The following is a 56,647-nucleotide window of genomic DNA, read 5'->3' as shown; positions in this document are numbered from 1 at the left end:
CGCTGGACGAGCCCGTGCGGATGCGCTACCCGGCCAGCGTGCGCCACCACTACGAGAAGCTCGACCGGCCCCTCGACGGTCTCCTCGTCACGGGCGACGCCCTGTGCACCTTCAACCCCACCTACGGGCAGGGCATGACGGCGGCGGCCCAGCAGGCGATCCTCCTGCGCGGACTCCTCGCCGAGGGCACCCACGACCTTCCCCGGCGTTTCTTCCGCGCCGCCTCCAAGGTGGTCGCCACCCCGTGGCTGCTGGCCGCCGGCGGCGACCTGCGCTTTCCCGAGGCGGAGGGGAGGCGGGGGCCGGTCGACGGACTGCTCGACCGGTACCTCACCCGCTACCGGGTGGCCGCGTCCGTGGACCCCGTGCTGGGCAGGACGTTCCTGGCCGTGGCCCACATGGTCGAGCCGCCCACCAGGCTCCTGTCGCCCGGCCACGCGCTCCGCGTGTTCCGCGGGGTCAGGAGGGCCGCCGGCGCCGACCGCCCCCGGACGCCGACGGCCGGCCGCTGACGGGCCCGACGGCCCGGCCTCCACCGCCCCCGCTCACGCGTCCTGCGGGTACCAGCGCAACTCCACGGTGTTGCCGTCGGGGTCGCGGACGTAGACGGACTGGGCCGTCCCCCGCGCGCCGAACCGCGGACCCGGGCCGTCCAGGACCTCGAACTCGCCCGAGTCGATCACCTCCTGCCAGTCCAACGGTTCCACGACCAGGCAGAGGTGGTCGACGTTGGATCCCGGGGCCTCGTCCTTCCGCCGCACCAGATCGATGATCGTCGTCGGGGACACGCGCACCGACGGGAAGGGGGCCTTGCCCTCGCGCCACTCGTCGACGCGCACCGGTTCCAGGCCGAACGCGCCGCAGTAGAAGTCGAGAGAGCGCTCGACGTCGGCGACGTTGAGGACGAGGTGGTCGAAGCCGATCACGCGCATGGTTCCTCCACAAGACGGTGGGAGACGGGCGAGGACGACCTCCGGACGCCGTGCCGTCCCGGCCGGCCCGCTCGTGCCGACGCTCGGAGGGTGCCACCGCGAGGGACGGCCGCGGCGGCGGACACGCGCCGCCGCGGCCGTCCCTCACACGGAAGAACCGAGCGTGCACGTGCCGTGTTCCCGAACGGGACGGACGGTTCTAGGCTGGCCCGGTGATCAGAACCGTCGCCCTCGACATCGGCGAGACCCTGGTCCGCGACGACCGGTACTGGGGGAGTTGGGCCGACTGGCTCGGCGTGCCGCGGCACACCCTCGCCGCCCTGGTCGGAGCCGTGGTCGGCCAGGGGAGGGACAGCGCCGACGCCCTCCGTCTGCTCCGCCCCGGCATCGACATCGGCGCCGAGTACGCCGCCCGGGAGGCGGCCGGGCGCGGTGAGCACCTGGACGACACCGACCTCTACCCCGACGTCCGCCCGGCCCTGGCCGCCATGCGACAGGCCGGGTTCCGCGTCGTCGTCGCCGGCAACCAGACCGCCCGCGCCGGCCTGCTGCTGCGCGCGCTCGACCTCCCGGCGGACGCCATCGCCACCTCCGACGAGTGGGGCGTGGCCAAGCCCTCGCCGGAGTTCTTCGCCCGCGTCGCCGACCTCGCGCGGGCCGCTCCCCACGAGACCGTCTACGTGGGCGACCACCCCGTCAACGACGTGGCGCCGGCCAAGGCGTACGGACTGCGCGTCGCCCACCTGCGGCGCGGCCCCTGGGGGCACCTGTGGGCCGACACCCCCGAGGCCGCCCCCGCCGACTGGCGCATCGACTCGCTGCACGACCTGCTCGCGATCGTCACGGCCTGACTCCCCCTCGACCTTGCCCTCCTCCCCGTTCACGCACCGCGTCGGGGCCCGGACACACCATCCGGTGCACGGGGCGCGCCGGGGGCAAACCGCCGGCACGCCCCGCACCGGCCGCTGTACGGTGCCCTCCATGTCGCGCCCCGTCGAAGCGGTTTCGTCCCCTTCCCCGCCGTCCCCCGTCACCGCCGACGACCTCGGCCACGCCGTACGGCTCGCCGTGGCCGCCCTCCGTGACGCGCCCGCGGACGGCTGGGACGCCAAGGCCGGGACGCTGGAGTGGAGTTGTTGGGAGACGATCGAGCACCTCGCCGACGACCTCTTCGCATACGCCGTCCAACTCGGCCCCGAGGAACCGCCGTTGGACGGGCATGTGCCCTTCGCCTGGGGAAGCCGCCGGCCCGGCGGGCCGGCGAACTCCGTCCACGCCGACCGCGACGCGGGGCCGGACGGGCTGCTGCGGGTGCTGGAGGCGAGCGGCGCGCTGCTGGTCGCCATGGTGCGCACCCTGCCGCCGGACGTCCGCGCCTTCCACGTGTACGGGGTCTCGGACCCGGAGGGCTTCGCCGCGATGGGCGTCGTGGAGACCCTGGTCCACACCCACGACGTGGCCCGTGGACTCGGACTCCCCTGGGATCCGCCCGCCGACCTGTGCGCACGGGTGCTCGCCCGGCTCTTCCCCGAGGCCCCCATGGCGACGGACCCCTGGCCCACCCTGCTGTGGGCCACCGGCCGTGCCGAGCTCCCCGGCCGTTCCCGCCTGACCACTTGGCGCTGGCACGGCGAACCCCGCCCGCGCGGGGACCGGTGACGGATGCCCAGGGCCGGGCGCGGCCCGTGCGCGAACGCCGAACGCCGAACGCCGAACGCCCGGAGCGTGAGCGCTCCGGGCGCGGTGCCGGGAGGCGGCCCCGGAGTCGGGGTCGGGTTCGGGGCCGGGCTCGGCGGGGCTCAGAAGGAGAAGACCGAGGTCGTGCTCTCCGCCATGACGCAGGAGTTCGGGAAGGTGTGCGCGTAGGAGACCCTGCGCCCGTCCCAGACCCCGTCGGCGGTGATCGTGACCGGGGCCCAGGCCGTCGGACAGAACCGGTCGCCGCCGTCGGTGACCAACGAGGCGAACTCACCGTCCACGGCGTGCAGTTCCGCACACGCCCGCACCGGGTCCGGGTGGTCGCCGGCGGGGGCCGGCGAGCAGCGCAGTGTGACGGCCCGCTCCACGGTGGCCGCTGCCGGATCCTCGCCCTCGCCGACGACGAGCACCAACGCCGACGGCGCGTACAACCCCTCGGACCGGGAGGACTCCGCGGTCGCGGCGCCGGCCGCTCCCGCCAGGCAGACGACGGTCAGCGCGGCGCTCAGCCCCAGACCTTTGACGGCATACCGCATGTCGAACTCTCCTTGGATCAGCGTGGCGGACAGCAGACGGAAGTCCTGGCAAAGCGACCGGCGAGTGCGCGACCGAACGGCCACTCCCGGTCACCCTCCGGAATCATCGTGTGGCTCACCGTGTCGAACGGGCGGTTCGGGAACCCTTCACTCACCCCGCCGAATCTGTTCGACACACGGACGGAAAGGGGGAACGAGTGGCCGACGGGCCACCGAGCCGCGGCTCCCCCCGACCCCGAGGGGAAGCTCCGCGACGGCGAGCACCGCCGGCGAGTGCGCGTCCAGGGCGGGGCGGCGGTCTCGGAGTGGACCGACCGGTGCGACGTCACCGTCCGCCTCGCGTCCTGACGAACCCTCGACGACGGTGAGGCGCCGTGCCCCGGAGGCGACTTCGGGGCACGGCGCCGTCGCGCCCGACGCTCCGGTTCCGCGTGATCCGGTGGGGCCCACGGTGTCGGGGCCCGCAGCGCCCTGACCTCGCGCCCGTCCTGACGGGCGGTCATGGGACAACCTCTAAGCTACTGCCGTTGGTCGGCTCATCAGACCAAGGAATCGGGGGGCGAGGACCGATGAACCACGCGACCGAGGTGTTCCGGCCGCTACAGGCGGACGACCCGACCCTGGTCGCCGGGTACCGCCTCGTCGCCCGGCTCGGCGCGGGTGGCATGGGCCGGGTCTACCTGTCGTACACACCGGGCGGCCGACCGGTGGCGATCAAGGTGGTGCGCCCGGAACTGGCCGACAACCCGGACTTCCGGCGGCGGTTCCGTCGGGAGATCACAGCGGCCCGACGGGTCCGAGGCGCGTACACCGCCGAGCTGATCGACGCCGACGCGGACGGCACGCCGCCCTGGCTGGCCACGCTGTACGTGTCCGGGCCCTCCCTGAGCGAGGCCGTCGCCCGACGCGGACCGCTGCCGGTGCCGGCGGTGTTGTGGCTGATGGCGGGGGTGGCCGAGGCGTTGCAGGCCATCCATGCCGCGGGCATCGTGCACCGGGACCTGAAACCGTCGAACGTGCTGTTGGCCGACGACGGGCCGCGCGTGATCGACTTCGGCATCTCGCTGGCCTCCGACGTCACCTCGCACACGGTCACGGGCGCCACCGTCGGCACGCCCCAGTTCATGGCTCCCGAGCAGGCCACCGCGGGCGAGGTCACCGCGGCGACCGACGTCTTCGCACTCGGCCAGACGGCGGCGTTCGCGGCACTGGGCGAGCCGCTGTACGGGGACGGCTCCCCGGCCGGTGTGGTCTACCGGATCGTGCACTCGGAGCCCGACCTCTCCCGCCTGCCCGAGGAGATCCGTCCGCTGATCGCCCGGTGCCTCGCCGCCGACCCCAAGGAGCGGGCCACCCCGGCGGAGGTCGTCGAGTGGTGCCGGCAGCGTCTGGGCCGGGACGCCGACACCCTCGCCGATGCCGACGCCGACGCCGACGCCGACGCGAGGGTGGGACCGGCGGCCTGGCGGGAGGTCACAGGGCCGGAGATGACGGTTCCGCTCCCGCCCCCCGCTCCCACCGCGGTGCACACCGTGCCGTTGCTCGCGCCGTCGCGGCCGGAGGGCCCGGACGAGCGGCGGTCCCGCCGGCGACGCACCGCGCTGATCACGGCCGCAGCGGTGGCCGCGGGAGCGTTGCTGCTGACGGGCTTGACGTGGACGGTCGTGGAGGCGGCGGACCGGCTCCGCCACCGGGACACGGCCGCGTCCTCGACACCCGATCCGGCGGCGTCCGCACGGTCGTCGGAGTCTCCGTCGGTATCCGAGCAGGCTCCGGAGACGGGCGGTCGAACACCGGAGGCGTCGAACCCGTCGGACCGGTCCTCGACCGCGCCGAAGCAGCCACGACCCGTCGCGTACCCCCTCCAATTGCTGAACGAGAAGAACTCCCTGGGCATCAGGGAGCCGGTCGAGCGCGAGGACCGCAAGGGCGACATCCGGTTCGTCTGCAAGGACACCGGCTGTGCGTTGGAGAGCGACACCAGCGTGATCGGCCTGTGGCACGGCGAGCCGGGCGCCTCCCTCGAATCGTGCCGCGCCGCCCTCACCGGCGCCGACAGTCACGATCTCCCGTTGGCCGCCGTGGCGGCCGGCAGCGAGATCTGCGTCAAGCACCCCTCCGGAGACATCGCGCTGCTCGTGGTCCAGGTGAAGTCGACCGCGCTGCCGGCCGGCGGGTTCAGCTTCCTGCACGCGGACATGACGGTCTGGCGGGCGACCTGACCCGCTCCCGAACGCGATCGCCGCTGTACGGCACCGGCAGGGCAGAACCCGGAAGCCCCTCGAAGAAGCGCCCTCCGCGCCCGCAGTGGCACGGGGAGCGAGCACGCGAAAGGCCGGTCGCAGAGGATCAAGCCCCGCGAACCGGCCCTTCGCACTGATGCCCCCGGCAGGATTCGAACCTGCGACACCCGCTTTAGGAGAGCGGTGCTCTATCCCCTGAGCTACGAAGGCGTGGCTCAGGACAGGTTAGCGGATGGGGGCGGGGCGTGCCGAACGTGTTCGGCGGCGTGGGCGGGTCAGTAGGTCAGGCCGTGGCCGAAGGCGTAGAGGGTGCCGGTGGAGTCCTGAGTCGGGATGGTGACCGGGAGCTTGCCGGCGGGGGAGAGGTCGCCGTAGAGGGCGCGGACGGCGGCCCGCAGGGAAGGCGCTCCGTAGGAGTAGGTGGCCAGGTAGGCCGGGACGTTCGGGAAGTTGCGGATGTCGTACGGGTTGCGGACGGCCACCGCGACGACCGGCTTGCCCGTGGCGATCAGGGCCTGTACCAGGCGGGCCTGGGCCGCGCCCTTGTCGCCGCCCGCGGCGACCGCGTTCACGGCGACGACGACCAGGTCGTGACCGGCCGCGGCGGAGGCCGCCTCGGTGACGCGGGCCGCGGAGGGAGCCGCGCCGGTCTCCAGGACGGTCGCCGACTGGCCGTTCCGGGCGGCGATGGCGTCGGCGAGGGTCCGGGTCGTGTCGGCGCCCCAGCCGGTGACCAGGACCGAGCGGGCGGCGGGGGAGAGGGGGAGGAGGCCGCCCTCGTTCCTGACCAGGGTGATCGTGCGGTCGGTGATGGCCTGGGCGGCGGTGGTGTGGCGCTCGGCGCCGACGATCCGCTCGGCGCGGGCCTCGTCCACGTACGGGTCCTTGACGAGACCGCGGCGGATCTTGTGCTCCAGGACGCGGACCACGGAGGCGTCCAGGCGTTCCTCGGAGATCTCGCCACCGCGGACGGCCTCCAGGACGGCGTTGTAGGCGATGTCCATCTTCGGGGCCAGGACGAGTTGGTCGCAGCCGGCCTTGAGCGCCTGGACCGGGGCGACGTCCGGCGGGAACTGGCCCGAGGCGCCCTGCATGTCCAGGGCGTCGGTGACGATCAGGCCGTCGAAGCCCAACTCCTCGCGGAGCAGGCCGGTGATGATCGGACGCGACATGGTGGCCGGGACGCCCGACGGGTCCAGGGCGGGGACCACGATGTGGGCGGTCATGATCGTGTCGACCCCGCGCGCGATGGCGGTCCGGAAGGGCGGCAGGTCGATGCGGTCCAGTTCCTCGCGGGTGTGGTTGATCTGGGGGAGACCGGTGTGGCTGTCGGTGTCCGTGTCGCCGTGGCCGGGGAAGTGCTTGGCCGCGGAGGAGACGCCACCGCGGTGGTAGCCCCGGACGGCGGCGCCGACCAGGGCCGCCGCGGTGGTCGGGTCGGAGCCGAAGGAGCGGACGCCGATGACCGGGTTGGCGGGGTTGACGTTGACGTCGGCTACGGGGGCGTAGTTCTGGGTGATGCCGAGCGCGGCCAGCTCTCGGCCGATGATCTCGGCCGAGAGCCGGGTGTCGTCCTCGGAGCGGCCCGCCGCCAGTGCCATGTTCCCGGGGAGGAGGGTGGCGGGCGCGGTGAGCCGGTAGACGACGCTGCCGCCCTCCTGGTCGATGGAGATCAGCAGCGGCACGCGGGCGCCGGTGGAGCGCGCGGCTCTCTGCAGGCCGTTGGAGAGGTGGGCGATCTGGCGCGGGTCGCGGACGTTGTCGGGGCCGCGGCGGGCGTCGAAGTAGATCACGCCGCCCGCGTGGTACTTGGCGATGACCTCGGCCGGGGTGTCCACGCCGTACAGGGTGCGGTTGCCGGCGGCGGCCTGGTCGGCGGATCGGCCGTGGACCTCGACGACGAAGAGCTGCCCGACCTTCTCCTCCAAGGTCATACGGCGGGCGATGGCCCGGGCCCTGGCACGCGCGCCTCGGGAGCCGGCGGCGTTCGCCGGGGAGGCGAGGACGGCGGAGGCGGTCAGCGCCGCGGTCACACCGAACACGCCGGCGACGAGGGCTTGCCTGCGGGAAGGGGTCGCGGGCTGCTGCATCGGGGCTCTCCTCACATGGACGGACGGGACGGGTGGGGCGGGCGCGCGAGGAACGGCATGTGGGGGCGCCGGAGTCGTGGTGGCCACATCGTTCCAGCACGTCGGGTTCGCTGCCAGGGGTGTGGACGACCGCCAGTGGTCGGGCCATTGACGGTCGTGACAGGACAGCGACGAGGCGGGGGCGTGGTGGAGGTGGGACAGGGGGCGGGACGGGGACGCGGGCGGTGGGGACTGGATGGGAATGATCGAAGGATCAGGTGGTATGTGAGATTACGGGGCTTTTGCTCGGTAAGCGCGGAGTGCCGTGCGGCGCGTGTCAGGTCCGTCGGCCCCTCGTGTCGGGCGGTGGCCGCACGGTCGCGGAGAGGGCGACGCGCCGGGGCCGGGTCCGATCGGACCTTCGGGCAACCGGACGGCGGTGTGGTTCGTCTTCTGGTGCGGGAGGGCCGTCGGAGGCGCTCGTTCCCGTGTGGTGGGGGCGCGGCGGGAGAGCGAGCGGTGTCCTGCGGGCGCGGTGGTCGTGGGCATCGGAGGGGGGAGCGCTCTCTTTTCCGTTCCGACCAGGGCTTCTCCCGGTGCTGGCGGGGGCATCCCCATGTGTGGCCGCGCAGAATACCCCATGATCCACGAAAACGATGCGAAACTTGGGAATTCTGTCCTGATTGCAGTCGTTGTTTCCTTCGGAGCGGGCACCCGGGTGAGGAGACGCCGGGTGGCCGGACCGCCACCGACCAGTTGTAGACCACTCGTAAGGGAGTACGCATGGCAACCCGTGCCGTCGCCCGTCGTCAGGCCGATACCAAGGGCGCTGACGAGGCACGCACTGTACGTACCTCGTCATCCGGGGATGTCGCGGACCGGGACCTGGTCGGCATGTACCTCGACGAGATCGCCCGCACTCCGCTGCTGGACGCGGCGAAGGAGGTCGAACTCTCGCTCGCGATCGAGGCGGGCGTGTACGCCCGGCAGCTTCTCGACGGAGAGGTCGAACCCGTCTCCGAGGACTCGCCGAGCGCGACCGCTTCCCGTGAGGAGCTGGAGGCGATAGCCGCCGAGGGCGAACGCGCCAAGGACGTCTTCATCCGTTCCAACCTCCGTCTGGTCGTCGCCGTCGCGCGGCGCTACCCCCGCAGCGGTCTGCCGCTGCTGGACCTGATCCAGGAGGGGAACGCGGGCCTGGTGCGCGCCGTCGAGAAGTTCGACTACCGCAAGGGCTTCAAGTTCTCCACGTACGCGACGTGGTGGATCCGCCAGGCCATCACGCGGTCGATCGCCGACCAGTCGCGCACGATCCGGCTCCCCGTCCACCTGGTGGAGGAGCTGGGCCGCATCCGCCGTGTGCAGCGGGAGTTCAACCGCGAGCACGGACGTGACCCGGAGCCCGCCGAGATCGCCAAGGAGCTGGGTTCGACGGCCGAGCGCGTCATCGACGTACTGGACTGGGCGCGCGATCCGGTCAGCCTCAACATGTCCGTGGACGACGAGGGCGAGACGCAGTTCGGCGACCTGCTGGAGGACACCTCCGCGACCTCGCCGGAGGACTCCGTGCTCGTGATGCTGCGGCGTGAGGAGCTGGAGGACATGATCGGACGGCTCGACGACCGCACCGCCTCCATCATCCGGGCGCGCTACGGCATCGAGGACGGGCGCGAGCGCACGCTGACCGAGGTGGGCAAGCAGCACGGCCTGACGCGGGAACGCATCCGCCAGATCGAGAAGCACGCCCTGCTGGAACTGAAGAAGATGGCTCGTGACACGGGCTTCGACGCGGCGGCGTGAGCCGGACCGGCACGGTGGGGAGGCCGTGCCGAGACGTACCGCCGCCGTACCGCACCGCCCCCGGAACCAGGGCCCCGGCGCACTTTCGAGTGCCCGGGGCTCTGTCGCGTTCGGGGTCGCGTCCGAGGTTGCGTTCGGGGTTGCGTTCGGGGTTGCGTTCGGGCCCTGTCGAGGATGGGGTCAGGGACCGCCGTAGAGGTCGCGGTACGAGGGGAAGACCCCGCCCGGCCCGTCCACGCCCTCCGCCGCCCGCACGGCTTTCACCACCGCCCGCGTCAGGGTGTCGGCGCCGGCGGCCAGCACGTCGTTGATCTCCCCCGGTTCCGCCGGGCGCGCGCCGGTGGCCAGGGCGAAGACGGTGTCGCCGTCGTTGAGCAGATGCACCGGACGGACGGCACGGGCCAGCCCGTCGTGGGAGGTGCCCGCCAGCTTCTGGGCCTGGGCCGGGGAGAGGTCGGCGTCGGTGGCCACCACGGCCAGCGTGGTGTTGAGCGGCGGACGCACGGAGGCGGCCGATCGGCGCTCCGACTCCTCCCGCGCCGCGGCCAGACGCCGCTGTGCCTCGGCGTGCTCGGCCTCGGAGGGCGGGGGCGTACGGCCGCCGTACAGCTCGCCGTAGAGCGCGCCCGTCGCCGGGTCGAAGACCGAACCCACCGCGTTGACCACGGCCAACGCGCCCACGGTCGTCCCCGACGGCAGGACGGTGCTCGCGGTGCCGACCCCACCCTTGAGGCCGCCCGCCACCGCTCCCGTCCCGGCCCCGACGTTGCCCTGGGGGACCGGGGCTCCGAGCGTCGTACGGGCGGCGGCCTCGACCGCCTCGCGGCCGAGCGCGGCATCCGGCCGCGCCCGCCAGGAGCCACCGCGGCCGAGGTCGAAGAGACAGGCGGCCGGCACCACGGGCACCACCTGTTCCGGAGCGGGGCCGACGGGGAAGCCACGGCCCCGCTCCTCCAGCCAGTCCACCACTCCGCAGGCCGCGTCCAGGCCGAAGGCGCTGCCCCCGGTCAGCACCACGGCGTCGATGCGCTGCACCAGGTTGCGAGGGTCCAGGGCGTCGGTCTCCCGGGTGCCGGGGCCACCGCCCCGCACGTCCACGGCGGCCGTCGCCCCACCCTCCGGGGCGAGGACCACGGTCGTGCCCGTCAGCCAACCGTCGCCGCCGCGCTGGGCGTGGCCGACCCGTATGCCCCGTACGTCCGTCAGTGCGTCCATGGCGACCATGATCCCGCGGGGGCGGGCCCGTGTCGCCGTACCCTGGGGGTATGGACGATCCCGCCATCCCCGAGGCCTCCGGGCACCGTGACCCGGCCGCCGCGCTGGACTTCGCCGATCCGCTGAGCCTGCCGTCGACGGACGACACCGACCGCGGCTGGGGCGAGAGGCCGGGGACGGGGAACGTCGGTGGAGCGGCCGACCTGGCCCGCTTCCTGGACGAGAAGCCTCCGCACCACCTCTGAGACGCATGAGACGCACCGCTCGCGCAGTGCCCGTGCGGCGGCGCGCCACACGGCGTCACCGCTGTCCGGAGGCCCCCGAAGATCCCCCGGAGCCGGGCTGCGGACCGCCGTCGGAGACCTTGCGCTGAGCGGTCAGGACGGCGGCGCTCGCCGCGCCGTCGCCCTCGCGCCGGGCGGCGAGCAGCGCGTCGCGGATCTCCGTGAGCAGCTCCACCTCGGTCTTCTGGACCGGGTTCGCGGCCGCCTCCGCCGCGTCCTTGGCGTCCAGGCGTTCCTTGAGCTTGTTCATCGGGAGGATCATGAGGAAGTACACGACCGCCGCGGTGATCAGGAAGGTCAGCGAGGCGCTCAACACCGAGCCCCACTTGATCGTGATGCCGTCGACGGCCGCGCCCGTCTTGTCGAAGGTGCACGGGCCCTGGATGCAGGACTGATAGCGCTCCAGGTCCTTGGGGCCGATGGAGCCGACCACCGGGTTGATGACGCCTTCCACCACCGTGTTCACGATCTTGGTGAAGGCGGCTCCGACGACGACGGCAACGGCCAGTTCGACCACGTTGCCCCGCATCAGGAAGGCCTTGAACCCGGCCAGGACACCCTGCTTCTCGCTCAACGGACTGCCTCTCTGCACGACACGCACACCGACCACCGTCGGAAGAACGCAGCACACGCTGCACGAGCACCGCGCGGGCTGTCCAATCCCGAGGGGACGGGACCCGAGGGGACGGGAGGAGGGCCGAGGACGGGAGCGACGGGCTCGGCCGCAGCGCGTCCGTCCGCTTGTCCGTGCCCGTCCGCTCGTCGACGGTCAGCACAGCGTCACGGCCAGCCGGGAGTGCGCCGCGGCGCCGGCGAGCCGCACCGCCGTCGGACGGGACACCGAGAGCACCACCAGCGCCCCGGTCTCCTCGCCGGACGGGCCTGTCGCGTCGTCGGGGGCGGGTACGGCGGCCACCCGTACGTTTCGGGCGACGATCCGCGCGCGGTCGGCGGGGGTGTCCGCCCCCGCCGACGCGGAGTGCCCGTCGGGGGGAGCGGTCGCCAGGACGTCCACCCGGTCCCCCGGGCGCAGCAGCCGCACCACCGCCGCGTCCGGAATCCGCACCGGGGCCTCGACGGTCATGGCGTCGCCCCGGGGCGAGGGTCGGGGCGGCGGGGACGTCGACGCGGACGCGGGAGCCGGTGCCCGCTCGACCGCGGACCGGGCCACTGGAGGGGTGCGCTCCCCGTCCGGTCTTCCCGAAGGCTCCCAGGCCATGGCCGCCACGGCGGCGACGGCCAGGGACACGGCCACCGCCCGAGGCCCCGCGCCCCGCAGCGAACCGAGGCGTCCGCGCCTCGTGCGCACCGGCTCGAACTCCGGGACGGAGCAGGTCGGTGGAGGGCAGGAGGCCGGAGGGGGCGGAGGAGGAACGGAGGAAGCGGGAGGGGAGGAACGGGAGAGGGAGGGAGAAGAGGGAAAGGGGGGACAGGACATCGGGATCACCGCCTCGTGGTGGAAACCCCTCCACGGTGTCCGGTGCGACGAGAATCCGCCGGGGCCTGTGGATCGTCCACCGCCTGTGGACAACTCCGTCACCCACTCGGGCCTCACCCGCCCCCTCCGCCTCGCGCACCCCCTCCGCTCGTCCCCCTTACTCGCGGCGGACGACGACCCGAACGGCGGGAGGGACGTGGGGACGGACGGGGACGCGGGGACGGAGACGGGCCGGCGGCTACGGAAGCGCGATCCCCGGGTCCATTCCGTCCAGCGCCGTCGCGCACGCGCAGGACCGCTCCACCGGCAGGGCCGCCACGGCGTCGAAGAGTACCTCGCGCAGCCGTCCGACGTTCTCGGCGAAGACTCTCAGGACCTCCTCGTGGGAGACGCCCTCACCGGTCTCCGCGCCGGCGTCCAGGTCGGTGACCAGGTTGATCGAGGTGTAGCAGAGGGCGAGTTCACGGGCGAGGACCGCCTCGGGGTGCCCGGTCATCCCGACCACCGACCAGCCCTGTGCCGCGTGCCAGCGGGACTCCGCGCGGGTCGAGAAGCGCGGCCCCTCGATCACCACCAGCGTGCCGCCGTCCACCGGCTCCCAGTCGCGTCCGCGCGCCGCGGCGATCGCGGCCTTCCGCCCCGTCTCGCAGTAGGGGTCGGCGAAGGTCAGGTGGAGCACGTTGGGGACCGAGCCGTCGGCCAGGGCCTCGCCGTCGTAGTACGTCTGGACGCGCGCCTTGGTGCGGTCCACGACCTGGTCCGGGACGACCAGCGTGCCCGGCCCGTACTCGGGGCGCAGGCCGCCCACCGCGCACGGCCCCAGCACCTGGCGCACACCGACGGAGCGCAGGGCCCACAGGTTGGCGCGGTAGTTGATCTTGTGTGGGGGCAGGTGGTGCTTGCGTCCGTGCCGCGGCAGGAAGGCCACCCGCCGCCCGGCGACCTCCCCGAGGAAGAGCGAGTCGCTGGGATCGCCGTAGGGGGTCTCGACCGTGATCTCCGTCACGTCGTCCAGGAACGAGTAGAACCCGGACCCGCCGATGACGCCTATCTCCGCCTGTGCGCTCATGGCCGTCACCCTAGCCCGCGAACCCCGTCGGGACATGCGTCCCGACGGGGTTCGTCGCATGCTTTCGGGTTCGGCGAACGTGCCGGGGCCGGCCCCGGAGACGGAAGGTCAGGCGGCCGAGGAACCGGCCTTGGACGAGTCGCCGGACGAGGACGAGCTCTCGCTCTTCGAGGACGAGGACGACGAAGACGAGCCGCTCGACGTGGAACCACGACTGTCGTTCCGGTAGAAGCCGGAGCCCTTGAAGACGATGCCGACCGCCGAGAACACCTTCTTCAGGCGTCCCTCGCAGCTCGGGCACTCGGTGAGCGCGTCATCGGTGAACTTCTGAACCGCTTCCAGGCCCTCGCCGCACTCGGTGCACTGGTACTGATAGGTCGGCACTTGCTCCTCCTGGCACTCTTACTCGTGGAGTGCTAACGACGCACCATGGTGCAGCATTCCGGCGGCTTAGTCCACCGGAGCCGGGGGGACGGTGACCCTCACCACGTGTCACGCTCCGCCCGCTGTCCTCCGTCCGGAGGAGTCGGGCGCCGCGGACTCGGACGTGCCGGACGGGGGCACCAGCAGGCCGCGCAGCGCCGTCACGACCACCAGGGCCAGGGCCGTCGCGACCAGCGGCACCGCGAAGCCGGCGCTCGCCCCGAAACCGTCCGCCAGTCGCCCGGCCGCCGTGGCGGCCCCGGCCTGCCCCAGCGCGACCGCGCCGGTCAGCCAGGTGAACGCCTCGGTGCGCAGGGCGGGCGGTGTCAGCCGCTCCACCAGTGTGAAACCGGTGATCAGGCTCGGACCGATGCCCGCGCCGGTCAGCAGGCCGAGAGCGGCCAGCAGCAGCACCGAGTCCACCGCCCACAGCGGCGCGGTGGCCAGCGTCAGCAGCCCGTACGCCACCAGCAGCCGCCGTCGGAGGGACGACCGCCAGGAGAGGGCGCCGTAGACGAGACCGGCGAGCATGTTGCCCGCGGCGAAGGTCCCGTACAGCACGCCGTTGATGCCGGGCCGGCCGATGGCCTCGGTGAAGGCGGCCAGCGACACCTGCATCCCGCCGAAGACCGCGCCGATGCCCAGGAGGGCGACGACCAGCACCCGCACGCCCGGCACCGACAGCGCCGACGCGTGCCGTTCGCCCTTCGCCCGCCGGCGGCGGTGCGCCGGGGGCTGGGTGCGGTGCTGTGCCGCGAAGATCAGGCCGCCGACCGCGGTCAGGGCGGCCTCCGCGACCAGCCCGGCGGCCGGGTGCACGGTGGTGCACAGCGCGGTGGTCAGGACCGGGCCGATGACGAAGGTCAGCTCGTCGGTGACCGATTCCAGCGCGGCGGCCGTCGGCAGCAGCCGGGTGCGGTCCGTCCCGTCCCCCCGTCCGCCGCCGAGCAGGTGCGCCCAGCGGGCCCGCACCATCGGGCCCACCTGCGGCACCGAGGCACCGGCCGGCACGGCGACGAGCAGCAGCGCCCACAGCGGCGCCCGTGACAGGGCGAGGGTGACCAGCAGGCCGACGGAGAGGGCGTGCAGCACGACGCCGGGCAGCAGGACGGCGCGCTGGCCGAAGCGGTCGGCGAGCCTGCCGCTGCGCGGCGCGAACAGGGCCATCGAGACACCGGTCGTGGCGGACACCGCGCCCGCGACGCCGAACGAACCGGTGGTGTGCTCGACCAGCAGCACGATGCCGAGCGTCAGCATCGCGAAGGGCTGGCGGGCCAGGAAGCCGGGCAGCAGGAACGTCCACGCACCGGGGGTGCGCAACAACTCGCGGTAGCCGGGCTTCCGGCCGGAGCCGTCGGGCGCGGGAGGGACCGAGGAAGTGACCGTGGTGGTCACGACCTGACCTTTCTGCCACCTGGTAGCGCGCCGCCGGCGCCGCACGACGGGTGCGGCGGGGCACGCCGAAGGCCGTCCTCGTCGCGCGTGGCCGTGGCGTGTGATCAGCCTGACGGTCGCGCCGGCCCTGCATCAGGCGGAGTCGAAACACCGGAAGTCGGACAAACGTACGCCCACAGGTTAACGGATCGCCGCAACGGCGCCCCTGACCTCCGGCGCGACCCCCGATGTGACCTCTGACGCGATTCCTGGCGCATGACGCGTGGCGCGACGACCTCTGTGACACCGCGCGAGTGCCCGGCACGGTCGGCGCGCGCACGGTCAGTGTCCGCGCCTCAGCGCCGAACTGCCCGTCCCCAGCCAGCCGGCCAGCTTGCCGCCCCGGCCCACGGCCACCAGCCGCCTCTCGGTGGCCTCCCGCACCGCGTCGGTGGTGACGACCAGCAGTTCGTCGCCGTGCCGCAGCACGGTCGTGGGCGTCGGCACGAAGCTGTCGCCCTCCCGCACGACCAGGGTGACGGCCGCGCCCTTCGGCAGCCGGAGTTCGGCGACCTCCACACCGTGCATCCGCGATCCCTCGGGGATGCCGACGGAGATCAGATGGCCGCGCAGCCGCTCCAGCGGGGCCGACTCGATGTCCAGGTCCGTCGTTCTCTCCCCCCTGGCCAGGCCCAGCCTGCGGGTCACCCACGGCAGACTCGGCCCCTGGATCAGGGTGAAGACGACGACCAGGACGAAGACGATGTTGAAGATCCGGTCGCTGTCCCGGCCCGGACTGGCCAGGGGGATCGTCGCCAGGATGATCGGCACCGCGCCGCGCAGTCCCGCCCACGACAGCAGCGCCCGGTCCCGCCAGGGCAGTCGGAAGGGGAGCGTGCACAGCACCACCGACACCGGGCGGGCGACCAGCGTCAACACCAGTCCGATGATCAACGCGGTCCCGAAGTCGTCCAGCAACTCCGACGGGGTGGCCAGCAGACCGAGCAGCACGAACAGGCCGATCTGCGCGATCCACGCCATCCCGTCGGCGAAGCCCCGGGTGGCCGGACGGTGCGGCAGCGTGGCGTTGCCGAGGATGATCCCGCAGATGTACGTCGCCAGGAAGCCGCTGCCCTGCGCCAGTGCGCCCCCGGCGTACGCCAGGACGCACAGTGCCATCACCGCGGTCGGGTAGAGGCCGGAGGCGGGCAGCGCCACGTGCCGCAGTCCGTACTCGCCGAGTCTGCCGACGACCACCCCGACCACGACGCCGATCGTCAACTGCAGGGTGATGTCGCCGACCAGGACGTACCACGGGTCCAACGGGCCGGCCATGGAGAAGGCGACGACCAGGATGACCACGGGCGGATCGTTGAAGCCCGACTCCGCCTCCACCGTCCCGGCCAGTCGCCTGGGCAGCGGCATCCTGCGCAGGACGGAGAAGACCGCCGCGGCGTCCGTGGAGGACACCACCGAACCCATGATCAACGCCAACCGCCAGTCGAGCCCCACCAGATAGTGGGCGCCGGCGGCGGTGATCGCGACGCTGACGCCCACGCCCACGGTCGCGAGCACGACGGCGGCGGGCATGACCGGACGGATCTCGCGCCACTTGGTGCTCAGTCCGCCCTCGGCCAGGATCACCACCAACGCCGCGTACCCCAGCACCTGGGTCAGTTCGGCGTCGTCGAACCGGACCCCGAGTCCGTCCTGCCCGATGGCGAGTCCGATGCCGAGGTAGACCAGCAGGCTGGGGAGGCCGGTGCGCGACGAGAGCCGGACCGCCGCGACGGCCACGATCAGGACGATCGCGCTGACCAGCATGAGCTCGTTGAGGCGGTCGACAGTCAGGGGCGCGGTCCTTCCGTGTGGACTCCGTGCGGGCGGACTCCGTGCGGGCGGAATTCGTGCGGGCAGAAGGGGAACGGCCGGAGCCCGACCGCCGGAAGATCGTTCGAGCGTTTAAGAATTTACCGTTACGTGCGGATGGTCGTTTTGTTCCACCGGACTCCCTGCGATCTCCCGGGGCGGCTCGTCCTATGGTTGCTCCAGCACCAAGGCCCCAACCTGCTCCTCGAAGGACAGAGATGCCCGCCAAGAAGACCTCGCGACGCGCCCGTTTTTCCGTGATCGCAGTCGTGCTGCTGCTCGTGGCGGGCATCGGCTACGGCACGTTCTGGAGCGTGGACACCGTCCGCGCCTCCTTCCCGCAGACTACGGGCTCCCTCCAACTGGAGGGCCTGTCCGCGCCGGTGACGGTCAAACGCGACGCCAACGGCATACCCCAGCTCTACGCCGACACCGCCGAGGACCTCTTCCGCGCCCAGGGATACGTCCACGCCCAGGACCGCTTCTGGGAGATGGACGTGAGACGGCACCTGACGGCCGGACGCCTGTCGGAGATGTTCGGCGAGAGCCAGGTCGAGACCGACGCCTTCCTGCGGACCCTGGGCTGGCGCGAGGTGGCGGAGAAGGAGTACGACACCAAGCTGTCAAAGACGACCAAGAAGTACCTGTTGGCGTACTCGGAGGGCGTCAACAGCTACCTCGCCGACCACAGCGGAGACGAGATCTCCCTGGAGTACGCGGCCCTCGGCTTCGTCAACGACTACAAGCCGCGGAAGTGGACGCCGGTGGACTCCGTCGCCTGGCTCAAGGCCATGGCCTGGGACCTGCGCGGCAACATGCAGGACGAGATCGACCGCGCCCTGCTCGCCGGCCGCCTGTCGAAGAAGCAGATCGAGGAGCTGTACCCGGAGTACCCGTACGACCGGAACAAGCCGATCGTCGAGAACGGCGCGGTGAACACCGTCACCGGCGATTTCGACCCGAAGGAGACCGCCCCCGAGAGTGTCACCCCCGAAGGCGCCACCCCCGGGAACGGAATCCAGGACGGGACCCAGAACGGCACGGTGAACCCCGACGGCACCGTCGGCGCCCAGAACGGCACGGTGAACCCGGACGGCACCGCGTCCACCGACGGCGCCGTCGCCCCTCAGGGCGGCTCCGCCGACACCGCCTTCCGGGACGCCCGGACGCAGCTCTCGGCGCTCTCGGCGACCATCGACGAGATCCCCGCGCTGTTCGGCCCCAACGGCAGCGGCATCGGCTCCAACTCCTGGGTCGTCTCGGGCGAGTACACGACCACCGGCAAGCCGCTGCTGGCCAACGACCCGCACCTGGCGCCGCAGTTGCCCTCGATCTGGTACCAGATGGGCCTGCACTGCAAGAAGGTGAGCGAGGCCTGCCCGTTCGACGTCGCCGGCTTCACCTTCTCCGGCATGCCGGGCGTGATAATCGGCCACAACCAGGACATCTCCTGGGGCTTCACCAACCTCGGCGCCGACGTCACCGACCTGTACCTGGAGAAGATCCAGGACGGGACGTACGTCTACGACGGGAAGCGGGTCCCGTACAAGACGCGCGAGGAGGTCATCAAGGTCGCCGGCGGCAAAGACCGCACGATCACCGTCCGCTCCACCCGCCACGGCCCGATCGTCTCCGACCGCAGTGCCGAACTGGGCACGGTCGGCGACCACGCCCCCGTCCAGGACGGCGCCCCCGACCGCGGCAAGGGCTACGCCGTCTCGCTGCGCTGGACGGCCCTGGAGCCCTCCAAGACGATGGACGCGGTCTTCAAGCTGAACGCGGCGGAGAACTTCACCGAGTTCCGCGCGGCGGCCCGCGACTTCGCCGTCCCCTCGCAGAACCTGATCTACGCCGACACCGAGGGCCACATCGGCTACCAGGCCCCCGGCCTCATCCCGATCCGCGGCAAGGGCGACGGCCGCTACCCGGCGCCCGGCTGGGACCCGGAGTACGAGTGGAAGGGCTGGATACCCCAGGAGGCCCTGCCCTGGGAGTACGACCCCGAGCGCGGCTACATCGTCACCGCCAACCAGGCCGTCGTCGACCAGGAGAAGTACCCCCACCTCCTCACCCACGACTGGGGCTACGGCGCCCGCAGCCAGCGGATCAACGACCTGATCCAGTCGAAGATCAAGGACGGCGGCAAGATCTCCACGGACGACATGGCGTCCATGCAGCTCGACAACAGCAGTGAGATAGCCAAGATCCTGGTCCCCCGCCTGCTGAAGATCGACGTCGAGGACCCCTACGTCCGCGAGGCGCAGAAGCTGCTGGAGGGCTGGGACTACACCCAGGACGCCGACTCGGCCCCCGCCGCCTACTTCAACGGCGTGTGGCGCAACCTCCTCAAGCTCTCCTTCGGCAACAAGCTCCCCAAGGAGGTCCGCGTCAAGGGCGAGTGCCTGAGGGTCCGCCCGGCCGACGACTCCGGTCCGATCGAGGATCTGGACGGCACCGTCCGCACCGTCCGCGAGTGCGGCGTGCGCGCCCCGGAGTCCGCGCAGCCCGACGGCGGCGACCGCTGGTACGAGGTCGTGCGCACGCTGCTGGAGGACCCGAAGAGCGGCTGGTGGACCCCCGGCAGCCGCTACGAGGAGGGCAAGGGCGACCTGGAGAAGCTGCTGGGCCGGGCGATGAAGGACGCCCGCTGGGAGCTGACCACCAAGCTCGGCAAGGACATCGAGACCTGGAACTGGGGCCGCCTGCACCGGCTGATGCTCAAGAACCAGACCCTGGGCACCGAGGGCCCCGGCTTCCTCCAGCACCTGCTCAACCGCGGTCCGTGGAACCTCGGCGGCGGCGAGGCGGCCGTCGACGCCACCGGCTGGAACGCGGCCGGCGGCTACGGGGTGGTCTGGGTGCCGTCGATGCGGATGGTGGTCAACATGGCCGAGCTCGACGAGTCCCGGTGGATCAACCTCACCGGCGCCTCCGGCCACGCCTACCACCCCAACTACATCGACCAGACGGACCTGTGGGCCGAGGGGAAGATGCTGGACTGGGCGTTCAGCGAGAAGGCCGTCGAGAAGGCGACCGAGGACACCATGGCCCTCACGCCGTGAAGCGGTGCACCCCCCAAGGGGTGACCGCGGCGTGCACGGGCTGGTCGTGGGGCTCGACGGGCACCTTCCCGTCCAGCAGTTCGCCGGCGTGGAGCAGCACCACGCGTGCCGGTCGGGCCCCGGACGCCTCGACGCGGGCCAGCGCGCGGTCGTAGCTGCCGCCGCCGCGCCCCAGGCGCACCCCGCGCCGGTCCACGGCCAGCCCGGGCAGCAGGACGGTGTCGACGGACGTCACGGCGGCCGGACCGAGCCGCGGGCCGGTGGGCTCCAGCAGTCCCCGGCCGGCGCGCGTCAACCGGTCCGCTCCCTCGTACTCGGCCCAGTCCAGGTCGTTGTCGGGCAGGAGGACCGGCAGCAGCACCCGCACGCCGCGCTCGCGCAGCGCGTCCAACAGCGCACGGGTGTCCGGTTCGCGCCCTATGGAGACATACGCGGCGACCGTGCGGGCACCGGTCAACTCGGGCAGTTCCAGGGCGTGCCGGGCGAGTGCCCCGGCGGCCCGCCGCACCTCCTCCTCCGGCAGCGCGGCGCGCGCCGCCAGGAGGGCGCGCCGCAGCGCGCGCTTCCCGGTGTCGGTGGTGGTCTCCGCGTCGCTCACGGTGCATCGCTCCCGGTTCGCTGGTCACGGCGTCGGCCGCCGTGATCGCATTATCATCACGATGGCGCGACGGACCGACTCCGACCAGTTCGAGAGGCGATTCGACGGCCCCGGAACGATTGTCTGCAAACCGCAACAGACGTGTTGAAACCGCACGTTGTGTAACAGAACAGGGGCTAAGGTGCTCGACATGACTACCTCGCGCACACGGATCACCAAGGCCGTGATCCCGGCCGCCGGGCTCGGCACCCGCTTCCTCCCGGCGACGAAGGCCACTCCCAAGGAGATGCTGCCGGTCGTCGACAAGCCCGCGATCCAGTACGTGGTGGAGGAGGCCGTCACCGCCGGTCTCCCCGACGTCCTCATGGTCACCGGCCGCAACAAGCGTCCCCTGGAGGACCACTTCGACCGCAACTACGAGTTGGAGGAGGTCCTGCGGAGGAAAGGCGACGAGGCCAAGCTGACCAAGGTCCAGGAGCCCACGGATCTCGCCACCATCCACTACGTGCGCCAGGGCGACCCCAAGGGCCTGGGCCACGCCGTCCTGTGCGCCGCCCCGCACGTCGGCGACCAGCCCTTCGCCGTCCTGCTCGGCGACGACCTGATCGACCCGCGCGACCCGCTGCTGTCCCGCATGATCGAGGTGCAGGCCACCTACGGCGGCAGCGTCGTCGCCCTGTTGGAGGTCGATCCCGAGCAGATCCACCTCTACGGCTGCGCCGTCGCCAAGCCCACCGGCGACGACGACGTCGTGCGCGTCTCCGACCTGGTGGAGAAGCCCTCCCGCGAGGACGCCCCCAGCAACCTGGCCATCATCGGCCGTTACGTCCTCGACCCGGCCGTCTTCGAGGTCCTGCGCAAGACCGAGCCCGGACGCGGTGGCGAGATCCAGCTCACCGACGCCCTCCAGACCCTCGCGGCCGACCCCTCCATCGGCGGCCCGGTGCACGGCGTGGTCTTCAAGGGACGCCGCTACGACACCGGCGACCGCGGCGACTACCTGCGGGCCATCGTGCGCCTGGCGTGCGAGCGCGAGGACCTGGGCCCGGACTTCCGGCAGTGGCTGCGCGGCTTCGCGACCAAGGAGCTGTAGTCACGTGAGCGGGACCTGGTCCGTCGACGAGCACCTGGCCGACGTCCTGCGGTCGGTGAGACCGCTGGAACCCATCGAACTGCACCTGCTCGACGCCCAGGGCTGCGTACTCGTCGAGGACGTGCTGGTGGCCACCCCGCTGCCGCCGTTCGACAACAGCTCCATGGACGGGTACGCGGTCCGGGTCGCCGACGTGGCGAGGGCGAGCGAGGCCGACCCGGCGGTGCTGGAGGTCGTCGGCGACGTGGCGGCGGGCACCGGACGGATGCCGAAGGTCGGACCGGGGCAGGCCGCCCGCGTGATGACCGGCGCCCCGCTGCCGCCCGGCGCCGAGGCCGTCGTCCCGGTGGAGTGGACGGACGGGGGCACCGGCGGCGGCCCGGCCGACGCCATGGCCGCCCACAGCGCCGACCCGTCCGGCGGGACGGGCGAGGTCCGCGTCCACCGGCCGGTGACGTCACGGCAGTACGTGCGCGACAAGGGCGGCGACATCCGCGCCGGCGCGGTCGCCCTGGAGGCCGGCACGATCCTGGGGCCCGCGCAGATCGGCCTGCTCGCGGCCGTCGGTTGCGAGACGGTCACCGTCCGTCCGCGCCCGCGCGTGGTCGTGCTCTCCACCGGCAGCGAACTCGTCCGCCCCGGCTCGCCGCTGGGCCCGGGCCAGATCCACGACTCCAACAGCTACGCCCTCACCGCCGCCGCCCGGGCCGCGGGCGCCATCGCCTACCGCGTCGGAGCGGTGGGCGACGACGCCGAGACCCTGCGCACGGTGATCGAGGACCAGCTCGTGCGCGCCGACGCCATCGTCACCAGCGGGGGTGTGAGCGTCGGCGCGTACGACGTGGTGAAGGAGGCGCTCTCCGACCTGGAGGGCACCGTACTGGGCGGCGCCGACCTGACGGAACCGGAGGAGCCCGAGAGTCCCGAGGGGACCAAGGGCCCCACGGGATCCAAGGGGGCCGAGAGTCCCGAGGGGCCCGAGGGAGACGGGAAGGGAGGGAAGGCGACCGCGCCCGTCCGGAGCGTGGAGTTCCGGCGACTGGCCATGCAGCCCGGCAAACCGCAGGGCTTCGGCCTGGTCGGCCCCGACGGCATCCCGCTGTTCGCGCTGCCCGGCAACCCGGTCAGCTCCTACGTCTCCTTCGAGCTGTTCGTCCGGCCGGCCCTGCGCGTCCTGATGGGCCTGGAGCCCGCCTCCCGGCCCACCGTCCGCGCGCGTCTGGAGTGCGAGGAACCCATCGGTTCCCCGGCCGGGAAGCGGCAGTTCCTGCGCGGCCGGTACGAACCGCCGGGCGAGGGCGAACGGATCGGCACGGTGCGCCCGGTGGGCGGCGCGGGCTCCCACCTGCTCGGTTCCCTGGCCCACGCCGACGCGCTGATCGTCGTACCCGAGCGGACCACCGAGGTCGCCCGGGGCGACGAACCGGAGGTCGTGCTCCTGGACGGCGCCGACTGAGCCGGAGCCCCTACGGGTACCGTTGTCGTCCGACACCGAGCGACGCGGGAGAGCGATGAACAGCGCGCCACAGGAAAGCCCCCCGGGCGCCAACGGCGGCCTCACCCACATCGACGAGGCGGGCGCCGCCCGGATGGTCGACGTCTCGGCCAAGGACGTCACCACCCGCACCGCGCGCGCGACCGGGCGCGTGCTCGTCTCGCCGCGCGTCGTGGAACTGCTGCGCGGCGAGGGCGTGCCCAAGGGCGACGCGCTCGCCGTCGCCCGCATCGCCGGGATCATGGGCGCCAAGCGGACGCCCGACCTGGTGCCGCTCTGCCACCCGTTGGCCCTGTCCGGGGTGAAGGTCGACCTGTCCGTCGCCGACGACGCGGTGGAGATCGCGGCGACGGTGCGGACCACCGACCGCACCGGCGTGGAGATGGAGGCGCTGACGGCCGTGTCGGTCGCGGCGCTGACCGTCGTGGACATGGTCAAGGCGGTGGACAAGGGCGCCGTCATCACGGACGTGCGGGTGGAGGAGAAGACCGGAGGCGCCTCGGGGGACTGGAGGCGGGACCAGTGAGCGACACCGGCGAGCGGGACGGCGCGCGGGGCCGTGCCCTGGCCGTCACCGTCTCCGACCGCGCCGCCGCGGGCGTCTACCCCGACACCACCGGCCCGTTGCTGGTCAAGGCCCTGACCGAACTGGGCTTCGGCGCCGACGGCCCGCGCGTCGTCCCGGACGGCGAGCCCGTGGAGGAGGCGCTGCGCGCCGCCGTCGCCGCCTCCTACGACGTGGTGCTCACCACCGGCGGCACGGGCGTCTCGCCGACCGACCGGACGCCGGAGATGACCCGGCGCGTGCTGGACTACGAGATCCCCGGCATCCCCGAGGCCATCCGCGCCGCCGGGCTCGCCAAGGTCCCGACCGCCGCCCTCTCGCGCGGCACCGCGGGCGTCGCGGGCACGACGCTGATCGTCAACCTCCCCGGCTCCACCGGGGGCGTGCGCGACGGACTGGCCGTCCTGGAGCGCCTGTTGGCACACGCGGTGGACCAGATCCGAGGCGGCGACCACCCGAGAAAGGAACCGAACTGAACGTCTCCTGGCCGGTCGAGCTGACGGATGGTGACGTGACCCTCCGTCCCATAAGGCTGCGCGACCACCGGGCCTGGCGCGAGGTGAACCAGCGCAACCGGGACTGGCTGCGTCCCTGGGAGGCCACCGTCCCGCCCGCCCTGCCCGGCCACCTGCCGCCGCGCCGCCCGACCTACCGGCAGATGGTCCGCCACCTGCGCGCGGAGGCGCAGGCGGGCCGGATGCTGCCGTTCGTGGTCGAGTACCGGGGACGGCTGGCGGGACAGTTGACGGTCGCCGGGATCACCTGGGGCTCGATGTGCTCGGGGCACATCGGTTACTGGGTCGACCGGGAGGTGGCGGGCCGCGGGGTGATGCCGACGTCCGTCGCGCTCGCCGTGGACCACTGTTTCCGCACGGTCGGACTGCACCGGATCGAGATCTGTATCCGCCCCGAGAACGGGCCGAGCCGCCGTGTGGTGGAGAAACTCGGATTCCGCGAGGAGGGGCTCCGGCCGCGTTATCTGCACATCGACGGCGCCTGGCGCGACCACCTGGTGTACGCGCTGACCACGGAGGACGTCCCCGAGGGGCTGCTGACCCGCTGGCATCGGAGGACGAGTCCCGGAACTCCGCGGAAATAAAATAAATGTTCGATTTTATCCACGGGGTGGGCATCTTCTGCTCATCGGTCGGACGTTCTCGCGAACGCCAGTCGCAACAATCACAAAAAACGGTAGAGATATCAGCCAGATCGTGCGACACACCGCGCCAATTGGCGTATGGGCCTCGGTAAACCCCTCTACCGTGTGAGACGTGAGCAGCAGCGGCCTCATCTACGCAGCCATCGTCGGGGCCTGGGCCGCCTACCTGGTGCCGATGTGGCTCCGTCGTGAGGACGAACTCAACGAGGCTCGTCCCACCGAGCGCTTCGGCACCGCCATCCGGCTGCTGTCCGGCCGGGCGGGCATGGAGCGTCGGTACGCCAAGGAACTCAGAGAGGCGGCCGAACGTGAGGAGGGCGATCAGGTGGACCTCGCGGTCCCCGACGAGGGTTCCACAGGGCTGCCCGCGGGCGGCGTGGACGTCCGGGCGCTCGCCAATCCCGTGACCGAGCGGCACGAGGTCCCCGGGCCGGCGACCATGGCCCGCTCCGAGGCCCCCACCGAGGTGCGCCGACCGACGCACGCCCACCGCCCCGACGCGACGGGACGGACGCGGCGGGCCAAACTGCTCGCCCGGCGCCGACGCACCACGATGGTGCTCTTCCTCGCCTTCACGCTCGGCGCGATCGTCGCCGCGGTGGGCGGCATCGCCTTCCTGTGGGCCCCGGCGATCCCCGCCGGGCTGCTGAGCGCGTACATCGCCCACATGCGCGCCCAGGAGCGCCGCCGCTTCGCCTACGTGATGGACCAGCGCCGCGCCGAGGCCGCCGCCCGTCGGCTGCGCGAGCGCCGCTCGGCCCCCGCCGATTCGGAGCCGGAACCGGTCGCCGAGCCCGCCGTCCCCGACCCGGAGGTCGCCGCCGAGCGGCGCGTGCTGGTGGAGCAGACCGACCACGCCGAATGGGTGGACTCCCAGCGCCGTGAGCGCGCCCCCCGGCCGGCGGACGGCAGTTGGGAGCCCACCCCCGTGCCGCTGCCCACCTACGTCAACGCCCCGGTCGCCCCGCGCACCGCGCGCGGCGTGGATCTCGGCGCCCCGGACACCTGGAGCTCGGCCCGCTCCACCACGGCCTCCGCCCCGGCCCAGCCCTCGGTGGACCGCCCTCCGGTCTCGGCCCCGCGCAGACAGACGCCGCTGTTCGACCAGTACGCCGACGAGGACCGTCCCCGTGCCGCCAACGAGTGACCCGTCCCACACCGGCGCGGCGTCCACGGTGACCAGCGCGGAACGGATTTCCACGCACGCCGCTGGGGATGCTAGGGTTTCACCCGTTGCAAGGGCCTGTAGCGCAGTCCGGTAGCGCACCTCGTTCGCATCGAGGGGGTCAGGGGTTCAAATCCCCTCAGGTCCACACCGCACCACGAAGCCCCGTCCGGGAACCTCGGACGGGGCTTCGTCGTGTGTCGCCCGAGACCGCCGGCGATGCCCCCTGGCCGACGGAGCCGGCCGTCCGACCGCGATCTTGACGATTCCGGCCGCGATCCGGTCCGCGGACTCCGTGCACGGGTGCCGCGGGGGCGGGGCGCATGCCGCGCCCGCTCCTTCGGACCGCCCACCGGGCCGAGCCGGGTCGGCGCGCACCGCCCGGACGGCGGGGGACGACCGTCCTCGCCGTCCGGGCGGCGAGGCCGCGAGGAAGGGCCGTGAGGAGAAAATCTCCGGTCCCTGACAAGCACGGTGATCGGTTGGCTAAGATCAAAACCCATACGAACAAAGCTTTTTGAACGTCCGTCGCACTGACGAGACGTCACTTCGTCTCCACACCCGACATGCGAAAGCGGCTGCGTATGAGTCCCCCTTCCCCTGCCCGCGCGGTGGTGCATCCGCAGAGGATGACGTGGCTTCTGGCCCTGGTCCTGGCCACCGGAGTGGCCACCGCCCAGGTGGCGGCGTGGCGGGTGTGGCCGCCGGCGGCGGCCGCGGCCGTGTCCCTCGCCACGGTGGGCCTGGTGCTCTGCCTGGGCCGGCTGTGGCAGCGGCACTCCGCGGCCGTCCGCGAGTTGGAGAAGGCCCGAGCCGAGCACGCCGCCGAGCTCGAGGGCGTCCACGCTCAGTGGCAGGGCTGGTCCCGGAGCCAGTCCGACGCGACGAACAAGGCGCTGAGCGAGTGGAGCGACCGTCTCCGCGAGGTGCTGAACGGGCAGGAGCCGCCCAAGACGCAGGAGTACCCGGGCGTCGACGAGCGGGTCCAGGAGTTCCTGCGCAAGGCGCTCCAGGACGTGGCCGAGGCGACCGCGGACCACCAGGACGCCTACGAGCACGCCCTGAAGACCCTGGCGCAGCGGCTGCAGAGCGGTGCGCTGCGGGTCCAGAAGGAGGCCGCCGAACTGGTCGCGAGCCGCGACCTGGCGCTGGTCGAACTGGGCATGCGCATCGACCACCAGGCGACCCACCTGTCCCACCTGGCCCAGGGCGTGAGAATCCTGTGCGGCGAGTGGACCGGACAGCAGTGGCGGCAGACCGTGCCGCTCACGGACGTCGTCCGCGCCGCCTCCGGCCGGATCACCGAGTTCCGGCGCGTGGAGGTCAGCGGCGAGCCGGACATGGGCGTGTCCCCCTACGCGGCCGAGTGGCTGATCCACCTCGTCGCGGAACTCCTGGCGAACGCCACCACCTTCTCGCCGCCGCCGGCGAGCGTCGGGGTGCAGGTGGAACTGGTCCAGCGGGGAGTGGTCGTCCAGATCGACGACCGCGGCCTGGGGATGACCGAGAGCCAGTTGGAGAAGGCCCGCCGGGTCGTCAGCGGCGAGCGCGTGATCACCCTGCGGGATCTGGACGACCCACAGACCGGACTCGCCGTGGTCGGCCGCATAGCCCACCAGTTCGGCATCGAGGTCGACCTGAACCGGTCCCCCTACGGAGGACTGCGCGTGGTGGTCCTGGTGCCCCACGAGATCCTGGAGCCGGTCGAACCCGCCGACGCGGTGCCGCCCGTACGGGAGGAGACGCCTGCCGTGTCCGCGGAAACCCCCGAGCCCACCGCCGTGCCGGCGCCCGCCGAGCCCGCCGAGCCGAGCGGTCCCGTGCCGCTCCGGACGGCGCAGCAGACCACGGTGGGCCTGCCCAAACGCCGCTCCCGCCGCGTGTCCACGGCGTCCGACGGCGCTCCGGCTGCCATCCGACAGGACATCCCGGAGGCCGATCCGGCCCAGGCCGGCGCTTTCCTGGCCGGATTCATCAACGCCGGCCGCGACTCCTCCGCAACCGGTACCGAACCGTCCGAAAGAGACTGACGATGAACCCCCCGCAGAACGACTGGATGATCAGCGAGGTCGTCGGAGTCCCCGGCGTCCGCCACGTGGTGGTCCTCAGCGCCGACGGACTCGTGCGCACCCGCTCGCAGGAGCTGGACCAGGACACGGCCGACCGGCTGGCGGCGGCCGCCTCGGGCCTGATGTCCGTGGGCACCAGCCTCGCCAGGGCCTTCGGCCGGGGCAGCCGGGCCCTGGTCCAGCAGATGACCGAGTTCGAGGGCGGGTTCCTCTTCGTGCGCAGCGCGGGGGACGGCACCCGACTGGCCGTCGTCACCGAGGACACCGTCAACCCGGCGCTGATCGGCTCGCAGATGGTGCTCCAGGTCAAGAGATTCGGCGAGCACCAGGCCACCCCGGCGCGCCGCACCCGTACGACATGACGGCCGCGGACCGGCCGGGCGGCCCCGTCCGCCCCTACGTCATCACGCGCGGGCGGGTACAGCCGCCCAGGCGCCTGCCGGTGGAGACCCTGCTGGAGGCGACCGGCACCGCCGACCCCCTGCCCGTCACGGCCAGCAGGCACCACCGCCGGCTGTTGAGCGTCTGCCGGAACCGTCTGGCGCTGGTCGAGGCCGCCGCTCATCTGAAGGAGCCGGTCAGCGTCGTCACCGTCCTGGTCGGCGACCTGATCGACTCCGGCCACCTGACCGTCTGCTCCTCCGCGCCCCTCGCCTCCGACCGCCCCGACATCACCTTGCTCCAGGAGGTTCTGGATGGACTCAGAAGAAAGCTCTCGGCCTGACCCCGCGTATCTGCTCCCCACCGTGGTGCAGTCCGCCAAGATCCTGGTCGTCGGTCCGTTCGGGGTCGGGAAGACGACGCTGGTCGGCTCGGTCAGCGAGATCGAGCCGCTGCGCACCGAAGAGGTCATGACCCAGGCCAGCGCGGGCATCGACGATCTGCGGGGTCTGGAGTCGAAGACCACCACCACCGTGGCGATGGACTTCGGCCGCATCACCCTCAGCGACACGCTGGTCCTCTACCTGTTCGGCGCCCCCGGACAGCGCCGCTTCTGGGACCTGTGGGAGGGCCTGGTCGTCGGCGCGGTCGGCCTGCTGGTGCTGGTCGACACCCGCCGCCTGGACGACAGCTTCGAGGTGCTGGACCAACTGGAGGAGCGCGGACTCCCCTTCGCCGTGGCCGTCAACCAGTTCCCCGACAGCGGACGGTTCAGCGACGAGGACATCCGCGAGGCGCTGGACCTGCTGCCGACCACCCCCGTGGTGCACTGCGACGCACGCGACCCCAAGTCGTCGCTGCAGGCCCTGATCGCACTCGTCAGCCATGTCGGCAACCGATCGCTCCAGGAGACACCAGCGTGACCTCGCCCGCCGTTCCGTCCTCCGCGTGCCCGGTCTCGTCCGGACGCATGCCGTTGACGGCCATCACCCAGTCCCGCGACCCCCACGCGGTCTACGCGCGCCTGCGCGCGGCACACGGCCCGGTGGCCCCGGTGGAACTCGAACCCGGGGTGCCGGCCTGGCTGGTCATGGGCTACGAGGAGATCCGCGTCATCACCGAGCGGGAGCCGCTGTACTCCCGCGACGCCCGCAACTGGCGCGACCTGAACGAGGGCGTCGTCTCCCCGGACTCCGGACTGATGCCGATGATGGCCTACCGCCCCAACGTCATCGGCGCCGACCAGCACGAACACCGCCGGCTGCGCAAGCCCCTGGACGACGGCATCGCCCAGATCGACAAACGTGCCCTCCGCCGCCAGGTGGAGAGCATGTGCACCGAGCTGATCGACGAGTTCGCGCAGCGGGGGACGGCCGACCTGGTGGCCGACTACGCCGCCTACATCCCCATGCTGGCCATAGGCCACCTCTTCGGCCTCGACACCGATCAGGGCCACGAACTGCGCCGCGCCCTGATCGCGCTCTTCGGCAGCCAGGACGACTCCCAGGCGGGCAACCGGAGCTTCGAGCAGATTCTTCACGACACCCTCCAGGAGCGGAAGAACCGCCCCGAGAGCGACCTGACCACCGCCTTCCTGAGACACCCCAACCTCCGCCACGACGACGAGATCCTCCAGTCGATGGTGGTGATGATCTCCGCCGGCAACGAGACGACCACCAGTTGGATCGCCCACACCCTCTACCGGATGATCACCGACCCCGGCTTCGAGGCGCGGCTGCGCGGCGGGGACCTGGGCGTGGACGACGCGCTGGACGACGTGCTGTGGCGCGAGCCCCCCATGACGCACATGCCCGCCCGCTACGCCCTGCGCGACACCGAGCTGGGCGGGCAGCACATCCGCAAGGGGGACGTCCTCATCCTCGGACTGGCGGCCGCCAACAGCGACCCCTCCCTCATCCCCTTCGACCGGCTGCCCCCGGGCAGCCGCGGGCACATGGCCTACTCGGCCGGCCCCCACATGTGCCCCGCCCGGGTGCCGTCCCGGCTGATCGCCCACACCGCGGTCAACACGGCCCTGCACCTGCTGCCGGGTCTGAGGCTCACGATCGACCCGCGAGAGGTGACCTGGAACCCCTCCCCGTGGACGCGCTGCCCCACCGCCCTGCCGGTGGCCTTCAGCGCCCTGCCGCGCCGGGGCCGGGCCGCCGGCGGTCGTCGTGCTTCCGTTCGTCCCACTCACTGAGGAGGCCGCACATGACGCTCGAACAGCACCCGCCGAAGGTGGCGACGGACCTGCCGTTGATCACCCTCGACCCCGAGGGCCGGGACCACCACGGCGAGGCCGCCAGGCTCCGCGAGGCCGGCCCCGTGGTCCGCGTCGCCCTGCCGGGCGACGTCATCGCCTACAGCGTCACCCGCCACGAGCTGGTCGCCGACCTGGTCACCGACTCCCGCGTCTCCAAGGACTGGCGCAACTGGAACGCCATCCGGAACGGGGAGATACCCGACGACTGGCCGCTGATCGGCATGGTCAAGGTCACCAACATGGTCACCGCCGACGGCGCCGAACACCGCAGGCTGCGCAAACTCCTCAGCCAGACCTTCACCCCCCGCCGCGTGCAGGACATGCGGCCCGACGTGGAGCGCATCGTCACCGACCTCCTGGACGAGCTGCCCTCCCACGCGGACGCCGACGGCGTCGTCGACCTGCGCCGCCACTTCGCCTACCCCGTCCCCATGCAGGTCATCAGCGACCTGTTCGGGGTCCCCGAGCACGAGCGGCCCGCACTGCGCGAGATGGTCGACAAGATCTTCCGCTCCGACCTCACCCCCGCCGAGGTGGGAGCCAACCAGATCGCGATCTACCAGCTCCTCGGCCGCGTGGTCGACCTCCACCGCACCGAGCGCGGCGACGACCTCACCAGCGCCCTGATCACCGCGCGCGAGGCCGACCCCGACGCCCTGAGCGAGGACGAACTCGTCGGCACCCTGCTGCTGATGCTCACCGCCGGACACGAGACGACGCTCAGCCTGATCGCCAACGCCGTCCGCGCCCTGCTCACCCACCCCGAGCAGCGGGAGACGGCGCTGAAGGGCGACGAGTCGACGTGGTCGGCGGTCGTCGAGGAGGTCCTGCGCTGGGACGCGCCCATCGGCAACTTCCCGTTCCGCTACCCGCTGGAGGACATCGAGATCGCCGGGGTCGCCATCCCCAAGGGCGAGGCGATCATGGCCCCGTACAGCGCGGTCGGACGCGACGAGACGCACCACGGCCCGGACGCCGACGTCTTCGACGTCACCCGCGACCAGAAGCGCCACCTCGCCTTCGGACACGGCCCGCACGCCTGCCTCGGCGCGCCCCTGGCCCGGCTGGAGGCGGGCATCGCGCTCCCGTCCCTCTTCGCCCGCTACCCGGAACTCTCCCTCGCCGCGGACCCGGCGGAGCTGGTGCCCGTGCCGTCGATGTTCTCCAACAGTGCGAGCACGCTGCCGGTGCGGCTGGGGAAGCCGGCGGCCTGAGCCCCGAGTCCCGAGCCGTCCGCCCGTCCCCACCGGAAGCCCGTCCCCCGCCGGAAGCCCGCTCCGATCGCACCGATCGGGACGGGCTTCCGGCCTTTTCGGGCACCGCCCCGGCAGCGGGAGCGGGAAGCGGCGGGAGCACCGGGAAAGCGGCGGGAAGCGGCGGGAGCGCCGGAGACCGCCCGGTACGCAGGGGACGAGTGGCGGGCCACCACAGGGCGACCCATACTGGCTCGGACGCCACCTCGAGCGGGCCGCTCGGGGGCAGGAGCGCCAGAACCGCCTCGCGGCGGCCGTGCCCGCCACGGCGGCCACCCCGGCACAGGGCGGTGACACGGCGTCCGTGTCCGTCTTCCACGGCGTGCCCGGCCTCACCGTCGACGTGTACGCCAACGGGCGGGAACTGCTTCCCGACTTCCGCCCCGGCACCCTGACCGAACCCCAATCCCTCCCCGCGGGCACCTACGACATCGAGGTCTTCGCGGACGGCGAGGGCCCCGACGGCGACCCCGCCCTCCAGAAGAGCGTCGAGGTCCCGGCCGGCGCGAACGCCACACTCGCCGCGCACTTGAACGCGCAGGGCGACCCCGTGCTCACCGCCTTCGTCAACGACACCTCCAAGGTCCCGGCCGGCCGGTCCCGAGTGACCGTCCGCCATGTGGCCGCCGCCCCCGCCGTGGACGTCCGCGCCGGTGGGAAGCCGGTCATCGAGGGTCTGACCAACCCCAACGAGAAGTCGCTGGAAGTGCCCGCCGGCACGGTGAGCGCCGACGTCGTCCTGGCCGGCACCGACACCGTCGCGATCGGCCCCGCCGACCTGAACCTCGCCGAGGGCACGACCACCATCGTCTACGCCTGGGGCAGCGCGGAGGACGGGAACCTGGCGCTGAAGACGCAGACGATCGGCGGCATGGAGTCCGCGCCCGGCGGCGTGGACGCGGGCGAGAGCGGAGCGATGGCCGCGGACAACGAGTCCGCCACCGCCTGGCTCGTCTGGGGCACCGCGGGCGCCGTCGCGGTCGCCGGTCTGCTGGCGGCGCGCCGCCGGTACGTCCGGAGCGACTGACGGCCATGGGTGCTCCCGCAAGGGACGACCGCGGACCCGGGAACGGCCTTCCGGGTCCGCACCGGCCGCTCGGACCGCCCGATCCACGCGGACCGGGCGGCCCGCGCACGGCCGGAGGCCCTGGGGGCCGTCCCGCCGTGGCGTCCGCGGCGGCCTGTGTGGCCGTCGCGGTGGCCGCGGTCCTGGCCGCGCTCGTCTGGACGCTGTGGCCCTCCGGGACCGCCGAGCCCTCGGAGTTCGGCGTCCGACCTCCGGCGGCCGGGCCCTCGGCGGCCGGGTTCCCGGCGCGGAGCACGGCCGGGGCGGAACCACTGGGCGTGCGCGTCCCCCGGATCTCCCTCGACGCCCGGATCGAGGCCGTCGGCGTCGAGGACGACGGCACGGTGGAGGTTCCCGCCGACGCCGGACGGGCCGGCTGGTACCGCCACGGCCCGCCGCCGGGCGCACCGGCCGGCTCGGCCGTCCTCGTCGGCCACGTGGACGACCGCACCGGCGACCTGGGCGCCTTCGCCACGCTGTACCGGGTCCGCGAGGGCGATGTCGTCACCGTCGCACGCCGGGACGCGCCTCCCGTCCGGTACGAGGTGACGGCCCGTGAGGTGGTCGACAAGGACAGGCTCCCCGCCGAGGTGTTCCGGCGCGACGGACGGCCGGTGCTGACCCTGGTCACCTGCGCGCCCCCGTACGACCCCGAGAGCGGCTACGAGAAGAACCTGGTGGTGTACGCCGAACCGGCCCGCGGGTGACGCGGGCGGCCGGAGGCGGGGAGCGCGCTACGGACGGCGGTCAGGGGGTGGGGATCAGCGTGAGGTAGGCCATGCCCAGCACCCCCCGGTAGGTCAGCCAGGCGGCCCGGTGCCGGTCGGCGCGCTCCCTGGTCTCGGCCGCCAAGGGGTGGTCGGGGTGGACCGCGAGCCACTCCTCCACATCGGCCAGGTAACCCGACTCGAACTCCTCCCACTCGTCCTCGTTCGCCGTCTCGATCCACTCGGGCCGGAACCCGGCGGCCACGGCGGTGTCCACCAAACCCGCCAGGTCGGGATGGTCGTCGGCGGAGGCCCCCGGCCACATGCGGGCCAGTTCGGCCGTGGTGGGCGCGCGCTGCCAGAAGCCCTCGCCGAACAGCACACGCCCGCCGGGCGAGACCAGCCGGCGCAGCTTCGACAGGGCCCCGGCGGCGTGCCCGGGCGGCTCGCCGGAGGCGAGGGCGTGTCCGGACCCCACGCACAGCACGAGGTCGGCGGGGCCGCGAGCGGCCTCGGCCGCGGACGCCCGGACGAACTCCACCCGGCCGGCGAGCCCCCGCGCCTCGGCGCCGCGCCGACCGCGCTCCAGGTCCTCGGCATCGAGGTCGAGACCGACGGCCGTGGCCCCCGGGGCCGCTTCGAGGACGCGGAGCGTCAACTCCCCCCAGCCGCAGCCGATGTCGAGGACGGTGGCCGGGCCCGTGCGGACGAGCCGTCGGACGATGCGGTCGGCCCGTGCCTCGGAGAGGGGGCCGTGGAAGACGAGACGGGTGAACCGGGGCGGCCGGTCGGGATCGGTCATGACCGGGGACGGTAGTGCCGGGGGAGGGGCGGCGACACCGAATAACACCGGGCGGCACCCGACGCCGAACGGCACGAACGGCGCCGATCGGCGGGACGCGAGGGGCGACGGTACCCGTCAGTCCTCCGGACCGGAGCCGGTGGGAAGACGCTCCAGCACCGGGACGAGCGCCGAGGCGTCCTCCGCGTCCAACACGATGCCGAAGACGTCCTCCAGCACCTCGGGCACCTCGCGCGGCTCCACCTCGCGCGCCCGGCGCGAGCCGTCCGCGCGGGTGGTGGTCACCCAGGTGGTGCCGTCGAGCACGTGGCGGACGTCGGGGCCGGTGCGCTGGACGAACGGGCGCCGCACGAAGGGCGAGCGGGGGTGGGTGGAGACGTAGTGGTTGCCCACCGCCCAGTCCACGGTGTACTGCGGGTTCGGGGCGAAGACGTGCAGGTCGAGCCAGCCGTCCCCGTCCGCGCGCCGCTCGCGGAGCGTCCACTCCTCGGCGGCGAGGGTCGCCCCCAGGGGGTGGGTGCGCCGCTCCAGCCGGAAGGTCCAGCCGCTGTCGACGGTCTCGGCGCCGTCGGCGAACTCGATCGGCTCCAGCGGGCCGGCGCCGAAGCCGACGTCGCAGATCCACACCCGCCCGGTGTCCGGCGTCTCGGCGGTCTCCACCCGCAGCATGGCGTGCGTGGCGGGCCGGACGCGGTCCGAGCCCATGCCGACCCGCGAGGACAGCCCGGTGACGCCGAACCCCAGGCGCTCCAGGGCGGCGGCGAAGATCCGGGCGTGCTCGAAGCAGTATCCGCCGCGCGTCCGACGCATGAGCTTGTCCTGGAGGGCGGGGACGTCGAGGGGAATCGGCCGCCCCAGGACGGCCTCCAGGTTCTCGAACGGGAGGGTCAGGACGTGCGCGCGGTGCAGCGCGCGCAGGGTCTCCGAGGTGGGGGAGAGCTCCCCGGTGTGGCCGATTCGGGCCAGGTAGGCGTCCAGATCCAGCAGGTCGCCGTCCCACCGGCGGTCCGTCTCGCCGCTGCGTTCCGTCATGGCGCGTCCTCTCCCGTTCCCGGTGACCGGTCCGCGATGACCGGTCCGCGGAACACCGAAGCTAGAACATCAAGCGGGCTTGAGGTCAAAGGGGGGCCGGGCCGCCATCCGGCGACCGACTCCGGCACGGGAGGCGGGGCTCAGCGCAGCGGCTTGGCGTAGCAGCGGCTGTTGGGCTCGTGGCGGTACACCCCGAACTTCTCGGTCAGGGCATAGCCGCTCGACTCGTAGAGCGCCATCGCCTCCGGCTGCATGGTGCCGGTCTCCAGCACCATCCGAATCCGGCCGGCCTGCCGGGCGTCCTCCTCCAGCAGGGCCAGCACGCGGCGGGACAGGCCCTGCCGCCGGGCCTCGCGGACCACGAACATCCGCTTCAGTTCGGCGTCGCCGTCCCGGTAGTTCTCCTCGTCCTCGTCCATCGCCCGCCAGCCGCCGGTGGCGACGGGGCGGTCCCGCTCGTCGTAGACGATGAGGAACAGGCCGTTCGGCGGCTGGAACATCACCGGGTCCAGCGGCGTGGCATCGCCCTCTCCCCCGTACCGTTCGGCGTACTCCTGCTGCACCAGGTCGTTGAGCTTCACGGCGTCGGGATGGTCGAAGGGGGTGGGCACGATGCGCATGCCCGCATCGTAAGGTGCCTGGGTGCTGACGATCTCCACGGTCAATGTGAACGGATTGCGGGCGGCGGCGAGGAAGGGCTACACCGAGTGGCTGGCCTCGACCGACGCGGACGTGGTGTGCCTCCAGGAAGTGCGCGCCGAACCGGACCAAATCCCGGCCGAGGTCCGCGAACCGGAGGGCTGGCACGCGGTGTACGCCCCCTCCTCCGCCCGAGGGCGCGCGGGTGTGGCGGTTCTCACCCGGCGTGCGCCGGAGCGGGTGCAGGTGGGGTTCGGCGTGACCGAGTTCACGGACTCCGGCCGCTACCTGGAGGTCGACCTTCCGGGGCTGACCGTCGCCAGCCTCTACCTCCCCTCGGGCGAGGTCGGCACCGAGCGGCAGGAGGAGAAGGAGCGCTTCATGGCGGCGTTCCTGCCCTACCTCGCCGAGCTGCGCGAGCGTGCCGCCGCCGACGGACGCGAGGTCCTGGTCTGCGGCGACTGGAACATCGCCCACCGGGAAGCGGACCTGAAGAACTGGCGGGCCAACCGGAAGAACTCCGGCTTCCTGCCCGAGGAGCGCGCCTGGCTCGGCCGGGTCTTCGACGAGGCGGGCTACGTCGACGTCGTCCGCCGTCTCCACCCGGACCGGGAGGGCCCGTACAGTTGGTGGTCCTACCGGGGCCGGGCCTTCGACAACGACGCGGGGTGGCGCATCGACTACCACGTGTCCACCGAGCCGTTGGCGCGGCGGGCGGTGAAGGCACACGTGGAGCGGGCCGCGAGCCACGAGCTGCGGTGGAGCGACCACGCGCCCGTCACGGTCGTCTACGGGCCCCGGGCGGGGTAGGCGCCGCGTCAGTCCTCCCGCACCGTCAGCGAGCCGGTCAGCCTGCGGGCCTCGGCCAGGAGCGTGCCGAACACCGCCATGCGCCCCGGGTCGGCGCCGGCGTGCCGGGGGAGTTCGGCGCGGAGCCGGTCCTGGGTGGCGCGGGCCTCGTCGACGGCCTCGCGCAGTTCCGTCCGGGCCGTCTCGGGGGCGTCGCCGGTGACCACGCGGCCGTAGGCCTCCAGGGCGCCGGCGACCTGGTGGAGGAAACCGGCGTACGGGCGGGTGACGGCGTGGCTGGGGCGGGGGACCTCGTCGGCGGCGGCCTCCACCAGGGTGTAGGTCAGTCCGATGAGCCGGCTGGCGATGTTCTCCAGGGTGGTCAGGGTCTCGTCGTACGCCGCGTCCAGCCGCGCCAGCTCGGCGCGGCGTCGGCGGTCGGGGTTGAGCCGCAGGCTCTCGCGGCTCCAGCCGAGCGCCGCGTGCACGCCGCGGATCGCCCTGGGGAGGCGGTGGGCCCGCTCGTACCAGCCGCGGACGCGGTCGTACTCCCAGGGCTCGTCCAGGCCGTCGGCGATCTCCGCGACGATCTCCCGGGCCTCGCGGACCACGTCGTCCACCGCCTTGTGGGTGCTGCGCAGGTAGACGGGCGGCAGGATCAGCGCGTTGACGGCGATGCCGATGGCCGTGCCGAGCAGCGTCGCCAGGATGCGGGAGACGGTGGAGTCGAGTGTGGCCTCGCCCGGCACCAGGGTGAACAGGGCGGCGGTGGAGGTGTAGATGCCCTGGTCGCCGAAGCGCGGCCAGTTGCCCAGCAGGGTGGTGACGGGCAGGACGACGAGCATCGTCAGCAGGGGGTGCCCGAAGGGGATGACCAGGGCCGCGGCGAGCACGGTGCCCGTGGTGATCGCCAGCGTCTGGTGGAGGCCCTGCCGCACCGAGCGGTAGACGGTCGCCTGCACCAGGACCACGGCCACCCACGGCGCCATCAGGGCGAACGCGTCCGGCAGCAGCCAGGACGCGGCGAGCCAGGCGAGGACGGCGGCGAGCGCGGCCTTGCCGGACTGGACGGCCAGGTCGCGCTCGCGGCCCGGTTCCCGCCAGGCGCGGCGCGCGGCCCGGGCGATCCAGACCGCCTCCGCCCGTACGGCCTGCCACGGCGAGGGGGTCCGGGCGCGCGGGGACGCGGAAGGTGTGTGGGGCATGCGAGTACCCGTGCCACGAGACCGGCCGGACATGCGTGGTGGAGCCGGTTCGGGCGCCGGCGTACGGCATACCGCGCGCCTACGGCGGTCACGTCAATGCGAAACGTCGTAATTCACTCGTGAGGGTGCGGGCTCCCTCCCTTTTCCTCCCGGTGCGCCAACCGGCGTGGAACGTCCCGCTGTCGGCGCCGTATGACCGGCGGGCCAGGGGACACGGCGCGTCGGGAAGGGGGCGGTCGCGTCGAGGGCGGGGCGTCGACACGGGTGCGCGGTCACCGTGGCGACGGGGTGGTGGGGCGGCGCGGGGTTTCGCCAAGCCCCTCGCCCGTCTCCCGCCGCCCGGACTCCCGTTCGGCCTCGGGGTCGGTGTCCGCGCGGGACCACGACTCCAACTCGGCGCGGACGCGGCGGTCCATGGCCAGTGCCAACTCGGCGTCGACGACCTGTTTGGACAGCGGGCGCAGCCGGTCCATCACCTCGTCGAGGCGCCGGAGGTCGGCGGGGGAGAGTTCGTCGACGTCCGCGAACAGATGGGTGCGGACGAGGGTGGTGAACAGGTCGGCGATGGCGTCGGCGTGTTCGCGCACCACGCGCCCGGCGTCCAGCACCGCGGCCAGGGGTATGCCCTCGCGCACCAGCGCGGTGGACGCGTCGAGCAGCCGGCGGCTGACGTGGACCACCTCGTCGCCGTCGACGGCGACGTAGCCCAGGTCCAGGGCGGCGGCGAGGTTCTCGGAGGTGACCTCGCCGGAGAACTGCTCGGCCAGGTCCTCGGGGGTGAGGCGGACGGGGGTCTCCTCCGACCAGGGGGAGACCAACGTGCTCTCCAAGCCGAGGAGTTCGGCGGTCCGCCCGCTGTCCCGGCCTTTTTCGAAGGCGTCGATCAGGTCGGCGATGCCGCCGAGGGTGTGGCCGCGGGCCAGCAGCGCGGAGATCGTCCGCAGCCGGGCGAGGTGGTGCTCGCTGTACCAGGCGATCCGGCCCTCGCGGCGCGGCGGCGGGAGGAGCTTGCGCTCGCGGTAGAAGCGCAGGGTCCGCACGGTGATGCCCGCCGCCTCGGCGAGTTCGGCCGTGCGGTACTCGACCGGGGCCGGCGCTCCGTCGTCGGCCGGTTCCCGGTCTCGTACCGGGTCTCGTGCTGGGTCTCGTGCTGGATCCGCCACATCCGGAAGCCTATGTGGGGCGGGCGGTTCGCGGGCCGTTCGAGCGGGGTGCGACCGCCGGTAACTTTCCTGGTTCCGCCCCCTACCGATCAGTACGCTCCTGGCTTACCCTCCCACCATGCCAGTGATTACTGGCATGTTCCATGAGCTCGAACGCAGCGGGAGGCGGCATGGCCGAACACGAGCACGTACGGGTGGCGGTGATCGGATCGGGATTCGGCGGCCTGGGCGCCGCCGTACGACTGCGCCGCGCGGGCATCACGGACTTCGTGGTGCTGGAACGCCGCGACTCCGTGGGCGGCACCTGGCGCGACAACAGCTACCCCGGGTGCGCCTGCGACGTCCCCTCCCACCTGTACTCGTTCTCCTTCGCGCCCAACCCCGACTGGCCGCGGAACTTCTCCGGACAGGAGCACATCCGCGCCTACCTGGAACGGGTCGCCGACACCTTCGGCCTGCGCCCCCACATCCGCCTCGACTCCGAGGTGCTCCAGGCCCGCTGGGACGCCGAGGAACTGCGCTGGGAGATCGAGACCGGCAGCGGCACGCTGACCGCCGACATGGTCGTCTCCGCCACCGGCCCGCTCTCCGACCCCAAGATCCCCGACATCCCTGGCCTGGACGGCTTCACCGGCAAGGTCTTCCACTCCGCCCAGTGGGACCACGACTACGACCTGCGCGGCAAGCGCGTCGCCGTGATCGGCACCGGCGCCTCCGCCATCCAGATCATCCCGGCGATCCAGCCGCTTGTCGGGAAGCTCACCGTCTTCCAGCGCACCCCGGCGTGGGTCATGCCGCGCATGGACCGGGAGATCAGCGGCTTCGAGCGCCGGCTGCACACCGCGGTGCCCCCCACCCGCGCCCTGCGCCGTCAGATGCTCTGGCTCATCCGCGAGTTCCAGGTCGGCGCCTTCACCAAGCACCCCGCCCAGATGCGCCTGGTGGAGAAGCTGGCCAAGTACCACATGACCAGGGTCGTCAAGGATCCGGCGCTGCGCGCCAAGCTCACCCCGGACTACCGCATCGGCTGCAAGCGCATCCTGCTGTCCAACACCTACTATCCGGCGCTGACCCGGCCCAACGTGGACGTCGTCGCCTCCGGTCTGCGGGAGGTCCGCGGCAACACCCTGGTGGCCGCCGACGGCACCGAGGCCGAGGTGGACGCGGTGATCTTCGGCACCGGCTTCCACGTCACCGACGTCCCGATCGCCCACCGGATCAAGGGCGCCGACGGCACGACGCTGGCCGAGACCTGGAAGGACGGGATGGAGGCCCTGCGCGGCTCCACCATCGCGGGCTTCCCCAACTTCATGATGATCATCGGGCCCAACACCGGCCTCGGCAACAGCTCGATGATCCTCATCATCGAGGCCCAGCTCAACTACATGATCGACTACCTGAGGCAGCTCGACACGCTCACCACCGCCGGCACCGGTCGGGCCGCGCTCGACGCCCGCCCCGAGGCGGTCCGCTCCTGGAACACCCGCATCCAGGAGCGCATGAGGCGCACGGTGTGGACCACCGGCGGCTGCGAGAGCTGGTACCTGGACGCGAACGGCCGCAACACCACCGTCTGGCCGGGCACCACCGGCGAGTTCCGCAGGGTGACCAGGCAGGTGGACCTCGCCGAGTATCGGGTGCTGCGCGCACCGGCCCCCGCCGATCGGCGGAGTGCGGACACCGTGGAGGCGGCCCGATGAGCGCGCCCCGACCGGCCCGACCCGGACACGTCGTCTCGGGGCCCTACGCCCCCTCGCCCGCCCGCCGCGAGTTCACCGTGACCTCCGCCGACGGCTCCGAACTCCACGTTGAGGAGCACGGGCGCGAGGACGGACCCACCGTCGTCCTGGCACACGGCTGGACCTGCTCGACCGCCTTCTGGGCCCCGGTGATCCGGCACCTGGCCGACGACCACCGGGTGATCGCCTACGACCAGCGCGGCCACGGCCGCTCCCCGGCAGCCGGCCCCGGCGGACACACCACCACCGCCCTCGCCGACGACCTGTGCGCGGTACTGGAGGCCGTAGGGTCCCGGGCGGTCGTCGTCGGGCACTCCATGGGCGGCATGACGATCATGGCCGCCGCCGGACGTCCGCAGTTGCGCGAACACGCCGCCGCCGCGCTGCTGTGCAACACCGGCAGCTCCCGGCTGCTACACGAGTCCACGGTGGCGCCGCTGAGCGCCGGAAGACTGCGCTACCGCGTCCAGAAGGCGATCCTCGGCTCCGCCCTGCCGCTGGGCCCCGTGACACCGCTGGGCATGCGCGTCCTGCGGTACGCGACGATGGGGCCCGCCGCCGACCGCGCGCAGATGGAGGCGTGCGCCCGCATAGTCCACGCCTGCCCGCGCACGGTGCGCGCCTCCTGGGCGCGGAACGTCCTGGCGGTGCTGGACCTGGACGCCGGCCTGGCCGCCCTGGACCTGCCCACCGCCGTCGTGGCCGGGGAGAAGGACCGCCTCACCCCGCCGGTGCACGCCCGCCGTCTGGCCGAGGCGCTGCCCGACTGCGTCGGCCTCACCGAGCTGCCCGGCCTCGGACACATGACCCCCATCGAGGCGCCGAAGACCATCGCCGACGCCGTGGCCGCCCTGGTGCGCGACCACCTGGCCGAGGACGTGCCCTCGTCCGCACCGCCCGCCGAGAAGGAGATGTCGTAGATGGGACGCAGGAGCCTGCAGGGACAGGTGGTCGTGGTGACGGGTGCCGCCCGCGGCGTGGGCGAGCTGCTCGCCCGCAAGCTCGCGGCGCGCGGCGCGCGGCTCGCGCTGGTCGGCCTGGAGCCGGAGGAGCTGGAGAAGGTCGCCCGGACGCTGCCGACGGACTCCGCGCACTGGCACGCCGACGTCACCGACCACGCGGGGATGGCGCGGGTCGCGCGGGAGGTGAGGGAGCGCTTCGGCACGGTGGACGTCGTCGTCGCCAACGCCGGTGTGGCCACCGGCGGCCCGTTCACGGACTCCGACGAGACCGCCTGGCGCCGGGTGATCGAGGTCAACCTGCTCGGCAGCGCCACCACCGCCCGCGCCTTCCTGCCGGCCCTCGTCGAGTCGCGGGGCTACCTGCTCCAGATCGCCTCGCTCGCCGCGCTCACCCCCGCCCCGATGATGAGCGCGTACTGCGCCTCCAAGTCGGGGGTGGAGGCCTTCGCGCACAGCATCCGCGCGGAGGTCGGCTACCAGGGGGTGCGGGTCGGCGTGGGCTACCTGAGCTGGACCGACACCGACATGGTGCGCGGCGCGGACCAGGACGAGGTGCTGCGCGAGCTGCGCGGCCGGCTGCCCTGGCCGACCAACCGGACCTATCCGCTGGGCCCGGCCGTGGACCGGATCGTCGCGGGGATCGAACGCCGCTCGTTCCACGTCTACGGGCAGGGGTGGCTGCGCGGCATGCAGGCGATCCGCGGATACCTGCCGGGCATCATCGGCCGGGTGGGGCAACGCGAGATGAGGCACTTCGCGCCGCGTCTGGCCGCCTCGGGCGGCGCCCGCGGGCTGGTGGGCGCCGGCGGCGCGGCGGACGAGAAGGAGCGCACCGAGCGCTGAGCGCCGACGCACTCGCGGCGGGGACGGCCGGGCGCGGCCGATCCCCGGGAAGGGAAGCCCTTCCCGGGGATCGGCCGCGGGTGCCGGACGGTCGGCGTCAGGCGTCCGGTCGGTCCTCCTCGTCCCACTCCGGAGGACTGTCCTCGCGGGGGTGGATCTTCCAGTCGTCCTGTTCGCGGTCCCGGCCGCGCCGTCGGGAGCGGTCGCCGCCCGGCGTGTTCTCGCCGTGTTGGCGCGCGTCGCGACGCTCCTTGGGGAAGCCCTCCGTGTCCTTGTCACGCTTGCCCATGTGCACTCCCGGAAGGTGTCCAGGCGGTCTGTCCGTCTTCAGCCTGACACGATCCGGCGAACGGCGCATATCGGGCTTTTCTCCGGCCCCGCCCGGTTCCGCCCCGGCCCCGCCCGGCCTCACGGCCGGGGCGGCAACGGCGGACGGCTGCGATCGGGCACGTCGTCGTAGCCGGGCGGCGCGGCGGCCGGATGGCGCTCCAGCAGGTCCAGGGCGGTGCGCACGGCCGTCTCCAACATCGGGTAGCGGTCCTCGGCCCAGTCCCGGGGCGTCCGCAGCACCTCGATGTCGGGCTCCACGCCGTGGTTCTCCACCGACCACTTGTACTCGTCGAACCACGCCGCGTTCATCGGCACCGTGATGACCGTGCCGTCGCCGAGCCGGTGCCGGCCGGTCATCCCGACCACCCCGCCCCAGGTGCGCACGCCGACCACCGGGCCGATCCCCAGCAGCCGGAACGCGGCGGTGATCATGTCGCCGTCGGAGGCCGTGGCCTCGTCGGCCAGCGCCACGATGGGACCGCGCGGAGCGTTGGAGGCGTAGCTGATCGGCTGGGCGTCGCGCACCAGGTCCCAGCCGAGGACGGTGCGGGTGAGCGCCTCGACCACCAGATCGCTGATGTGGCCGCCCGCGTTGCCGCGCACGTCCACGATCAGCGCGGGCCGGGACACCTCCACCCGCAGATCGCGGTTGAACTGCGCCCACCCCGAGCCGCCCATGTCGGGGATGTGCAGGTAGCCGCACCTGCCGCCGCTCAACTCCCGCACCACCGCCCGCCGTCGGCTCACCCAGTCCTGGTAGCGCAGCGGACGCTCGTCGATCAGCGGCATGACGGCGACGCGGCGGGGACGACGCGGGACGTCCTCCTCCCCGCCCGGGTCGCTGAGGAAGGTCAGCTCGACGGTGGTGCCGCCCGCGGCGGCCAGCAGCGGGTACGGTCCGGCGACCGGGTCCACGGGACGGCCGTCGACGTGGGTGAGCACCGCGCCCTCGCGGATGCCGGAGCCGGCCAGCGGCGAGCGGGCCCGGGAATCGGAGGAGTCGCCGGGCAGGATGCGCTCCACCCGCCACCGGCCGTCCTCGGTACGGGCGAAGTCCGCGCCCAACAGCCCGATGGGCCGCTGGTAGTGGGACGGGCCCTCGTTGCGCCGGGCGGGCGTCACGTACGCGTGGGAGGTGCCGAGTTCGCCCACCGTCTCCCGGAGCAGATCGGCGAACTCGTCCGGGGAGGCGACCCGTTCGACCAGCGGACGGTACTGGTCGAGGATCGCGTCCCAGTCGACGCCCGACATGCCCGGGTCCCAGAAGTACGACCGCATGATCCGGCCGGCCTCGTCGAAGGACTGCCGCCACTCCGCGCAGGGGTCCACGTCGTGGAGGATGCGGCGCAGGTCGAGGTGGGTGGTGGAGTCGCCGTCGGCGGTCTCGGTGGCCGGCACCGCCCGCAGGTCGCCCTCGTCGTTGACGACCAGCCGGGTGCCGTCGCCACTGACCGCGAACCAGTCGACACTGCTGGTCAGTTCGGTCCGCTTGGCCTTGACCAGATCGAAGTGCTCCAGCGTGGGACGGCCGGAGGTGTCGGCCGGGTTGGCGAAGGTCTCGCCGAGCGCCCCGGAGATCGGCCAGCGCAGCCACACCAGCCCACCGCCGCCGACCGGGTGGAGGGAGGAGTACTTCGAGGCCGACACGGGGAACGGCGTGACCCGGCTGGCCAGCCCCTCCACCTCCACCAACACCGTGCCCTCCTCGCCGGCCGCCTCGCCGAGGTCGTCCGGGTCCAGCCCGCCGGCCGCCGGCCGGCCCTCCGCGGAGAGCGCGAAGGGCGAGGGCGTCGCCGAGGAGAGCGGCACCAGGTACGGGCGGCAGCCCAGCGGGAACGACAGGTCCCCGGTGTGCACGTCGTAGACCGGGTCGAAGCCGCGCCAGGAAAGGAACGCGAGGTAGCGGCCGTCACGGGTGAAGACGGGCTCCTCGTCCTCGAAGCGCCCCTCGGTGACGTCCAGGATCGTCCGGTCGCCCAGCCGGGCGATCCTGATGCGGGTGAGCGCGCCGTCGGTGCCGGGGTGGGCCCAGGCCAGCCACTGGGAGTCGGGCGAGAAGGCGAGGTCGCGCACCGGCCCGTTGACGGACCGGGCCAGCTCGACGACCTCGCCCTCCTCCTCGACGACCTCTTCCTCCCCCGCCGCGCCGGCCGCCGCCGTCCCGGCGCCCTCGCGGCCCTCCTTGCCGGAGTCCGCCTCGACCTCCCCGGCCAGGCCGGCCGCTCCGCCGCCCTCGGCCTCCCCGGCGCCGGTGCGGACCAGCAGCAACCGGCCGTCGTGGGAGGCGACGGCGAGCGTCTCGCCGTCCGGCGAGGAGACCAGTTCGTGCACCCGTCCCAGCCTGCCCGCCGCCAGCCGCCGCGGATCGCGGCCCCCGCTGACCCGCGGCAGGTGGGCGATCTCCACGGCGTCCTCGCCCTCGGCGTCGGTGACGTAGGCGATCTGCCCGGTGGAGCCGAGCATCTCCGGCAGCCGGACCCGCACCCCCGGGGTGTCGGCGATCACCCGGGCCGGGCCGTCGCGGTGGGTGAGCCAGTACAGGCTGCCGCGCACGCCCACCGCGCTGGCCCGCCCGGTGGTGTCCACGGCCAGGGAGTTGACGTGTCCGGCGGCCGACACCTGGTAGGAGCGCCGCCCGGCGCGCGGCCCGCCCAGCCGCACCGACAGGCGGCGCGGCCGTGCCCGCGGGGAGAAGTCGTCCACCAGCCACAGCTCGCCCGCGCACTGGTACACCACGCGCTCGCCGTCGGTGGAGGCGTGCCGGGCGTAGAAGTCGGCGTGGTCGGTGTGGCGGCGCAGGTCGCCGCCGTCGGGCCGGCAGGAGTAGAGGTTGCCGACGCCCTCGTGGTCGGAGAGGAACGCGATCCGACCGGCGACGAACATCGGGCAGGCCAGGTGCCCGTACAGCTCGGGCACCAGACGCTCGCCGTCCAGCCACAGCCGTCCCATCGCACCGCCGCGGTAGCGCTTCCAGTCGGCGGGCTCGTGGAACGGGGTGCCGGTCAGCAGCAGCGTCCGCCGCTCGCCGTCCAGGTCGGCCACGTCGATGTGGGACACCGGGCCCCAGGGCAGTCGCTCGCCGGGGCTGCCGTCGGTGGGCAGCCGGTGGGCCCAGGTGAGGTACGACAGCGGCTGGCCGTGCGAGGCCACGGCGAGGATCTCCCCCTCGGGGGTCCAGCCGCAGACCTGGGTGTCGACGGCGCCCCAGTACGTCAGCCGCCGCGCCGGTCCGCCCTCTATCGGGGCGAGGTGGATCTCGGGGTCAAGGCTGCGCCAGTTCGTGTAGGCGATGTGCCGGCCGTCGGGGGAGAAGCGGGGGTGCCCGATCCGGGTGCGGTCCACGGTCAGCCGCCAGGCGCGCGGGGGGTCCGCGTCCTCGGCGACGATGGGGGCGATCCACAGGTCGTCCTCGGCGGCGAAGCACACCAGATCCCCGTGGATGTGGGGAAACCTGAGGTAGGCGCCCGAGGAGGGCGATACGGGCGGGCCCGGAGGGCCGGAGGGAACGGTCACCCCTCCCATGGTCGCCGGCCGGTCGGTCCGGGGCAACTCCTGCGGGGTGCGGGAACGGAAGGTGATCCGGCCCTCGCGTCGAAGGGGGCGTGTTCGGGGGCCGGGCGGGGCCCGCGCGCTGTGTCCGGGACCTCACACACCCCTGAGCAGGGTGGTCAGCGTGCGGTCGAGGTCCAGTTCCAGGTGCTCCGCGCCGTCGCGCACCAGCTTGTAGGTGCCGCGCAGGAAGCTCCGCAGCCCGGCGGTGTCGAACTCGATCACCGCCACGCCCTCCGGGGCGCGCAGTTCGACGACGGTCCGCGTCCCGCCGTCCGGCCGGACCCGCACGTCGCCCTGGCCCGCCGAGACGCGCAGCCCCTCCTCCAGCAGTTCGCGGGAGAAGATCCAGGCGACCTCCTGCCCGTCGAGCGAGACGTCGGGGGGGAAGACGATCCGCACGGCGAAGGGATCCTGCCGGTCGTAGCGGAGGGACACGGTGAGGTCACGGGTGGCGGAGGGAACGGTGACCAGGCGAGCCTGGACGGTGTGATCGATGACGGCGGGCATGGAGGTGCTCCTTGGTCGGGCGTTCGAGGGGGCCTCTTTCTCCTTCGACCCCGTCACGGCGTTTTCATGACGGAATACCGCGAGCAATTTCTGTGAGCTGTGCAACAGTTCTGTGAGGATCCGGCATAAAAGGCGAGTGCCCGGTAAAGGGCGAAACTCTCATTTCCGAGAGAACCTCCTGGGTGGGGAGACCTTCGGTGACGAACGCCTCACGGAAGGTCACCGAAGGGTGTCGGTGGAAACCGGCTCCGACCCGATGAGCGGGCGTTCGCGGCACCGCCCTTCGGACCCGACCCCCGGTCCGGTGCGGCTCCACGCGCGTAGCACCATGGACGGTGCACGCACATCCACCCACGACCGGCAGGAGCGCAACCACAGTGGCGGACGTCCAGGGCACGGTGGCGGACGGCTGGGAGCCGGTCCGTGACGCCTTCCGCGCCAACCTCACCGAGCGCGGCGACCGCGGCGCGGCCGTGGCCGTCTACCGGGACGGGCAGAAGGTCGTCGACCTGTGGGGCGGCCTCGCCGATCCCCACGGGGACGAGCCCTGGAGACAGGACACCGCCCAGGTGGTGCGGTCCGTGACCAAGGGGCCGGCCGCCGCCGTCCTCCACCTGCTGCACCAGCGTGGCCGGTTGGACCTGGACGCCCCCGTGGGCACGTACTGGCCGGAGTTCAAGGCGGCGGGCAAGGAGCGCGTACCGGTGCGCCACCTGCTCTCCCACCGCGCGGGCCTGCCCGCCCTCGACACCCCCCTCACACCGGAGCGGGCCGTCGACGGCGTCTCCGGGCCGCGCGCCCTCGCCGCCCAGGTGCCCGTCTGGGAGCCGGGCACCGCGCACGGTTACCACGCGCAGACCTACGGCTGGCTGCTGGACGAGCTGGTGCTGCGGATCACCGGGCGCTCCCTGGGCCGCTGGTTCGCCGACGAGGTGGCCGGACCGTACGGCCTGGACCTCTGGATCGGACTGCCCGAGGAGCAGGCCCACCGGGTGGGTCGGATCGCCGACGTCGAGGCCCCGCCCGTGCCGCTCTCCCACGGCCCGCGGGTCCGCCCCAAGCGGGACGTCGCCGAGGCCTGGAGCGACCCGACCTCCCTCACCCGTCGGGCCTTCGGCGCCGTCGACCCGCTGCCCGACGAGAACGACCCCGCCTATCTGGCCGCCGGACCGGCCGGTTCCGGGGGCGTGGCCACCGCCCGCTCCCTGGCCCGCTTCTACGCGGCGCTGCTGGGCGACCTGGACGACGGGACCCGCCGTCTGTACGCGCCCGCCACCCTCACCCAGGCCCGCACCGAGGAGTCGGTCGGACCGGACCGCGTCCTGGTGGTGGGCACCCGCTTCGGGCTGGGCTACATGCTCCACGGGCCCTCCTGCCCGATGCTCGGTCCGGGGTCCTTCGGCCACCCCGGCCGCGGGGGCTCCCTCGCCTTCGCCGACCCGGAGGCGGGGCTGGCCTTCGCCTACGTCACCAACTCCCTGCAGAGGTCGGTCACCTCCGACCCTCGCGCGCAGGCCCTTGTACGCGCCCTGCGCCACGTGGCGACAGGGAGTCGGTCGGCGTCCTAGCCCCGGCCGGCCCGGACCGCGGGCCCGGTGCCGGAAAACCCCGTGCCCCGGCCCCCACGGGCCGGCAGGCTCACGGCCATGACGGGACACCCGGAACGCGAGGCGCTGCTGATCGCGGGACGCTCCGGCGTCGGCAAGTCCACCGTGGGCCAGGAGGTCTCCGCGCTGTCGCGGGACGCCGGCGTGGCCCACTGCCTGATCGAGGGCGACGTCCTGGACCACGTCCACCCCGCCCCGCCCGGCGACCCCCACCGCTCCGCGATCACCGAGCGGAACCTCACGGCACTGTGGGCCGGCTACGCGGCGCTCGGCCACCGCAGGCTGATCTACACCAACACCGTGAGCGTCCTGGAGGGCGAGATGTTCGAGCGGGTCATGGGCGCCCCGCTGCGGCTCGTGCGGGTCCTGCTCACCGCGGACGACGCGACGGCCCGTGCCCGGCTCACCGTCCGCGAGACCGGCTCGCGGCTCGACGCGCACATCCGGCGTGGCGCGCTCATGGCGCGGCGGTTGGCGGAGCAGGCGCCGCCGGACACGGTGCGGGTGCCGACCGACGGCCGGTCCGTGCCGGACATCGCCCGTGAGGTGCTCGCCTTCACCGGCTGGTGAGCCCGCGTCACAGGGGAGGAGACCGGCGCGCGGCCGTCCGCCCGGCACGGCGTTCGTCCTCGACACCGCGTGAACGGGCCCCGAGTCGGAGTACTCAGGCCCCGTTCCGGAGCACCGTCAGACCTCGGCCCGGATCACCGTCGCGCCCTCGGCGGGGCTCGTCGCGGTGCGGGCGTCGCGGCAGACGTCCGCGTCGCGCAGGGCCACGGCGATGTCCGACGCCGACGCGGCGTCCTCGGCGAGGAAGGCGCAGGTCGGGCCGGAGCCGGAGACCAGGGCGGCCAGCGCGCCCGCCTCCCGGCCCGCCGCCAGGGTGTCGCCCAGGGAGGGGAGCAGCGAGACGGCCGCGGGCTGGAGGTCGTTGGACAGGTTCGCGGCCAGCAGGTGGGGGTCCCCGGAGCGCAGCGCGGCGAGCAGCACGGGAGACGCCTCCGGCTCGGGGACGTCGCCGACGCCCGAGCCCGTCCCCCGCCGCTCGCGCAGCCGGTCGCACTCGCGGTAGACGGCCGGGGTGGACAGCCCCCCGTCGGCGACGGCGAACACCCAGTGGAAGGTGCCGCCCACCTCCAGCGGCGTCAGCACCTCGCCGCGGCCCCGCCCCAGGGCCGCGCCGCCGACCAGCGAGAACGGCACGTCCGAACCCAACTCGGCGCAGATGGCCAGCAGTTCCTCGCGCGGGGTCCTCGTCCCCCAGAGCGTGTCGCAGGCCAGCAGCGCGCCCGCCGCGTCCGCGCTGCCGCCCGCCATGCCGCCCGCGACGGGGATGTCCTTGTCGATGTGGACGTGGACGTCCGGCGAGATGCCGTGGCGGAGGGCGAGCGCGTCCACGGCGCGCAGGGCCAGGTTGGAGCGGTCCAGCGGCACGTGGTGGGTGTCGGGGCCCGAGCAGGTGATGCGCGGCCCCTCGGTCGGGGCGGTGGGGGTGACGGTGATCTCGTCGTACAGGCCCACGGCGAGGAAGACGTTCGCCAGGTCGTGGAAGCCGTCCGGCCGCAGTCCGCCCACCGAGAGCTGCACGTTGACCTTGGCGGGGACGCGCGCGGTGACCGTCGTCGAGGCGCTCGGGCCGTCGTCCGCCGGGCGACGCGGGGCGCGGTCGGCCCCGGCGGCGTCATCGGCGGCGTCGGAGGTGAAGAAGAGATCGGAGTCGGGGGCGCTCATGCGGTGGTGTCCTTCCGCTCCGCGATGGCCGCGAAGTCCTCGATCGTCAACGACTCCCCCCGGGAGCGGGGCGGGACGCCGGCCGCCACCAGGGCCGCCTCGGCCGCCGCGGCCGAACCGGCCCAGCCCGCCAGCGCGGCCCGCAGCGTCTTGCGGCGCTGGGCGAACGCGGCGTCCACCACCGCGAAGACCTCCTCCCGGCCGGCCTTCGTGCGCGGCGGTTCCCGCCGCACCCATGACACCAGCCCGGAGTCCACGTTGGGAGCGGGCCAGAACACGTTCCGCCCGATCGCGCCGGCCCGTTTCACCTCCGCGTACCAGGCGGCCTTCACCGACGGCACCCCGTACACCTTCGAGCCGGGCTCGGCCGCGAGCCGGTCGGCGACCTCCGACTGGACCATCACCAGGCCGTGCTCGATGCTCGGGAAGGCGGCCAGCATGTGCAGCAGCACGGGCACGGCCACGTTGTAGGGGAGGTTGGCGACCAGCGCGGTGGGCGTCGGACCGGGCAGCTCCGTGACGCGCAGCGCGTCCCGGTGGACCAGCGCGAACCGGTCGGCGCGCTCCGGCAGCCGCGCGGAGACCGTCGCGGGCAGCGCCGCCGCCAGCACGTCGTCGATCTCCACGGCCGTCACCCACGCGGCCTCCTGGAGCAGCCCGAGCGTCAGCGACCCCAGGCCCGGCCCGATCTCGACCACCACGTCGTCGGGACGCACCCGGGCGGTCCGCACGATCCGGCGGACGGTGTTGGCGTCGATGACGAAGTTCTGACCGCGTTGTTTGGTGGGACGGACGCCCAGCTCGGCGGCCAGCTCGCGGATGTCGGCGGGCCCCAGCAGGGGATCGGGGGCCGGTGCGGGGGCTGAACTCACTCGTGCAGTTTACGGCCGCACACCGGCCACGGACTCGCCCCCTTCCGCACGTACAGCTTCTTCGCGCGGTAGGTCTGCTCGGCGGGTGAGGCGTCCTGCGGGCGGCCCTTGCCGCCCAGGCCCCGCCAGGTGCGGGAGTCGAACTGGTACAGGCCGCCGTGCGTCCCGGTGGGGTCCACCGCGTCGGGACGGCCGCCGGACTCGCAGCGGGCCAGGGCGTCCCAGTTCAGGTGGTCGGCGCCGCGCACCGAGGACGGCACCTCCCGGGTGCCCACCCGGACGATCCGCGGCGTCGGCTCGCGCACCACCACGGTCTCCACGTGCCGGGGCCTGAGCCGCACGCCGTTGACCGTGCGCAGTTCGTGGGTGATCCGCCGCAGACCGGGCCGGCCCGCCTGGGTCACCACCTCCGTCCCCTTGGGCAGGGTGGGGTCCTCGCGCCGCACGGTGGTGAACGCGATCGGCTCCTCGCTGACCCGCTCGGTGTCGGTGATGCGCAGCACCGTGATCGTCTGGCCGTCGCGCGGAAAGGAGTCCAGGGCGACGGAGGCGGTGTCCTGGCCGCGCAGCGTGATGCCCGCCTCCGCCAGCGCCCGGCGGACGGTCGCGGCGTTGGTGCGGACGGTGTGCTCGCGTCCGTCGGCGACGAAGGTCACACTCCGCTCGGTGCGCACCGTCAGCGTCAGCCCGTCGCGTCCGATCCGTCGGTCGCGCGGCACCGACAGGTACGCGCCCTCGGGACGCACCCCGAGCCGGCGCAGCGCCTCCGCCACGGTGGGGGCGGTGGTCCACACGCGCTGCCGGCGGCCGTCCAGGGTGAGGACGAGGGGACGGCCGAAACGCACGGTGACCCGGTCGCCGTGGGCGAGCGGCTCGCCGGGAGCGGGGGAGACCGCGTCGTGCCGGCCGACCCGCACGCCCTCCTCGGCGAGCAGTTCGGCGACGTCGTCCGCGAAGGTGTGCAGGGTGCGCGGCCTGCCCTCCACCGTCAGCTCGACGGCCTTGTCGCTGGCGACGAAGGCGGAGGTGCCGCCCGCGAGGAAGGCGACCACGAGCGCCTGGGGCACCAGGCGGCGCAGCGCCTGTGGACACGGGGCGGTCTCGCGGGCGCGCGCCGCCCGCCGGGCGGCGGCCCGGCCCCCGTCGGACTGTCGGGGGATCAGCGGGGAGGGAACGGAGGACGCCGGGGGGAAGAGGGGATCGGAGGAGTCCGGCGGCGGGTGCGCCGCGAGGGGCGCGGCGGGCTCGGGAGGAGCGTAGGGCGTGTGCGGTTCCGGCGGGACGGCCGGCGCCACGGGCTCGGCCGGCGCGGCCGGTACCGCCGGCTCGGGGGGACCGAACCGGCCGAGCGGCTCCGCCGGCGGGGTCCGCGGGGCGCCGCCGTGCGGCGCGAACGGGTACGGCTCGTGGGGGACGTGTCCGCCGCCGGGCGCCTCCCAGACGCGGTACACGCCGTGGGCGTCCCAGGCGCCGTAGGTGCCGGGGGCCTCCGGGGCGTCGGGGACGTCGGGGACGCCGTACCGATCGCCGTACCCGGCGCGAGGGTCCCGGCCGCCGTGCGCCGAATGCGCCCCGTACGCCTCGTACCCCTCGTAGGGGGCGTGCGCGGCGTGCGCCGAGAAGGTCCCGTACCACTCGTACGAGGGGCGGTAGGTGTCCTCCGGATCACGGTCGTGGTACTGCCACGACCCCGGTGGAGACGCGGAGGAGTACGCGTAACCGTGCGGCTGGCTTCCCTGCGGATGGCTCACGACGTACTCCCAAGCGGTCCGGGTGGCGGGGCGGAACCCTAGCGGAGTGGGCGTCACTATCCCAAGCCGTACGACTACTCACAGTTGCCGATGATGTGCTCGCGTCCCCGCTCGGGACGGCTCCCGGTGCGGTCAACAGCCGAAGGCGCGTGCGGTGTTGGCCGCTGTGTGCTCCGCGAGCGCGTCCTCGGTCATCCCCTTCACCTCGGCCATGGCGCGCAGCGTGTACGGGATCAGATACGGGGCGTTGGGGCGCCCCCGGTAGGGCGCCGGGGTCAGGAAGGGCGCGTCGGTCTCCACCAGCAGCAGCTCGGGCGGCGCGACGGCCAGGGCGTCGCGCAGCGGCTGGGCGTTCTTGAAGGTGACGTTCCCGGCGAAGGACATGAAGTACCCCTTCTCGGCGCACACCTCGGCCATCGCGGCGTCGCCGGAGAAGCAGTGGAAGACGGTCCGCTCGGGCGCGCCCTCCTCGTCCAGGACGCGCAGGACGTCCTCGTGGGCCTCGCGGTCGTGGATCACCAGCGCCTTGTCCAGCCGCTTGGCCAGCTCGATGTGGCGGCGGAAGGAGTACTGCTGGGCCTGACGGCCCTCCGGCCCGGTCCGGTAGTAGTCCAGACCGGTCTCGCCGACGCCCAGCACCTCCGGCCGGGCGGCCAGCTCGGCGATGCCGTCCAGCGCCGCGTCCAGCGCCTTCCACCCGCCCTCGCCGAGCGCCAGCCGCGGCGCCTCGTTGGGGTGGAGGGCGACCGCGGCCCACACGGCGTCGTGCTCGGCGGCGATCCGCGCGGACCAGCGCGACCGATCCAGGTCGCAGCCGACCTGGATCAGAGTCGTCACGCCGACCGCGGCGGCGGCGGCGAGCGTCTCCTCGACGCCGGCGTCCTGCATGTCGATGTGGGTGTGCGAGTCGGCGACCGGCACGTTCAGCGGTACCGGCGGCGGCGCGGGCTTCACGGGCTTCACGGCCTTCGCGGACTTCGCGGATTTCTCCATGTCGGCGATCCTAGAACGCCCCGCCGCGCCGCCCGCCGGTCACCCGGGCGGGGCGCGGTGGCCGTGCGGCAGCAGGGCGTGCTCCGCCGCGGCCACCCTCCCCGGTCGCATGATCCGCACCACGTGCGACTCGCAGTTCGGACACACCGGACGGGTCAGCGGCGACGGGACGCGCCGACCGTCCGCGGGGTCGTGGTAGGTGACGAAGGGCCGGCCGTCGAGGTCGACGTGGTGCCGGATGTCGTACGCCTGCTCCCAGCCGTACCCGCAGTGCATGCAGGCGAAGGAGTACTCCTCGTGGACGGTCGTCCCCTGGGGGTGCCTGGATTCCTGCATGGGAACCTCCTCCCGCTTCCTCCCAGTGCACCGCATATCGGCGGGAAATGCACGAGTCTGCCGATTTCTTTCTCCGGGCGGCCCGGCTCGTCCCGCCCGGCTCGTCCCGCCCGGCCTCAGCCGGTGGAGGAGTTCGCGGCGGAGTTCTTCGCGGCGACCACGGCGTCGAACACCTCCCGCTTGGGCAGCCCCACCTCGCGCGCCACCGCCGCGATGGCCTCCTTGCGGCGCTCCCCGGCCTCCTCCCGCGCGGCGACCCGGCGCACCAGCTCGGCGGCGTCCACCTCGTCCGGCGCGGCGGCGGGGGCGCCCTCGACGACGATGGTGATCTCCCCCCGCACGCCCTCCTCCGCCCAGGCGGCCAACTCCGCCAGCGGACCGCGTCGGACCTCCTCGTAGGTCTTGGTCAGCTCCCGGCAGACCGCCGCCCGGCGTTCGGCGCCGAAGACCTCCGCCATGGCGGCGAGGGTGGCGGCCAGCCGGTGCGGCGCCTCGAAGTACACGAGTGTGCGCTGCTCCCCGGCCGTCTCGCGCAGCCGGGCCAGCCGCTCGCCCGCCTTGCGCGGCGGGAAGCCCTCGAAGCAGAAACGGTCCACCGGCAGTCCCGACAGGGCCAGCGCGGTCAGCACGGCGGACGGCCCGGGCACGGCCGTCACCCTGATCCCCCGCTCGACGGCCGCGGCGACGAGCCGGTAGCCGGGGTCGGACACCGAGGGCATCCCCGCGTCCGTGACCAACAGCACGCGCGCCCCGCCGGAGAGCGCGTCGACCAGCTCGGGCGTCCGCGCGGCCTCGTTGCCCTCGAAGTACGACACCACCCGGCCGGTCACCCGCGCCTGGAGGGCCTGGGTGAGCCGCCGCAGCCGCCGGGTGTCCTCGGCGGCGACGACATCGGCCTTTGCCAGTTCGGCCGCGAGCCGCGGCGGCGCGTCGGCGACGTCGCCGATGGGAGTTCCTGCCAGTACGAGTGTTCCGCTCACGCCGCCATCCTCCCAGCTCCCGGCCGCACCCCAAGGCCCGCGCCCGGCCCGCGGAGCGGGTCCGGGCCCCGGGACGCGGAGTGCTCGCCACGGGCGGTTCCCTACGATGGCCCGCGTGACCAGTGACACCGCGACTCAGGCCCGGCACGGGGAGCCCGTCGGGGAGCAGCCCCCGTCATGGCGGGAGCGACTGCGGCGCTACGGATACGTGGAGCCCCGACGGGTCGACGTGCGGGAGCGTCTCGTGCCGCCCTTCCCCGTCCCCGGACGCGGCCGGATCTGGGGCCTGTTCGGGCTGGACCCGGACGACGGACGACGGGCGGCACGCTGGATCGGGTGGGGCGGCCCGGTCCTCGTCGCGCTCTTCGCCGGGCTTCTGAGGTTCTGGAACCTCGGCTCGCCGCACGCGGTGATCTTCGACGAGACGTACTACGCCAAGGACGCCTGGTCCCTGTACAAGCTGGGCTACGAGGGGACCTGGCCCGACGGCGCCAACGAAACGATCCTCAAGGACCCCGCCGCCGCGCCGCTCGGCGACGCCGCCTCCTACGTGGTGCACCCGCCCGTGGGGAAGTGGGTCATCGCCGTGGGCGAGGCGATGTTCGGCCTGACGCCCTTCGGCTGGCGCTTCATGGTCGCGGTGCTCGGCACGCTGTCGGTGCTGATGCTCTGCCGGATCGGCCGCCGCCTGTTCCGCTCCACGGCCCTGGGCTGCCTGGCGGGCGGTCTGCTGGCGGTGGACGGGCTGCATCTGGTGATGAGCCGCACCGCGCTCCTCGACCTGGTGCTGATGTTCTTCCTGCTGGCGGCCTTCGGCTGTCTGCTGGTCGACCGGGACCACGCCCGCGCCCGGCTCGCCGCGGCCCTGCCCGACGGACGGCCCGACCCGTCCGTCGGCGACCGACTCGGCCTGGGAGCGCGACCCTGGCGGCTCGCCGCCGGGGTCTGTCTGGGGCTGGCCTGCGCCACCAAGTGGAACGGCCTG

Annotated in this window: 52 protein-coding genes, 2 tRNA genes and 1 pseudogene (2 of these 55 only partly in view); 29 read left to right on the top strand and 26 right to left on the bottom strand. The window is 73.3% G+C overall.

All coding sequences use genetic code 11. The features are described 5' to 3' along the window. On the top strand, window positions 1–512 hold the end of the coding sequence (locus tag IF47_RS0115350) for an FAD-dependent oxidoreductase (protein ID WP_051717725.1). The gene continues 880 nt to the left of window position 1, outside the view; only the last 512 of its 1,392 coding nucleotides appear in the window; the start codon falls outside the window, past its left edge; its stop codon occupies window positions 510–512. A 33-nt stretch (window positions 513–545) separates the two neighbouring features. On the opposite strand, the gene IF47_RS0115345 is transcribed toward IF47_RS0115350, so the two are convergent. Next, a complete protein-coding gene (locus IF47_RS0115345; RefSeq protein WP_031509344.1) occupies window positions 546–932 on the bottom strand; it encodes a VOC family protein in 387 nt (128 codons plus the stop codon). A gap of 212 nt (window positions 933–1,144) precedes the next feature. Between IF47_RS0115345 and IF47_RS0115340 the strand changes: the two genes are divergently transcribed. Together IF47_RS0115340 and IF47_RS0115335 are read left to right on the top strand one after the other, a co-directional pair. After that, complete coding sequence (locus IF47_RS0115340; RefSeq protein ID WP_031509343.1) at window positions 1,145–1,783, top strand: HAD family hydrolase; 639 nt, start codon at window positions 1,145–1,147, stop codon at window positions 1,781–1,783. Window positions 1,784–1,913: 130 nt separating this feature from the next. Beyond that, a complete protein-coding gene (locus IF47_RS0115335; RefSeq protein ID WP_031509342.1) occupies window positions 1,914–2,591 on the top strand; it encodes a maleylpyruvate isomerase N-terminal domain-containing protein in 678 nt (225 codons plus the stop codon). 140 nt (window positions 2,592–2,731) lie between these two features. Here IF47_RS0115335 and IF47_RS0115330 read toward each other — a convergent pair whose 3' ends face one another. After that, window positions 2,732–3,166 (bottom strand): subtilase-type protease inhibitor, encoded by a 435-nt coding sequence (locus tag IF47_RS0115330; RefSeq protein WP_031509341.1) that lies wholly within the window; start codon window positions 3,164–3,166, stop codon window positions 2,732–2,734. Between the two features lie 569 nt (window positions 3,167–3,735). Here IF47_RS0115330 and IF47_RS0115320 point away from each other — a divergent pair. Then, on the top strand, window positions 3,736–5,388 hold the full coding sequence (locus tag IF47_RS0115320) for a serine/threonine-protein kinase (RefSeq protein ID WP_031509339.1): 1,653 nt from the start codon (window positions 3,736–3,738) through the stop codon (window positions 5,386–5,388). 158 nt (window positions 5,389–5,546) lie between these two features. Here IF47_RS0115320 and IF47_RS0115315 read toward each other — a convergent pair. Together IF47_RS0115315 and IF47_RS0115310 are read right to left on the bottom strand one after the other, a co-directional pair. Next, window positions 5,547–5,619 (bottom strand) — tRNA-Arg (locus IF47_RS0115315). Between the two features lie 65 nt (window positions 5,620–5,684). After that, complete coding sequence (locus IF47_RS0115310; protein WP_031509338.1) at window positions 5,685–7,499, bottom strand: glycoside hydrolase family 3 protein; 1,815 nt, start codon at window positions 7,497–7,499, stop codon at window positions 5,685–5,687. Window positions 7,500–8,261: 762 nt separating this feature from the next. Between IF47_RS0115310 and IF47_RS0115305 the strand changes: the two genes are divergently transcribed. Next, window positions 8,262–9,278 (top strand): sigma-70 family RNA polymerase sigma factor, encoded by a 1,017-nt coding sequence (locus IF47_RS0115305; RefSeq protein WP_031509337.1) that lies wholly within the window; start codon window positions 8,262–8,264, stop codon window positions 9,276–9,278. Window positions 9,279–9,458: 180 nt separating this feature from the next. Here IF47_RS0115305 and IF47_RS0115300 read toward each other — a convergent pair whose 3' ends face one another. Next, window positions 9,459–10,493 (bottom strand): P1 family peptidase, encoded by a 1,035-nt coding sequence (locus tag IF47_RS0115300; protein WP_425423595.1) that lies wholly within the window; start codon window positions 10,491–10,493, stop codon window positions 9,459–9,461. 50 nt (window positions 10,494–10,543) lie between these two features. Between IF47_RS0115300 and IF47_RS0115295 the strand changes: the two genes are divergently transcribed. Then, a complete protein-coding gene (locus tag IF47_RS0115295) occupies window positions 10,544–10,738 on the top strand; it encodes a hypothetical protein (protein WP_051717723.1) in 195 nt (64 codons plus the stop codon). 55 nt (window positions 10,739–10,793) lie between these two features. Here IF47_RS0115295 and mscL read toward each other — a convergent pair whose 3' ends face one another. The 6 genes from mscL to IF47_RS0115265 all read right to left on the bottom strand — a co-directional run bounded on the left by mscL (window position 10,794) and on the right by IF47_RS0115265 (window position 16,998). After that, the gene (mscL, locus tag IF47_RS0115290) at window positions 10,794–11,351 is read right to left on the bottom strand and encodes a large conductance mechanosensitive channel protein MscL (protein WP_078591854.1); all 558 of its coding nucleotides are present in this window, start codon (window positions 11,349–11,351) and stop codon (window positions 10,794–10,796) included. Between the two features lie 195 nt (window positions 11,352–11,546). Next, a complete protein-coding gene (locus IF47_RS32010; protein WP_051717721.1) occupies window positions 11,547–11,861 on the bottom strand; it encodes an RcpC/CpaB family pilus assembly protein in 315 nt (104 codons plus the stop codon). Window positions 11,862–12,453: 592 nt separating this feature from the next. Continuing rightward, the gene (locus tag IF47_RS0115280) at window positions 12,454–13,284 is read right to left on the bottom strand and encodes an S-methyl-5'-thioadenosine phosphorylase (RefSeq protein WP_031509332.1); all 831 of its coding nucleotides are present in this window, start codon (window positions 13,282–13,284) and stop codon (window positions 12,454–12,456) included. Between the two features lie 108 nt (window positions 13,285–13,392). Continuing rightward, window positions 13,393–13,668, bottom strand: coding sequence for an FmdB family zinc ribbon protein (locus IF47_RS0115275; protein ID WP_031509331.1), 276 nt, complete (start codon window positions 13,666–13,668; stop codon window positions 13,393–13,395). Between the two features lie 108 nt (window positions 13,669–13,776). Then, a complete protein-coding gene (locus tag IF47_RS0115270; RefSeq protein WP_051717719.1) occupies window positions 13,777–15,102 on the bottom strand; it encodes an MFS transporter in 1,326 nt (441 codons plus the stop codon). Window positions 15,103–15,423: 321 nt separating this feature from the next. Continuing rightward, window positions 15,424–16,998, bottom strand: coding sequence for a potassium/proton antiporter (locus tag IF47_RS0115265; protein ID WP_031509329.1), 1,575 nt, complete (start codon window positions 16,996–16,998; stop codon window positions 15,424–15,426). Between the two features lie 170 nt (window positions 16,999–17,168). Here IF47_RS0115265 and IF47_RS0115260 point away from each other — a divergent pair, with 170 nt between their 5' ends. After that, window positions 17,169–20,012, top strand: a complete 2,844-nt coding sequence (locus tag IF47_RS0115260) for a penicillin acylase family protein (RefSeq protein ID WP_031509328.1) — start codon at window positions 17,169–17,171, stop codon at window positions 20,010–20,012. On the opposite strand, the gene IF47_RS0115255 is transcribed toward IF47_RS0115260, so the two are convergent. Continuing rightward, entirely contained in the window at window positions 20,002–20,610 is a 609-nt protein-coding gene (locus tag IF47_RS0115255; RefSeq protein ID WP_037732667.1) for a 5-formyltetrahydrofolate cyclo-ligase, read from the bottom strand. The two genes, IF47_RS0115260 and IF47_RS0115255, sit on opposite strands and share 11 nt — an antisense overlap. Before the next feature lie 190 nt (window positions 20,611–20,800). Between IF47_RS0115255 and galU the strand changes: the two genes are divergently transcribed. The 15 genes from galU (at window position 20,801) to IF47_RS0115180 (ending at window position 33,829) form a co-directional block, all read left to right on the top strand. Next, entirely contained in the window at window positions 20,801–21,703 is a 903-nt protein-coding gene (gene galU / locus IF47_RS0115250) for a UTP--glucose-1-phosphate uridylyltransferase GalU (RefSeq protein WP_031509326.1), read from the top strand. A 4-nt stretch (window positions 21,704–21,707) separates the two neighbouring features. Further along, entirely contained in the window at window positions 21,708–23,159 is a 1,452-nt protein-coding gene (locus tag IF47_RS0115245) for a molybdopterin molybdotransferase MoeA (RefSeq protein ID WP_031509325.1), read from the top strand. Window positions 23,160–23,214: 55 nt separating this feature from the next. Next, the gene (moaC, locus tag IF47_RS0115240; RefSeq protein ID WP_051717718.1) at window positions 23,215–23,724 is read left to right on the top strand and encodes a cyclic pyranopterin monophosphate synthase MoaC; all 510 of its coding nucleotides are present in this window, start codon (window positions 23,215–23,217) and stop codon (window positions 23,722–23,724) included. After that, a complete protein-coding gene (locus IF47_RS0115235) occupies window positions 23,721–24,239 on the top strand; it encodes a MogA/MoaB family molybdenum cofactor biosynthesis protein (protein WP_051717716.1) in 519 nt (172 codons plus the stop codon). Before moaC ends, IF47_RS0115235 begins: the two co-directional genes overlap by 4 nt. Then, window positions 24,236–24,862, top strand: coding sequence for a GNAT family N-acetyltransferase (locus tag IF47_RS0115230; protein WP_078591851.1), 627 nt, complete (start codon window positions 24,236–24,238; stop codon window positions 24,860–24,862). Before IF47_RS0115235 ends, IF47_RS0115230 begins: the two co-directional genes overlap by 4 nt. Window positions 24,863–25,034: 172 nt before the next feature. Next, window positions 25,035–26,069, top strand: coding sequence for a divisome protein SepX/GlpR (gene sepX, locus IF47_RS0115225; RefSeq protein WP_031509321.1), 1,035 nt, complete (start codon window positions 25,035–25,037; stop codon window positions 26,067–26,069). 92 nt (window positions 26,070–26,161) lie between these two features. After that, window positions 26,162–26,235: transfer RNA gene (locus tag IF47_RS0115220), tRNA-Ala, on the top strand. A 481-nt stretch (window positions 26,236–26,716) separates the two neighbouring features. Next, entirely contained in the window at window positions 26,717–28,117 is a 1,401-nt protein-coding gene (locus IF47_RS27840; RefSeq protein WP_051717714.1) for a sensor histidine kinase, read from the top strand. 2 nt (window positions 28,118–28,119) lie between these two features. Beyond that, window positions 28,120–28,518 carry a roadblock/LC7 domain-containing protein gene (locus tag IF47_RS0115210; RefSeq protein WP_031509319.1) on the top strand — a complete coding sequence of 133 codons (399 nt, stop codon included), beginning with the start codon at window positions 28,120–28,122 and terminating at the stop codon, window positions 28,516–28,518. Continuing rightward, window positions 28,515–28,880 carry a DUF742 domain-containing protein gene (locus tag IF47_RS0115205; RefSeq protein ID WP_031509318.1) on the top strand — a complete coding sequence of 122 codons (366 nt, stop codon included), beginning with the start codon at window positions 28,515–28,517 and terminating at the stop codon, window positions 28,878–28,880. The genes IF47_RS0115210 and IF47_RS0115205 overlap by 4 nt, the downstream gene beginning before the upstream one ends. Continuing rightward, window positions 28,852–29,460, top strand: coding sequence for a GTP-binding protein (locus tag IF47_RS0115200; RefSeq protein ID WP_031509317.1), 609 nt, complete (start codon window positions 28,852–28,854; stop codon window positions 29,458–29,460). Before IF47_RS0115205 ends, IF47_RS0115200 begins: the two co-directional genes overlap by 29 nt. 47 nt (window positions 29,461–29,507) lie before the next feature. Continuing rightward, complete coding sequence (locus tag IF47_RS0115195) at window positions 29,508–30,740, top strand: cytochrome P450 (RefSeq protein WP_031509316.1); 1,233 nt, start codon at window positions 29,508–29,510, stop codon at window positions 30,738–30,740. An 11-nt stretch (window positions 30,741–30,751) separates the two neighbouring features. Then, entirely contained in the window at window positions 30,752–32,017 is a 1,266-nt protein-coding gene (locus IF47_RS0115190; protein WP_031509315.1) for a cytochrome P450 family protein, read from the top strand. A 295-nt stretch (window positions 32,018–32,312) separates the two neighbouring features. Continuing rightward, complete coding sequence (locus IF47_RS0115185; RefSeq protein ID WP_051717712.1) at window positions 32,313–33,083, top strand: DUF4397 domain-containing protein; 771 nt, start codon at window positions 32,313–32,315, stop codon at window positions 33,081–33,083. 137 nt (window positions 33,084–33,220) lie between these two features. Continuing rightward, window positions 33,221–33,829, top strand: coding sequence for a class F sortase (locus IF47_RS0115180; protein ID WP_031509313.1), 609 nt, complete (start codon window positions 33,221–33,223; stop codon window positions 33,827–33,829). A 40-nt stretch (window positions 33,830–33,869) separates the two neighbouring features. Here IF47_RS0115180 and IF47_RS0115175 read toward each other — a convergent pair whose 3' ends face one another. The 3 genes from IF47_RS0115175 to IF47_RS0115165 form a co-directional block, all read right to left on the bottom strand. After that, the gene (locus tag IF47_RS0115175) at window positions 33,870–34,631 is read right to left on the bottom strand and encodes an SAM-dependent methyltransferase (RefSeq protein WP_031509312.1); all 762 of its coding nucleotides are present in this window, start codon (window positions 34,629–34,631) and stop codon (window positions 33,870–33,872) included. A 117-nt stretch (window positions 34,632–34,748) separates the two neighbouring features. Further along, complete coding sequence (locus IF47_RS0115170) at window positions 34,749–35,663, bottom strand: arylamine N-acetyltransferase family protein (protein WP_031509311.1); 915 nt, start codon at window positions 35,661–35,663, stop codon at window positions 34,749–34,751. 140 nt (window positions 35,664–35,803) lie between these two features. Next, window positions 35,804–36,283 carry a GNAT family N-acetyltransferase gene (locus IF47_RS0115165; protein ID WP_031509310.1) on the bottom strand — a complete coding sequence of 160 codons (480 nt, stop codon included), beginning with the start codon at window positions 36,281–36,283 and terminating at the stop codon, window positions 35,804–35,806. A 22-nt stretch (window positions 36,284–36,305) separates the two neighbouring features. On the opposite strand from IF47_RS0115165, the gene IF47_RS0115160 reads away from it, so the two are divergent. Continuing rightward, a complete protein-coding gene (locus tag IF47_RS0115160; protein ID WP_031509309.1) occupies window positions 36,306–37,112 on the top strand; it encodes an exodeoxyribonuclease III in 807 nt (268 codons plus the stop codon). A gap of 8 nt (window positions 37,113–37,120) precedes the next feature. On the opposite strand, the gene IF47_RS0115155 is transcribed toward IF47_RS0115160, so the two are convergent. Next, the gene (locus IF47_RS0115155) at window positions 37,121–38,296 is read right to left on the bottom strand and encodes an FUSC family protein (RefSeq protein ID WP_051717710.1); all 1,176 of its coding nucleotides are present in this window, start codon (window positions 38,294–38,296) and stop codon (window positions 37,121–37,123) included. Window positions 38,297–38,568: 272 nt separating this feature from the next. After that, a complete protein-coding gene (locus tag IF47_RS0115150) occupies window positions 38,569–39,459 on the bottom strand; it encodes a MerR family transcriptional regulator (protein ID WP_078591848.1) in 891 nt (296 codons plus the stop codon). A 170-nt stretch (window positions 39,460–39,629) separates the two neighbouring features. Between IF47_RS0115150 and IF47_RS0115145 the strand changes: the two genes are divergently transcribed. Genes IF47_RS0115145 through IF47_RS0115135 form a run of 3 tightly spaced genes read left to right on the top strand, consistent with a single transcriptional unit; the run spans window position 39,630 to window position 43,003 of the window. After that, window positions 39,630–41,159 (top strand): flavin-containing monooxygenase, encoded by a 1,530-nt coding sequence (locus IF47_RS0115145; protein WP_031509306.1) that lies wholly within the window; start codon window positions 39,630–39,632, stop codon window positions 41,157–41,159. Beyond that, window positions 41,156–42,118: an alpha/beta fold hydrolase gene (locus IF47_RS0115140; RefSeq protein WP_031509305.1), complete on the top strand. Its 963-nt coding sequence runs from the start codon at window positions 41,156–41,158 to the stop codon at window positions 42,116–42,118. The genes IF47_RS0115145 and IF47_RS0115140 overlap by 4 nt, the downstream gene beginning before the upstream one ends. Further along, complete coding sequence (locus IF47_RS0115135) at window positions 42,119–43,003, top strand: SDR family oxidoreductase (RefSeq protein WP_031509304.1); 885 nt, start codon at window positions 42,119–42,121, stop codon at window positions 43,001–43,003. 97 nt (window positions 43,004–43,100) lie between these two features. Here IF47_RS0115135 and IF47_RS0115130 read toward each other — a convergent pair whose 3' ends face one another. The 3 genes from IF47_RS0115130 to IF47_RS0115120 form a co-directional block, all read right to left on the bottom strand. Continuing rightward, window positions 43,101–43,292 (bottom strand): hypothetical protein, encoded by a 192-nt coding sequence (locus tag IF47_RS0115130; protein WP_031509303.1) that lies wholly within the window; start codon window positions 43,290–43,292, stop codon window positions 43,101–43,103. A gap of 119 nt (window positions 43,293–43,411) precedes the next feature. Further along, window positions 43,412–46,855 (bottom strand): S41 family peptidase, encoded by a 3,444-nt coding sequence (locus IF47_RS0115125; protein WP_031509302.1) that lies wholly within the window; start codon window positions 46,853–46,855, stop codon window positions 43,412–43,414. Window positions 46,856–46,978: 123 nt separating this feature from the next. Next, the gene (locus IF47_RS0115120; RefSeq protein ID WP_031509301.1) at window positions 46,979–47,392 is read right to left on the bottom strand and encodes an SsgA family sporulation/cell division regulator; all 414 of its coding nucleotides are present in this window, start codon (window positions 47,390–47,392) and stop codon (window positions 46,979–46,981) included. 377 nt (window positions 47,393–47,769) lie between these two features. Between IF47_RS0115120 and IF47_RS0115110 the strand changes: the two genes are divergently transcribed. Together IF47_RS0115110 and IF47_RS0115105 are read left to right on the top strand one after the other, a co-directional pair. After that, window positions 47,770–48,960 carry a serine hydrolase domain-containing protein gene (locus IF47_RS0115110; protein WP_031509300.1) on the top strand — a complete coding sequence of 397 codons (1,191 nt, stop codon included), beginning with the start codon at window positions 47,770–47,772 and terminating at the stop codon, window positions 48,958–48,960. 78 nt (window positions 48,961–49,038) lie between these two features. Further along, window positions 49,039–49,569, top strand: coding sequence for a nucleoside/nucleotide kinase family protein (locus IF47_RS0115105; protein ID WP_031509299.1), 531 nt, complete (start codon window positions 49,039–49,041; stop codon window positions 49,567–49,569). Between the two features lie 117 nt (window positions 49,570–49,686). Here the strand turns inward: IF47_RS0115105 and IF47_RS0115100 are convergent, their stop codons facing one another. From IF47_RS0115100 to rsmI, 6 genes and pseudogenes are all read right to left on the bottom strand, one after another. After that, a complete protein-coding gene (locus IF47_RS0115100; protein WP_078591847.1) occupies window positions 49,687–50,730 on the bottom strand; it encodes a 4-(cytidine 5'-diphospho)-2-C-methyl-D-erythritol kinase in 1,044 nt (347 codons plus the stop codon). Next, entirely contained in the window at window positions 50,727–51,602 is an 876-nt protein-coding gene (gene rsmA, locus IF47_RS0115095) for a 16S rRNA (adenine(1518)-N(6)/adenine(1519)-N(6))-dimethyltransferase RsmA (protein WP_031509297.1), read from the bottom strand. The genes IF47_RS0115100 and rsmA overlap by 4 nt, the downstream gene beginning before the upstream one ends. Further along, window positions 51,599–52,897, bottom strand: a complete 1,299-nt coding sequence (locus IF47_RS0115090; protein ID WP_483855125.1) for a ubiquitin-like domain-containing protein — start codon at window positions 52,895–52,897, stop codon at window positions 51,599–51,601. The genes rsmA and IF47_RS0115090 overlap by 4 nt, the downstream gene beginning before the upstream one ends. Window positions 52,898–53,485: 588 nt before the next feature. After that, window positions 53,486–54,346 (bottom strand): TatD family hydrolase, encoded by an 861-nt coding sequence (locus IF47_RS0115085; RefSeq protein ID WP_031509295.1) that lies wholly within the window; start codon window positions 54,344–54,346, stop codon window positions 53,486–53,488. A gap of 45 nt (window positions 54,347–54,391) precedes the next feature. Continuing rightward, a pseudogene (locus tag IF47_RS0115080) lies at window positions 54,392–54,682 on the bottom strand (hypothetical protein); the annotation flags it as partial. A gap of 116 nt (window positions 54,683–54,798) precedes the next feature. Beyond that, a complete protein-coding gene (gene rsmI / locus IF47_RS0115075; RefSeq protein ID WP_031509293.1) occupies window positions 54,799–55,662 on the bottom strand; it encodes a 16S rRNA (cytidine(1402)-2'-O)-methyltransferase in 864 nt (287 codons plus the stop codon). Window positions 55,663–55,768: 106 nt separating this feature from the next. Between rsmI and IF47_RS0115070 the strand changes: the two genes are divergently transcribed. Further along, window positions 55,769–56,647, top strand: the 5' portion of a protein-coding gene (locus IF47_RS0115070; protein WP_031509292.1) for a dolichyl-phosphate-mannose--protein mannosyltransferase. It continues 894 nt past the right edge of the window; the window shows 879 of its 1,773 coding nt (coding positions 1–879); it begins with the start codon at window positions 55,769–55,771; its stop codon lies beyond the right edge, outside the window.

The organism is Streptomyces megasporus, assembly GCF_000718985.1.
Lineage (GTDB): Bacteria > Actinomycetota > Actinomycetes > Streptomycetales > Streptomycetaceae > Streptomyces > Streptomyces megasporus.
This window is presented reverse-complemented; position numbering and strand designations above follow the sequence as displayed.

What these genes read in the sequence shown, in the direction of transcription:
- IF47_RS0115345 (WP_031509344.1), bottom strand. Translation starts at nt 932, where the DNA reads ATGCGCGTGATCGGCTTCGACCACCTCGTCCTCAACGTCGCCGACGTC.
- IF47_RS0115335 (WP_031509342.1), top strand. Translation starts at nt 1,914, where the DNA reads ATGTCGCGCCCCGTCGAAGCGGTTTCGTCCCCTTCCCCGCCGTCCCCC.
- IF47_RS0115330 (WP_031509341.1), bottom strand. Translation starts at nt 3,166, where the DNA reads ATGCGGTATGCCGTCAAAGGTCTGGGGCTGAGCGCCGCGCTGACCGTC.
- IF47_RS0115320 (WP_031509339.1), top strand. Translation starts at nt 3,736, where the DNA reads ATGAACCACGCGACCGAGGTGTTCCGGCCGCTACAGGCGGACGACCCG.
- IF47_RS0115310 (WP_031509338.1), bottom strand. Translation starts at nt 7,499, where the DNA reads ATGCAGCAGCCCGCGACCCCTTCCCGCAGGCAAGCCCTCGTCGCCGGC.
- IF47_RS0115305 (WP_031509337.1), top strand. Translation starts at nt 8,262, where the DNA reads ATGGCAACCCGTGCCGTCGCCCGTCGTCAGGCCGATACCAAGGGCGCT.
- IF47_RS0115300 (WP_425423595.1), bottom strand. Translation starts at nt 10,493, where the DNA reads ATGGACGCACTGACGGACGTACGGGGCATACGGGTCGGCCACGCCCAG.
- IF47_RS0115295 (WP_051717723.1), top strand. Translation starts at nt 10,544, where the DNA reads ATGGACGATCCCGCCATCCCCGAGGCCTCCGGGCACCGTGACCCGGCC.
- IF47_RS32010 (WP_051717721.1), bottom strand. Translation starts at nt 11,861, where the DNA reads ATGACCGTCGAGGCCCCGGTGCGGATTCCGGACGCGGCGGTGGTGCGG.
- IF47_RS0115280 (WP_031509332.1), bottom strand. Translation starts at nt 13,284, where the DNA reads ATGAGCGCACAGGCGGAGATAGGCGTCATCGGCGGGTCCGGGTTCTAC.
- IF47_RS0115260 (WP_031509328.1), top strand. Translation starts at nt 17,169, where the DNA reads ATGCCCGCCAAGAAGACCTCGCGACGCGCCCGTTTTTCCGTGATCGCA.
- galU (WP_031509326.1), top strand. Translation starts at nt 20,801, where the DNA reads ATGACTACCTCGCGCACACGGATCACCAAGGCCGTGATCCCGGCCGCC.
- moaC (WP_051717718.1), top strand. Translation starts at nt 23,215, where the DNA reads ATGAACAGCGCGCCACAGGAAAGCCCCCCGGGCGCCAACGGCGGCCTC.
- IF47_RS27840 (WP_051717714.1), top strand. Translation starts at nt 26,717, where the DNA reads ATGACGTGGCTTCTGGCCCTGGTCCTGGCCACCGGAGTGGCCACCGCC.
- IF47_RS0115210 (WP_031509319.1), top strand. Translation starts at nt 28,120, where the DNA reads ATGAACCCCCCGCAGAACGACTGGATGATCAGCGAGGTCGTCGGAGTC.
- IF47_RS0115205 (WP_031509318.1), top strand. Translation starts at nt 28,515, where the DNA reads ATGACGGCCGCGGACCGGCCGGGCGGCCCCGTCCGCCCCTACGTCATC.
- IF47_RS0115200 (WP_031509317.1), top strand. Translation starts at nt 28,852, where the DNA reads ATGGACTCAGAAGAAAGCTCTCGGCCTGACCCCGCGTATCTGCTCCCC.
- IF47_RS0115195 (WP_031509316.1), top strand. Translation starts at nt 29,508, where the DNA reads ATGCCGTTGACGGCCATCACCCAGTCCCGCGACCCCCACGCGGTCTAC.
- IF47_RS0115190 (WP_031509315.1), top strand. Translation starts at nt 30,752, where the DNA reads ATGACGCTCGAACAGCACCCGCCGAAGGTGGCGACGGACCTGCCGTTG.
- IF47_RS0115175 (WP_031509312.1), bottom strand. Translation starts at nt 34,631, where the DNA reads ATGACCGATCCCGACCGGCCGCCCCGGTTCACCCGTCTCGTCTTCCAC.
- IF47_RS0115170 (WP_031509311.1), bottom strand. Translation starts at nt 35,663, where the DNA reads ATGACGGAACGCAGCGGCGAGACGGACCGCCGGTGGGACGGCGACCTG.
- IF47_RS0115165 (WP_031509310.1), bottom strand. Translation starts at nt 36,283, where the DNA reads ATGCGCATCGTGCCCACCCCCTTCGACCATCCCGACGCCGTGAAGCTC.
- IF47_RS0115155 (WP_051717710.1), bottom strand. Translation starts at nt 38,296, where the DNA reads ATGCCCCACACACCTTCCGCGTCCCCGCGCGCCCGGACCCCCTCGCCG.
- IF47_RS0115145 (WP_031509306.1), top strand. Translation starts at nt 39,630, where the DNA reads ATGGCCGAACACGAGCACGTACGGGTGGCGGTGATCGGATCGGGATTC.
- IF47_RS0115140 (WP_031509305.1), top strand. Translation starts at nt 41,156, where the DNA reads ATGAGCGCGCCCCGACCGGCCCGACCCGGACACGTCGTCTCGGGGCCC.
- IF47_RS0115135 (WP_031509304.1), top strand. Translation starts at nt 42,119, where the DNA reads ATGGGACGCAGGAGCCTGCAGGGACAGGTGGTCGTGGTGACGGGTGCC.
- IF47_RS0115130 (WP_031509303.1), bottom strand. Translation starts at nt 43,292, where the DNA reads ATGGGCAAGCGTGACAAGGACACGGAGGGCTTCCCCAAGGAGCGTCGC.
- IF47_RS0115125 (WP_031509302.1), bottom strand. Translation starts at nt 46,855, where the DNA reads ATGGGAGGGGTGACCGTTCCCTCCGGCCCTCCGGGCCCGCCCGTATCG.
- IF47_RS0115120 (WP_031509301.1), bottom strand. Translation starts at nt 47,392, where the DNA reads ATGCCCGCCGTCATCGATCACACCGTCCAGGCTCGCCTGGTCACCGTT.
- IF47_RS0115105 (WP_031509299.1), top strand. Translation starts at nt 49,039, where the DNA reads ATGACGGGACACCCGGAACGCGAGGCGCTGCTGATCGCGGGACGCTCC.
- IF47_RS0115100 (WP_078591847.1), bottom strand. Translation starts at nt 50,730, where the DNA reads ATGAGCGCCCCCGACTCCGATCTCTTCTTCACCTCCGACGCCGCCGAT.
- IF47_RS0115085 (WP_031509295.1), bottom strand. Translation starts at nt 54,346, where the DNA reads ATGGAGAAATCCGCGAAGTCCGCGAAGGCCGTGAAGCCCGTGAAGCCC.